Here is a 56,588-nt window from a genome sequence, read left to right on the forward strand (position 1 = left end):
CAAATCGGCAGCATGATTGCCTCGGCCGCTCCACTTAAAAATCTCAGAAAACTGTCCGAACGAGTGAGGCCACCTCTGACTCCCACGCGAAGTGGTACTGGATGCGATGCATTGTGGCGGCTCGCGGCCGTAATAGATGCAGCAAGTGGTAACGCGCGATTACCGGTATCGCGCACATCGAAATGCGCCGTCGCCGTGCTACGATTTTCGGCACACAGGAGACGCCGTCATGCAGCCCGAAACCGCCCGCCGTTTCGATACGGAATTCGCCCCGCGCATCGCGCAGGCAATCGCCGCCTTCTTCGCCGATCACGTGCTGACCGACGTCGTCCCGTACAGCGGCCACGGGCACCCCACACGTGTGCAGATCCGCAGCACGCCGCACGAGCATGTCAGCGGCTTCGAGCATCCGCTGAACCTCGAGCTGACCTGGGACACCGACGAAATCGAGCGGCTGATGGAGCCAGACGGCCCGCAACGCTTCGAGCACTACCTGGCCGCGCTGCCGAAAAAGCTGGGCGCGTGGGAGGGTGCGCGCGACATCGATCTCCTGTCGCGCACGCAGGCCGACCCGCTCGTGCGGCTCGGCGGCCTCGACTTCGAAGGCTGAGTGCCGGCGTCGCGCAATGCGGCCCGGTGATACACTCGACCGGCCCCGCTCCGGTGCAGTCGCGCCGGCCGGGCCGCTCATCGCCGCCTCCACCCTTCCGCATGGTTGCGCACGCAACCGGCAACCGGGCGCGCGGACAACCACGCATCTGCTCCCGCCATGAACGCCGATACCGGCCTGCCGCTTCCCCAACGCTACTGGGCGATCGTCTGCGTCGCACTGGGCATCACGCTCGCCGTGCTCGACGGCGCCATCGCGAACGTCGCGCTGCCGACGATCGCGCGCGACCTGCACGCATCCGACGCCGCGTCGATCTGGATCGTCAACGCGTACCAGCTCGCGGTCACGATCACGCTGCTGCCGCTCGCGTCGCTCGGCGAGCGCATCGGCTATCGCCGCGTCTACATCGCGGGGCTCGCGCTGTTCACGGCGGCGTCGCTCGGCTGCGCGCTCGCCGGCTCGCTGCCGATGCTGGCCGTGATGCGCGTGATCCAGGGCTTCGGCGCGGCCGGCATCATGAGCGTCAACGCGGCGCTGGTGCGGATGATCTACCCGTCGTCGCTGCTCGGGCGCGGGCTGTCGATCAACGCGATGGTGGTGGCGCTGTCGTCGGCGATCGGGCCGACGGTCGCGTCCGCGATCCTGTCGTTCGCATCGTGGCCGTGGCTGTTCGCGGTCAACGTGCCGATCGGCATCGCCGCGGTATTCGGCAGCCTGCGCGCGCTGCCGGCCAACCCGCTGCACGACGCGCCGTACGATTTCGCGAGCGCGCTGATGAACGCGTGCGTGTTCGGGCTGCTGATCACGGCCGTGGACGGGCTCGGCCACGGCGAACGCCATGCGTATGTCGCGGCCGAGCTGGCCGTCGCGTTCGTCGTCGGCTACTTCTTCGTGAAACGCCAGCTGTCGCAGCCGGCGCCGCTGCTGCCGGTCGACCTGATGCGCATCCCGATGTTCGCGCTGTCGGTCTATACGTCGACGGCGTCGTTCACGTCGCAGATGCTCGCGTTCGTCGCGCTGCCGTTCTGGCTGCAGAATTCGCTCGGCTTCTCGCAGGTCGAGACGGGCCTGTACATGACACCGTGGCCGCTCGTGATCGTGTTCGCCGCGCCGCTCGCGGGCGTGCTGTCGGATCGCTATTCGGCCGGCATCCTCGGCGGGATCGGGCTCGCGCTGTTCGCGGCCGGGCTGCTGTCGCTCGCGACGATCGGCGCGCACCCGGGCACCGTCGACATCGTGTGGCGGATGGCGCTGTGCGGCGCGGGCTTCGGGTTGTTCCAGTCGCCGAACAACCGCGCGATGCTGTCGTCGGCGCCGCGCGAACGCAGCGGCGGCGCGGGCGGCATGCTGAGCACCGCGCGGCTGACCGGTCAGACGCTTGGCGCCGCGCTCGTTGCATTGATTTTCGGGCTCGCGCCCGATCGCGGGCCGACGATTGCGCTCTATGTCGCCGCGGCATTCGCGGCGGTGGCCGCGGTCGTCAGCATGCTGCGCATCGCGTCGCCGCGGCCGGACGCGGCGACCTGACACCGCCGCGCGCCGCATACGTGGCAGAGCATCATGCCGCGTCGAGCGCGTCCATCACGAAGCGCACGCGCGCCTTCACACTCTCGCGCGGCAGTTCGATCAGCCGATAGCCATATGACGTGTAGCACTCGACCATCGCGTCGTAGGTGCGCACGGCTTCCGCGAAATCCTGCCGGCGCTCGGTGTCCTGCGCATAGATATCCGGCCACGGCGGCGCGATGAACACGCGCCGGTGATAGCGGAAACGGCGGGCCGCGGCTTCCGCATGCGCGGGTACCGCCAGCCCTGTCAGTTGCAGATAGCCAACCACGTCCGGCACGCCGCGATCGAAGAACACGGGCCCGCGCACGTGGCGCGCCAGATCGTACGAGCGCATCTCCCAGCTCAGCATCAGCTCGGCGAACGCGGCCGGGTCGCGCCAAGGCAACGCCTGACCGTCGATCGCCATCTGGTCGCGGATCACGCCGCGCCCGGCTTCCCGCGAGCGCGAGAAACCGGCGCGCTCGAGCGCGTCAAGCAACGTGCTCTTGCCCGAACCCGGGCCACCGGTCACGACGAAGAAGCGGCCGGTGGCGTCGTCGATCGCGTCGCCCTCGGCGCCTCCCTCCTGCCCGAACTCACGCATGCGCAACCCGCCGGCCCGCGCGCCGCGTGACCGACGCGGCGGCCGCGACACTGCGCAAGTCGGCGACGAACGTATCGCGCCAGACCGACAGGTCGTTCACGCGCAGCCGCGCGAGGTTTTCCTCGTGGCGCGCCTGCCGCTCCGCGAGCGGCATCGACAGCGCGCGCTCGAGCGCTTCGGCCATCTGCGATAGGTCGTACGGATTGACGAGGAGCGCGCCGGTCAGCTCGGCTGCCGCACCGGCGAACTCCGATAGCACGAGCACGCCCGGATCGGCCGGATCCTGCGACGCGACGTACTCCTTCGCGACGAGATTCATCCCGTCGCGCAACGGCGTCACGTAGCCGACCTGCGACATCCGGAAGAACGCCATCAGCAGGTTGCGCTCGTACTTGCGGTTCAGGTACTGGATCGGCGTCCAGTCGAGCTGCGAGAAGCGGCCGTTGATGCGGCCCGCCTCGCCTTCGAGCGTCTCTCGAATGTCCTGATAAGTCTTTACGTCGGAACGTGTCGGTGGCGCGATCTGCAGCAGCGACACGCGCCCCTGCCAGCCCGGCGCGTTCGCGAGCATCCGCTCGAACGACTGGAAGCGCTCGACGAGCCCCTTCGAGTAATCGAGGCGGTCGACGCTCATCACCAGCTTGCGGCCGTCGAGCGCCTCGCGCAGCATCTTCACCGGCTTGCGCGTGCCGTACTGGACGGCCGCCTGCGCGATCGCGTCGGGATGCACGCCGATCGGATAGGCGGCCACCTTCACGACGCGGCCATGCGCATGCAGCATCCCGTCGTCGCTCGCCGCGCCGATCCCGCGCCGCTCGATGTAGTCGGTAAACGCCTGCTTGTCGGCCTCGGTCTGGAAGCCCGCGACGTCGTACGCGCACATGAACTTCACGAGCTCCTCGTGCGGCGGCACGAGACGCAGCATGTCGGGCGACGGAAACGGAATGTGCAGGAAGAAGCCGATCGGATTCTTCACGCCGAGCTCGCGCAGGTAATGCGCGAACGGCAACAGGTGATAGTCGTGCACCCAGATCAGGTCGTCGGGGCGCAGCAAGGCGGCGAGCTGCTTCGCGAGCATCGCGTTCACGCGCAGATAGCCCGCGTACTCCTGGCGGTCGAAGCGCGCGAGATCGCCGCGGTAATGGAACACCGGCCACAGCGTCGCGTTCGAGAAGCCGCGGTAGTACTGGTCGTAGTCGCGCCGGGTCAGCCCGACCGTCGCATAGGTGACGTTGCCGTCCCGCTGGATCGCGGGCTCGGTGTCGGGTGCGCCGACGATCTCGCCGTTCCAGCCGAACCAGACGCCGCCCGTTTCCTTCAGCGCGTCCATCACGCCGACCGCCAGGCCACCCGCGCTCGGGCGCGTGTCCTCGCCGGCGGCGACACGGTTCGATACCACGATCAATCTGCTCATGCGGCTTCCCCTCCTCGATTCGATTGGCTGGCGCGCGGTGCGCGCCAAGGCGGACACGGCTGCCCGACGACGGCCGTGCGGCGCTTCAGACGTGAGCAATGCAGGTGTGAAAGGCAGCGGCGGAATGCGGCGGCAATGGCATCAGGCGTCCTGCTCCTGGCCGAGATCCCGCTGATAGTCGAGCCCTTCCGGGCGGGCGCCGCCCTGGTTGTGATCGCCGTCCGACGGCGTCTCGCCGGGCGTGCCGGCAGGCGGCACCGATGGCGCGTCGGTCTGCGGACGCAGGCGGTCCGTCCCGGCTTCGGACGGCCGGGGCGAAAACCGCTTCGAACGGCGCATGGCTGGGTGTCTCATGTGCGGCGCGGCTCGAGGCCGTCGTAGAAACATTCCATAACTGAAGAGTCTAGGTCGCTTCCTTGCACGCCAGAGTAACAATTACCTTCAATTTGTAACGTTTCGACCCCGCTCTATTCATCTATCCGACAATAGCGCCGCGCGCACGCGCGGCCTGCCGTACGGCGATTTGTCAAAGCTTTGCATTTTTCCTATGACAATTGCGAAACAATGACGCGGCATGAGGGCGCGCATGCGTTGCCGCTCACCCAGACAGGACTTGCACTCAGGGATGAACATTCGTATCGAATCGCCGCGCCGGGCCATGCCGGCGCGCGTCGTGCTGGCCGCGATCGCCACGGCCGCACTGATGTCCGGCTGCAACTCGCTGTACAGCGAGGGCGCGACAGCCGGCGCCGGTATCGCGGGCGCCGCGATCGCCTCTAAGGTCACCAACAACGCCGCCGTCGCGACGGGCATCGGCCTCGGCGCCGTCGCCGGCGCGCGTGCGGGCGTCCAGTACACGCAGCGCGTCGCACACCGTTACACACAGGAACAGATCGCGAAGGCCGCCGGTCCGCTCGACGTGGGCGGCGTCGCGCCGTGGTCGACGCACCACTCGTTCCCGATCGAGGACGACGAGCAGGGCCGCGTGACGGTCAGCCGGATGATCAGCGTCGGTCCGCTCGACTGCAAGGAAATCGTGTTCGCGGTCGACACGCCGGCGAAGGCCGACAAGGCCGCGCAATCGGCGTTCTACGTCGCCACGATCTGCCGCGACGGCCCCGCGTGGAAATGGGCGTCGGCCGAACCGGCGACCGAACGCTGGGGCGCGCTGCAATGAGCGTCGCGCTTCGTATCGCGGCCATCGGCGCGCTGTGCGCGGCGGCGGCCACGCTGTCGGGCTGCGGGTCGGTCGGCGCGGCGAGCGGCGCACTCGCCGGCGCGGCAACGGGCCTCGTCACCGCGAACCCGGCGGTCGGCGTCGGTGTCGGGATTGCGGTGCAGGCCGCGACCGACGAAGCCGTCAACCGCACGATGAAGCAGCTCCATCAGAACCAGCAGGACGCAATCGCGAAGACGGCAGGCAGCCTCGCCGTCGGCGAAGTGAAGCCGTGGAAGGTGAAGAACACGCTGCCGCTCGAAAACGGCGAAGGCGAAGTGCGCGTCACGCGTGCGTATTCGTCAGCGCTCGCGATGTGCAAGGAATTCGCGTTCTCGGTGAAGGACGGCGACAAGGCCGACTGGTATTTCGCGAATGCGTGCCAGCAAGGCACGCGCTGGAAGTGGGCGTCGGCGGAACCGGCGGTCGATCGGTGGGGGAATCTGCAGTAGCGATGCGATACGCCGCGCATCAAGCGCGGTGCCCTTGCCGTTCTGCTCAGCCGTAGCCGGCAGTCATGACTTGGACGCGCTCAGCTGCGTCACGCTGCCCTTGATCCGCGCGGAAGACGCATCCATCGTCCGGGTTGCAGGCCAGGCACTGCTCGGCTGTCAGCCAATCGAGTCACCCGCCGAGAATACGACTTGCCAATCCGGGCACGTCGATCATCGGCACGTGCGTCAGCCGGGCAATCAGATTGATGCGCCTGTCCGTTGATTGAACGCAGCCCGCATGACATCCGGGCCGAGCATTTCCATTCGACTCAGCTCGGCGAGGACCGCCGCAAGTATGCCGTCGACCTCGGGATCCACCGCTCTCATCTGCTTCAGCAATGCAGGCCGGAAAGCTTCGTCTTCACTGATTCCCGATTCGCCCGTCTGGCGCCGCGCGCGATACAGCACGCCAACCCAATAGCGAGTGCGCTCGATTGCGCTCCATCCCGCATAGGTGTTCGGGAACCTCGCTTTTTCGATCGCTTGCCGAACGATTGTCTCGGGTTCCGCCAGAAACCGCATGAAGAACATCTGCTCTCCAACTGCAAGCTTCGACGCCGTCACCGGATCGAATGCGGTATAGGTTTCATAGCGAACGTCGGTAGCGGCCTCGAGTCGATTGCCGACTTGCACCCGGATGCCATCCCGCAGAACTATCCGCCGCTCCAGCGGAAATCGTGCTTCGCGCTCGTTGCGTGACAGCAGACGCCCCAATTGCGGCGAAAACTCGACTTCATGTTGACGACCGATTTGCGCGTCGACGTGCCAAACGATGATCGTTTGGGACTCGGCATTCTCGAGCGCCTTCAGAAAAATTGCCTCGGGAATCAACGCCGTCAACGATGAAGGCAGCGCGGAGTACGACAACTTGTCACGCTTCAACATCACGACGGCCCCCAAGCAATTTGCCCGGATAGTTCCGGGCCGGATACCGCAAACTTCGCACCCGGCGGCAGCGGTTACGCACGCGCGCGAAGCTGCGCCACCCTTTCCTTGATCTTCGCGGACAACGCATCATCCGGGCTGTAGGTCAGGCAGCGCTCCAGATCGGCAATCGCAGCCTTGATATCGCCCAGCGTCTCGTAAGCGCGGGCGCGGTTGAAATAGACGAAAGGCTGATCGGGATTGAGCTTCAGCGCCTTGTCGAAATAATCCAGCGACTTCTGGTAGCCGCCGCCTTCGAGGAAAATCGTCGCGAGCGTGCAATACGCCGACGCGTCCGTGTACCCCAGCTCGATGGCCCGATTCAGATCGTTCAACGCAAGATCCGTCTTCTTGATCATCGCGAAGGTCGTGCCGCGGTCGGCATACGTCGCCGCGTCTTCCGGCGCGATTTTCAGGATGTCGCCGTACAGCCCGAGCGCGTCCTCGATGCGCCCCTGCGACACGAAACCGCGCGCCCGCATGCGAATCGGTGAAAAATCGGGATTCTTGTCGGTCATTCCATTCAGCTCCAAAAACTTCGTTTTTCCAATATTCGCTTCATCGTCCGGAAGCCGCTTCGGCTCAGCGAACCGATTTCTCGATGAGCCCTTTCAGGTAGCTCTCAAGCACACTGAACCGGACAATCGACGCGTTGCGCCTGGTTGGATGCGGACCCGCCGCAGCTTTCACGGCTTCCGGCAGATCATCCCTCAACCACAACTCGGGAATCTGCAACCGCGCGTACGATTCACCGTCAATCTCCTCCAGGACCATGTGGCCGCGCCATGGATATTCGTTGAATACACCGGACACCTGATGTACGAAGAGTAGCGCCCGCTCCCCGATCTGGAGCGGTACGTTCCCCCACGTTGCAGGTCCGCTGTAAAACTCGAACTCCGTGCCGAGACGATCCGGCGTGATGCCCTTTCCGCAAGAATAGATCTGCTCGATTTTTGCGCGAAAAACGTGCGGACTCGGCGAATCGATGACGGACACGATCACCAGGTCGTGCATTCCGACCGCGACGGAATAGAGGTTCTCTGACGCATTCATAAGATTTAATTTCCCGGCATCCAGGGCGTGCCCACTTTCTCGAGCTCCGGCATGTAGTTCTGCAATTTCCCTGTCCCTTCGGGAATGGGAATACCGAGGCGACCTGGAAACGTTGCACAGTTATAGTTGTTTTCGGGCCATTCGCCAGACTTCGGTGGCCATTGATACCGAATGTCATCCATGGGCCCACGCGCGACCAGTTCCTCATGCGCCGCCAGTATCGATTCGTACTGCTCTTGCGTGACCGGAATCTTTTGCTCGTACACCGTCTGTAGCGCACCCCCACCACCACGGGCAGCCATCGGATTTTTCGCGATCGCGATGAATGCGTCTTGATCTGCGGTAATCATCCCGGGATAGCTGCCCGATCCCTTCAGGTTGGTAAACACTTCCGCCGCACTCGCGTCGCCCGTTGCAGGGCCAAAGCCCCAAATCGTCTTGCCTCCGTCCAACGAATACCCGACGTGGCCAGTGTACTGATACGGATGCATACCGCCTTCGACGTCGGACGCCCGCCCGCCGCCGCGAACCCCGAACAGCGAAATCGTCGGCTGCTCCGTCGCGCCTGCGGCACCTTCGACAGCCTCCAGCGCCGACAGCTCGCCAGCCACCGAGCCCGCCCCTCTCGCCCCACTGACGAGTCCGGCCCCCTTCCCTGCGCCAAACCCGCCCAGCAAGCTTCCTCCAAGCATCGACCACTTCTGCCCGTCGGAACCTTCGCCGAAGATCTTTCCGCCCAGCCACCCGCCGACTTCGCCGCCGAGAAAACCGCCGGCCGCGCCGAGAAACGCCAGCGCCGGCCCGGCAAGGACGGCCGCGGCGGCAATGCCCACCGCCGCCATCGTCCAGTTCACCCACGCCGGAATCTCGGGATTGAACTCCCCGACCGCCGGGCCGCCGATGAACACGTTCGGCGATCCGTCGTTGATCAACGCGCCGCACATCATCCGGTCTTCCTTGCGGCTCGCCGGCTGGCTGTTGATGAAGACCGTCGACGAACCCTGCGCGACCACCTGCGGCGGACCCGCGTGGTCGCTGCACAGGCCCAGGCTCAGGATGGCCCGCATCGCCGCGCGGCTGTTGATGAAGACATTGGGCGAGCCCTTTATCAGGCTTCCCGTGACATGTCGCGGCGCCCACGACATCGTACCCAGCACTTCGCCAAGACCGCCGCCCGCGGCTGCACCCGCGGCGACTGCCGCGACCACCGTCAACGCAGCACCGCCCGTTGCGACCACCGCCACCGCGCCGATCACCGCACCCGCGATCAGCCCGGCGATCATCCATCCCTTGGACGCCGTATGCGCAATCGGATCGCCCAATCGCGCAGCAGCAAGCAATGTATCCACGTGCGCTCCCCGTTAACCCGCGTTCGCAACCGCGGTCAGATAGGCACGCACGGCCTCGATGCTCTGCATGCCGGTCATGCCCTTCACCACCGCCACGCCGCCGAGCCGGTCGCCTAGCGACGCGTGCTCGCGTGCATCCGTCGTCCAGAGCGCGAACTGACGGCCATCCAGTGCTCTCCACGCCTGCTGTCCAGCCGGAGCAGGCTGCAACGCGAGCGGCTCACCGGTCGAGCCGAAGAATGCGGTGTCGTCGAACATTTCCGTGACGTCGTGCCGGAACAGCTCGGCCATGCCGGTGAGTGCGTACAACGTCGCGCTCGGCTCATGCAGCACGAAGACGATGCCCGCCTCGTCCTGGCCGAGCGCGGTCGGCACGAACGCCGCACGGTCGGGCCGGGCCAACACGACACTCGCGAGCAAGCTCTTGTACTCCTTGCTCTTGTCCTCCGTGAACGACTTCGGACAGGTGCCGATGAAACTGATCGCCACGCGCTCGCGCCCGGCCTTCGGCGACATCACCACCGTCTGGCGCTGATGCAGCGGCGTGCCTTCCGACACCCACTGATAATCGACTTCGCGTGCGGTTTCGCCGTCGATTTCCCGGTTTTCCAGATGCTTCAATTCGAAACGCGGAAGCGACTTGCGCATCTCCGATATGAGCCGCGTCACGAACGTATCGACCGTGTCGTCCGGCTCCATCGGCGCACGCGAAACCACGAACGTGAATCCGCTGCTCCCTGCTTCATCGACCGTGAACAGGTGAATCGTCTTGTCTTTGAAGTGCGCCGGCAACTGAATGACGGCGTCGTTCATCTGATATTCGGACATGCTCTTCTCGGTTCGGCCTGCCCGTCGGGGCAGGCGCCGGATTGAAACTGTTCGCCGGCTGCACAGGCGCAGCCGGCGCATCCGTCATGCGGCTTGCGTTACTGCACGCCCGCCGTGACCAGACGCTTGTGAATGGCTTCGATGCGACTCAGCTGCGGCGAGCCTTTCGGCGTCTGCTGCAGTTCGTCGCCGAGGACTTTCGAATAGGCGAGGCCGTTGTCGTTCTTCACCGACGGATCGGCACCATGCTCGAGCAGGTAATCGACAACGTCCCACTGCCGCAGGCGCGTCGCTTCGTAGAGCGCGGTTTCCTTCATCGAGTCCCGCAGATTGACGTTGGCCTTGTGTTCGACCAGCACGCGCATTTGCGGCAACAGCGTGTCCTTGCAGCTTGCGAACAGCAGCGGCGTATCGCCGTCGTACCTGAGATCCGGGCTCATGCCGCCGGCCAGCAATGCTTTCAGCAGGTTGGGCGTGTCTGCCCGCGCAGCCAGATATGCCACGTTCGCGCCGTTCTCGCCGAACGGCTGTTCGGGCTTCGCGCCGTCCCGCACCAGTTCGCTGACGATCTGGAAGTGCACGTTCGTGGCGTCCGTCTTCACCGGAATCGCCTCCTGCACCGCGAACGACAACAGGGTGGCCTTCTTGTTGCCCGGTGCAGCCAGATCGGTATGCGTCGCAAGCGATTTGACCTGCTCGAGATTTCCGTCGCGAATGGCACGCGCCAGCTCGAGTTGCGATCCAGAGAAAAAGTCTTCGGGCGGGTAACGCTTGAAGTCTGCCATTTTTGTTTCCTGTGCATGAGTCGGCCACCAGAACGGCGACGACAAACCGATTACCGCGACAACCGCGCCCGCGGCGATGACCTTGCTGTATTTCATCAATGTCCCTGAAGTTGGCTCAGCAACGACGCCTGCTGATCGGCAGCGGTCGTTTCCAGTCCGCTCGTCACCTGCCCCATCATGTGGCGCTGAACGGTCGTCAAGCTGGTGCCCGGAATGGTGATCTGCTCACCGACGGCCTTGGGCATCAATTGCGACGTCACGTCGCTGATCGGGCCCAGCCTGCCTTCCTGCACCCCGGTCAGGATGTCGCCATCGACGCGGTAGTTCGTGATGGCCGACGCCCGAGGTGCTGCGCCGTACATCGGCAGCGTTTCGGAATTGAGGCCGGCCGCGTTGAACGTCGTCGCGCCCGCGCCGCTGGCCTGGGACGCCGCCGAAGCCAGCCCGCCGCCGAGCGAATGACCGGTGAGATCGAGGCCGCCTGCATTGCCGGAACCGTAGATCTTCTTGCCGATGGTCACCGCGCGATCGTAGTACGGGGAGTTGTCGCCCAATCCCTGATTGAGGTTGTTCGACCAGTCTTCCTTGACCGTGGGCTGCGTGCCCTTGAAGGCCAGGGTAGGCTTCATGCTGTCGCCGAACACCGCGGGATCGGGCACGTACGCCTGCGCACCGAAGTTGCTGCCGGGAATCTGCAAGTCCTGCAGCCTCAGGCCGAACTTCTTGAGCGCTTCCGGATCGTTCGACACGTTCTTCCATCCCGGCGGCGCCGTCCCCGGCGCATACACGGCCCCCGCGAGTTTGGCCAGTTGCTGCGCCTTGACCGTCGCCTGAAGCTTGCGTGCCGCTGCCTGCACCTTGGGGTCGGCCGATGCGAGACCCGCCGCGATGATCGCCTGCTGATTGGCCCATTCGATCGCCATCGCCTGCTCGGGCGTCACGAACAGCCCCTGGTTCAGATGGATCACCGGGCCATCGAGAAAGATGCCGCTCTGATTGATCAGGATGCTCGATGCGCCATGGGACAGCTTGATGCTGTCCGGCTTCAGCGTGACGATGCTCGCGCCCACGCGATGCTCGATCTCGTCGGTCGCCTGGTAGCTCTGCTTGCCCGGCCCCGCATCGCCGGCCAGCGCCTGCACGCCGACGCTGTTGGCCGTGGTGAAGCGCGCTTTCGCGATCTTTTCCGACAGGTTGCCTTCCGCGACGTGCTTGCTCTCGTCGCCTTTCAGCACCGACACGCTCCGGGCACCGGATTCGACCGTGTGCGATTCGCTGTCCTTGACGATCGTTTTCATGTCCTTCTGCGCATGCAGAAAGACTTCCTGGGCACCGTTCACGTCCGAGAACCGCAGTTCGTTGAAGCCGTCGCCCTTGTGCGTCTGGCTGCGCATCCCCATCGTCTGGCCGCCGCTTCCGTGATACGGGTTGCCCGAATCGCCGTTGAACACGCGCCCGACGACGATGGGGTTGTCCGGATCGCCCTGATTGAACGAGACGAGCACCTCCTGGCCGATCCGCGGAATCGCCGACCCGCCCCAGCCCTTGCCTGCCCACGGTTGCGACACGCGCACCCACATCGAGTCCGAACCGTCGAGCTTGCCGCGCCGGTCCCACATGAAATGCAGTTTGACCCGGCTGCCGTCGGTATGAATTTCCTCGCCCTTCGGCCCGACCACGATCGCGGACTGCGTGCCCTGCATGTGCGGCTTGGGCGTACGCCGCTCCGGCCTGAACGGGATATCGATCGGCAGGCACGTGAACGTGTTGTGATACGGCAGTTTCGACGTCTGCTGGGTATAGTCGTTCGCCACCTGGTGACGAACGCGAAGGATCACGAAGTCCTTGTTGTTATAGGTGGACGTGCCGTGATTGACCAGCGTGAATCGCCCGTTCGTCGTCATGCCGTGCGCATGGCCCGCGCCGTTGAAACGATGCGCGAGCGCTTCTTCCGCTTCCATCGCATAGCACGCGTAACGCTGTCCGTCGTCGCCGTGGTCATACAGCGAGTGGAACTGATAGCGCTCCGTCGTCTGGATGTTCGGGTGCTTCAGGTTGACGGTCGGCACCTCGACGTGCATCAGTTGCGATGACGGCTGGTTGTAGTTGAAATCCCGGTACGTGATCTTGCCGACCCGGAAACTGAACGCCTCGTCCCATCGATCGATGCCGTTCTGCTCGCTGGCGGCACTGTTGGCTTGGTACGGAATGGTCTTCAGGTTCGGAATCGGCTGGAACACCGCATTGGTGTCGCCGATCACGAGGACGTGCTTGTCCTGTTCGTAGCGGAGCGTCCAGATCAGCCCCTCCTGCTCCATCAGGCGCGAGCAGAAACCGTAGTACGACTCGTCGTACATGACGATGTATTCGAGCTTCGGACGCTCGCCCTGCACGGCGAACTCGAAATCCGCAAAGCCCATCTCGCGGAAGATGTCGGTCAGGATGTCCTGCGGCGTCTGATTCTGGAAGATCCGGCAATCGGTCGAGCGCGTCAGGAACCAGAACCACGGAACGACCGACATTTCGTAGCGGGTAACCGAACCCGAGTTTCCGACACGCCCGAACGACGCAACGTAACCGTCGAAATACCGCTTCGTCTCGATATCGGCCGACGACGTCACGACGCGCGTCAGGCTGAAATTGCGGCTCTGCGGCTCGAGCGTGATCTTGACCCGCTGCCCGACAATTTCCTGAGGCTCGATATTGTTGCGATGCGAAAGCAGATCGAGATGCGTTTCGGTGAGCTGATTGACGTGTTCGTCAATGACCGCCGCGCTGACCAGGAGCACGTCCGGACCGAGCGGTGTTTCGATCGTGATGAAGCGATTGTCCTGGGTCAGGCGCGGAACCGCGCCCGTCAAGCTGTTGATTGCCTCGGCAATCGACTCCGGTGCCTTGCCGATCAACGACAAGCCGGTTTGAGCCAGCTGAACCGCGCTCGCGGCTCCGCCCAGCAGCCCGGCGCCCGGCATGCCGGTCAGCGCCCCCAGTTGCCCCGCCATTCCGGCAAGCGAACCCAGGTTGCTCAAACCGCCGGCCAAGGCCGCGCCGCTCCCTCCCGTCCCATCGGGGTTTCCGTTTGCAGCGAAACTCATCATTAACCTCGTTTTTTTCGTCCGGCGGACCCGCCGCAACCTAGACGCTATCGCACCAACAAGGCGCTCTCAGCCACCTTGAAGGCGCCAAATATATCAAACCGCGGAGAATTTCATAACACTTATCAGCATTTAATATTCCGGAACGAAAACCGGCCCGATCGACCACTTAATCGAGCCCCAATACCCATTGCCTGCCGCCGAGCGCAATCGCGCACCAGCCGCGGCATCGCTCGCGATCAGGCGACGATGAACGACCGGAGTACGGCGTACAACGAACAAAGGGGTGCGGCGGGAATTCAGTGCGCGGCGGAGTGAATGGCGCAGCCGGAGGTGAGCAAAGCGTTGCGGTCGAGGATCGAACCGGGTGCGGCATCCTCGACGAACGCCATTCGCCGCGCCTCCGGCGGAGGCGCGACCCGACGCTCAGGTGGAGCATCGCCCGGCGCTCGTTGCGATCGCCGGGGGCTGGCCGTACGCCCTTTTGCGAGGCGCGGCCGAATCAAGGCGCGGCAGGCATCCGGGCCCTGTCGGCCGGATGCGCTGGAATCACCCCGACCGCGTCAGGACTCGACGTCCTCGAGACTGAAAATCTCGGTCTGGTCGTTGTACGAGAAGATCTCGCCGTAACGGCCCCAGTCGATCACCGCGTCGAGCGTCTCCTCGGCGGCACCGTCCGACAGGAAATCCTCCAGCTCCTGCTCGAAGCGCACGCGCGGCGCACGATGGCCGGGGCGCTCGTTCAGCACCTTCTTGATCCGCGCGGCGAGCGGCACATGCTTCAGCAGGTGATCCGCGAACATCAGCTTGCGCTCCTGCGTGCCGAATTCCGCGAACACGCGCCCCGGCGGCGTCAGGAACACGTCCCCTTCCCGCACATCCGCGAACCCGAGGTACTGCAGCACTTCGGCGATCGGGAACAGATCGTCGACCTCGAGGTGCAGCGTGCGCGCGATTTCCGGCATGTCCGCGCGGCCGTGGTACGGCGCCATCGCGAGCGTTTCGATCAGGCCGGCCATCAGGTTGGTCGACACCTGCGGCAGCCAGCTGCCGAGCTCGAGCCCCTTCTTCGTCGCCTCGCCGGTCTGGCGGGCCGTCATCTTCGCGTAGATGTCGTCGACGAGCTTGCGGAACGCCGGGTCGAGACGGTTGCGCGGATGCTTGAACGGCACCTTGATCTCGGCGATCACGCGGCCCGGGTTCGACGACAGCACGAGGATCCGGTCGCACATGAACACGGCTTCCTCGATGTTGTGCGTGACGATCAGCACCGACTTGATCGGCATCCGGCCCTGCGTCCACAGGTCGAGCAGGTCGGTACGCAGCGTCTCGGCCGTCAGCACGTCGAGCGCGGAGAACGGCTCGTCCATCAGCAGGATCGTCGGGTCGACGACGAGCGCGCGCGCAAAGCCCACGCGCTGGCGCATGCCGCCCGACAGCTCGCGCGGGTAGGCGTTCTCGAAGCCGTCGAGACCGATCAGGTCGATCGCGGCGAGCGCACGCTCGCGCCGCTCGCGCGCGCCGACGCCGAGCGCTTCGAGGCCGGCTTCCACGTTCTGCAGCACGGTGAGCCACGGGAACAGCGCGAAGGTCTGGAACACCATCGCGACACCTTCGGCCGGGCCGCGCAGCGGCTGGCCGAGGTAGGTCACTTCACCGCCGGTCGGCTCGATCAGCCCGGCGATGATGCGCAGCAGCGTCGACTTGCCGGAGCCGGAACGGCCGAGCAGGCCGACGATCTCGCCCTCGCGCAGCGACAGGTTCGCATCGTCGAGCACGAGCAGTTCGCCCTGCGTCTTGTTGAAGCCGCGACAGACGTGATCGACGCGCAGGATTTCCTCACCGAGGCGCGGAGGCTGGTTCGTCTGGACGGGGGCGTTTACAGCATTCGGATTTTGCATCGCGTTTCGCTCTCAATCAGTCTCAGTCGAGCCGCAGCTTCGCTTCGGCGAAGGCATACAGCGGACGCCACAGCAGGCGGTTGAACAGGGTGACGAACAGGGACATCACGGCGATGCCCAGGATGATCTTCGGAAAATCGCCGGCGGCGGTGGTCTGCGCGATATAGGCACCGAGGCCGTGCGCCTCGATCTTGGTATTGCCCCACTGGACGGCTTCCGACACGATGCTCGCGTTCCACGCGCCGCCCGACGCGGTGATCGCACCGGTCACGTAGTACGGGAAGATGCCGGGCAGGATCGCCTGCCGCCACCACTGCCAGCCCCGGATGCGAAAGTTCGTCGCCGCTTCGCGATAGTCGTTCGGGTAGGACGTTGCGCCGGCGATCACGTTGAACAGGATATACCACTGCGTACCGAGCACGATCAGCGGCGACAGCCAGATATCGGCGTTCAGGTGGAAGCGCGCGATCACGATCACGAACGCCGGGAACAGCAGGTTCGCCGGGAACGCGGCGAGGAACTGCGCGAGCGGCTGCAACTTCTCGGCCAGCTTCGGGCGCAGCCCGACCCACACGCCGATCGGCACCCAGATCACGGACGCGATCGCGATCAGCACGACCACCCGCAGCAGCGTGATGAGACCGAGCGCGACCACATGGCCGACCTCGGCCATCGTCACGCCGGTCGACACGAAACTGACGACGCGCCACACGATATAGGCCGTGCCGATCAGCACGAGCACCGCCCATGCGATGTCGACCGTGCGCGACGCCTTCTTCTCGACCTTCGGCAGCGTGAAGCGCATCGCGCCCGACAGCGGCAGGCGGAGCGGAATCCGCGCGGCCTTCGCGAAGAACCAGCCGGCCGGCACGAGCAGTTGATGGATCAGGCGCGTACGGCGCACGAGGTCGAGCAGCCACGACTCCGGCGCGTTGCCCGAGCTCGTGTTCTCCATCCGGAACTTGTCGGCCCACGCGACGAGCGGGCGAAACAGGAACTGATCGTACGCAAGGATCACGACCGTCATCGTGAGGATCACCCAGCCGATCGCGCCGAGGCTCTTGTCCGAGATCGCCTGCGCGAGATACGCGCCGATGCCCGGCAGCGTGATGGTCTGGTTTCCGACCGTGATGGCCTCCGACGCGACGACAAAGAACCAGCCGCCCGACATCGACATCATCATGTTCCAGATCAGGCCCGGCATCGAGAACGGCACCTCGAGCTTCCAGAAGCGCTGCCAGGACGTCAGGTGGAAGCTCCGCGAGACTTCGTCGAGATCCCGCGGCACCGTGCGCAGCGACTGATAGAAGCTGAACGTCATGTTCCACGCCTGGCTCGTGAAGATCGCGAAGATCGCCGCGAGCTCCGCGCCGAGCACGCGGCTCGGGAACAGCGCGAGGAAGAACGTGACGGTGAACGAGATGAAGCCGAGCACCGGCACCGACTGCAGGATGTCGAGGATCGGGATCAGGACCATGCCCGCGCGACGGCTCTTGGCCGCAAGCGTGCCGTAGACGAGCGTGAACACGAGCGACGCGACCATCGCGGCGAGCATCCGCAGCGTGGTGCGCAACGCGTATTCGGGCAGGTTCGACGGATCGAGCGAGATCTTCTGCGTCTGCAGGGTACCGATCGGCGCCATCGTTTCGTGGAAACCGACGACTGCCATCGCGAGCAGGCAGATGATCAGCGGAAACGCGATGAAGTCCCACCGGTTCGGCAGGACACGCCACGCGGACGCATTCGCGGTCCGGTTCGGATTGAAGAATCCGACGTCCATCAGGCGCCCTCCCCGGTAAGGCCGAACGAAGCCGGCAGTCGATGTTGATTCATGGCAAAGCGCACGGGTGCGGTAATTCGATTGATGACGATCGCGCGCGAGCGCGATGCGCCGTGCGTGCACGCGCTGCCGCGCCCCGGACGAGTCGGCCCGCGACGGCACGACACTACACCAACCTGTATTTCAGGTACAACCGTCCGGGAACGGCGCAGGCGGCGCACGGATCGTGCCTGGCGCGTGGACGGATGGCGGGTACGCGGGTCGAGCAGCCCGGCCGCAGTCTTTCGGCCGGCATGCAGGCCCGAATTATGCCGTGATCCGGCCCGGCCGGGAACCCGCCAGCCGCACGCCCGCGCAAACCATGTCGGGCGTCACCAGCCGGATACGACTAAGCGGGTATGATCAGGGCTGGCCCTCGGGGCCTGTTGCGGACGGTCCGATGGCAACGCTTGCGCGTGCCAGATGTCAACAGGCTACGGGGATAGATCGACGAGCGGGAGGAAAGGGAATGGCAGGAAACTTGGTGATCGTCTGCCGCGATCAGGATGCCGACGCGTTCTACGAACTGATGCAGGAATACGGGTCGTTCCAGACGCGGCTGTCGTCGACGGCGTGGTACCTGAACATGAACGTCGTGCCGGAATCGCTGCAGGAGGAAATCCTGGAGCGCCTCGGCCGGTATACGACCGTCTACATCTTCGAGGCCACCACCGTGACCTACAACACCATCGACAGTAACGCGGCCGAGACGCTCGGCACGCTGTTCGGCGAATGATGCCGCGCGGCGCCGGCCCGGCCGGGCTGGCGCCGCAGCCGCTCAAGCGGCCTGTGCGTGGGGTTCGTCCTTCGGCACGACCTCGAACGGGAACGTCATCGCGACGCGCAGGCCGCCTTCGGGGCGGTTGCCGATGTCGCACGCCCCGCCCAGCCTGAGCACGAGCCGTTCGACGATCGCGAGCCCGAGCCCGCTGTGGCCGTTGCCGCCGCGCGCGGGGTCGAGCCGCACGAATGGCCGCGTGGCCGCCGCGAGGTCGCGCGGCGCGATCCCGCCGCCGCTGTCGCTGACCGACAGCACGTAGCCGGCCGGCGTGCGCGCCGTCTCGACGAGCACGGGCGGCGCACCGTACGCATGCGCGTTGTCCAGCAGGTTCGACAGGATCCGGTCGAGCGTCGCCGTCGGCAGCCGGAAGCCCGGATCGGCGTCGAGCCGGGTCTGGACCGTCGGCGCGTTCGGCGCGACCGCGCGATAGCTGCGTGCGATCCGCTCGCACGCCTGATCGACCGGCACCGGCTCGCTGCGATCCGACCCGCCGTGGGCAAACACCAGGAATTGATCGACGATGTGCGACATCGAATCGACGTCGCGCACGACGCCGTCGCGCAACCGGGCGTCGTCCATCATTTCCGCCCGCAGCCGCATCCGCGCAAGCGGCGTGCGCAGGTCGTGCGCCACGCCCGCCAGCATCACCGCCCGGTCACTCTCGGCCTGCGACACCTGTTCCACCATCTGGTTGAAACCGTGCGTGAGCTGGCGCAGCTCGCGCGGGCCGCGTTCGCGCAGCGGCGGCACCGGCTGGCCGCGGCCGAAGCGCGCGACCGCGCGGGCCAGCGAACGCAGCGGCTGCTGCAGCTGCCAGGCCGCGAACAGCGCGGCGATCACGCCGGCCGAGAAGATCGTGCCGAGCCACAGCAGCATCCGGTCGAGCGAGCGCGGCGGCCGAAGCGGCTGCACCGGCACCACGATCCAGTTGCGGTCGCTCGGCTCCTTCACCCACAGCACCGGCGGATGGCCGGGGGCGCCGATCTCGACGCGCGTGCCGGGCGGCATCCGCTCGCTCACGTCGTCGCGGAACCGCTTGAGCGGCGCCGGAAGGTGCGACGGGTCGCCGTTCGGCACGTCGGCGCTGCCCGGCGTCACGAGCCGCACGCGCGACGGCAACGGCTGGTCGGGCGTGCGCTCGACGTGCTGGCGCACCGCGTCGACCAGGAACGCGGCCTCTTCGACCGCGTAGCGCGTCTGCATCTGGCTGCGCTCGAGCCGCATCGCGAAAAACCACGCGAAGTGCGACAGGAGCAGGACACCGATGACGAGCAGCGCCAGCCGCCCGAACAGTGAATCAATGGGTTTGCGCATGAGCCTCGCCGTCGGGCACGAACACGTAGCCGCGCCCGCGAACCGTCTGGATGAAGCGCGGCGTCGACGGATCCGTTTCGAGGATGCGGCGCAGGCGCCACACCTGGACGTCGATGCCGCGGTCGGTACCGTCGTACTCGGGCCCGTGCAGCAGCTCGAGCAGCCGCTCGCGCGTGAGCGTGCGCAGCGCATGGTTCACGAAGATCTTCAGCAGCGCGAATTCGCTGCTCGACAGCGTGGCCGGCTTGCCGTCGACCGACAGCGTGCGCGCCTGGAAGTCGAGCACGAAGCGGCCGAACGCGAACGGCTCGCGCTGTTCGGGTGCCGCCGCCGACGGCGTCGCGCGGCGCCGCCGCAGCACGGCCTGCACGCGCGCGAGCAGCTCGCGCGGGTTGAACGGCTTGCCGAGGTAGTCGTCCGCGCCGAGCTCGAGCCCGACGATACGGTCGACGTCGTCCGCACGCGCGGTCAGCATGATCACGGGGATGTCGTCGCCGGCCGCGCGCAACTGGCGCAGCGCGGTCAGGCCGTCGACGCCCGGCATCATCAGGTCCAGCACGATCAGGTCGGGCCGCTCGCGCTCGAGGCGCTTCTCGAGCGTCGCCGCGTCGTGCAGCACGGACACTTCCATCCCCTGGCGCACGAGGTAGTCGCGCAGCAGGTCTCGGAGTTCTTGGTCGTCGTCGACGATGAGGATCTGGGTAGTCATGGCTCGAAGTTTACCGCGCGAGGGCGGAGTCAAAGAACGAAACAAAGGGACGAAAGGGTTACTGCGGGTTACCGCGCAAGGGAACTGTAATGCGCGGTAACCCGGCCACCGCCCCACGTAACACCGGCAGCGGCCTGCATCGCTAACCTGCGTCTTACCGGATGCGGCACGCGACTTTCCCCGCACCGCATCGCCGGACCCTTTGGATACAAGGAGTTTCTGAAATGTATAAGAAGACTTCCCGCGTGGCCATCGCTGCCGCCACCGTGCTCGCTCTCGCATTCGGCACCGCGCATGCCCAATCGGCCGATGCGCCGCCGCCGGGCGGCCCCGGCGCCCACCAGATGCACGGCGGGCACGAAGGCGGCCCGTTCGGCGCGATCATGAAACTGCACGGCCAGCTGAAGCTCAACGCGTCGCAGGAACAGCAATGGCAGGCGGCCGTCAACACGATGAAGCAGAACCGTGACGCGATGCGCAAGAGCCACGAGCAGATGCGCGAGCAGTTCAAGGCGCAGCAGAACCAGCCGATCCTCGACCTGAGCGCGATGCACTCGGCACGCCAGCAGGCCGAATCGCAGAACGCGCAACTGCGCGAGCAGACGTCCGCCGCGTGGCTCACGTTCTACAACGGGCTGAACGACCAGCAGAAGACGATGGTCAGCACGGCGCTCAAGCAGCAGTTCGCGAAGATGGAACAGCGCCACGAGAAGATGAAGGAGCGCTGGGAGCAGCATCGCGCGGCCAAGGCCGCGTCGGCACCGGCGCAGTAAGCCGGCGGGCCGCTCCCCGGAGCGGCTTCGAAGGGGACGCGGGCACCGGCTCGCGTCCCCTTTTTGCGTTTCAGGCGACGTCGAACAGCAGCACCTCGGCCGCCCGGCCGCGCGCGAACGCCACCGCGTCCACGCCGCCGATCCGCGCGCCGTCGCCCGCGGCCAGCGCGCAGCCGTTCACCTCGACGTCGCCGCGCACCACGTGCACGTAGGCCCGGCGCCCGGCCGGCACGTCGAACGCCGCCGCCTCGTCGCCGTCGAGCAGCCCGGCGAAGATGCGTGCGTCCGCACCGATCTGTAGCGCACCGTCCCCTCCGTCCTGCGCCGCGACGAGCCGCAGCCGCCCGCGTTTCTCGTGGTCGGCAAAGCACGTCTGCACGTAGCCGGGCCGGCCGCCCGCCCCGGCCGGCGCGAGCCAGATCCGCAGCAGGCGCAACGGCTGGTCACACGACGCGTTGGTTTCACTCAGCATGACGCCGGTGCCGGCGCTCATCCGCTGCATGCCGCCGGCGCGTACGATCGCCCCGTTGCCGAGGCTGTCGCGGTGCGCGAGCGCGCCGTCGAGCACGTAGGTGACGATTTCCGCGTCGCGGTACGGCCGCATCCCGTAGCCGCGGGTCGGCGCGATGCATTCCTCGTTCAGTTCGCGCAACGCGCCGAACGCCGGCGGCCCGCTCCGGCCGGACACACCAGGAAAGCTGTGAAGGAATTCGTGCCAGCCATGGCTACGCTGGTCGCGATCGGCGGCGCGGCGGATCTGGAACATGGGACGGACACTCCGTGAGATGCGTTGTTCTGGTATGCCATCACTGTATGAGTGTGCCAATCGCGCCACAATCCGCCGCCTGCGCACTGCATCGTTGCACCCACGGATGCAATCGATGCAATGTCCATTGCAAATACGCCGATTGTCGCAACAGCCGGATCAATGCGTCGAAGAATCGATCGGTCGGCCCGGATTGCCGGTTTCCGGGTATCGCGTTCGGGTAAAATACCGCCCTTTTGGCGTTCGCCGTTCCGGTGGCCGCCATCGCCAGAGCGCCGATCGGCGAATTTTGGCCGTCTAGAATACGCCGCGGCGCCCGGCCCGACCGGCCGCGAGCGCCCCCGGAAAGTCAGCAACAGAAGGATGGAAATGAAGAAGGCCGCCCTGTGCGCCGCCCTCGCCCTCGTGGCGGGCAGCGCCTTCGCGAAGGAGTGGAAGACCGTGCGGATCGGCGTCGACGCCAGCTACCCGCCGTTCGAGTCGACCGCGCCGAGCGGCGAGATCGTCGGTTTCGACGTCGATCTCACCAAGGAAATCTGCAAGCGCATCAACGTGAAATGCGTGTGGGTGTCGCAGGATCTCGACGGGATCATCCCGGCGCTGAAGGCGAAGAAGTACGACGTCATCGTGTCGTCGCTGACCGTCACGGACAAGCGCCGCGAACAGATCGACTTCTCCGACAAGGTATACGACGCGCCGGCGCGGATGATCGCGAAGACCGGCTCGCCGCTGCTGCCTACCGTCGCGTCGCTGAAAGGCAAGCGCGTGGGCGTCGAGCAGGGCTCGACGCAGGAAACCTACGCGAAGGCGTACTGGGAGCCGCAGGGCGTGACGATCATTCCTTACCAGAACCAGGACCAGGTCTACGCCGATCTCGGCTCCGGCCGTCTCGACGCGACGCTGCAGGACGAGCTGCAGGCCGACTACGGTTTCCTGCGCACGCCGCGCGGCAAGGGCTTCGCGTTCGCCGGGCCGGAAGTGAAGGATCCGAAGACGATCGGCGACGGCACCGCGATCGGCCTGCGCAAGGAAGATACGGACCTGAAGCTCAAGATCAACCGGGCGCTTGCCGACATGCACAAGGACGGCACGTACGACCGGCTGTCGCACAAGTATTTCGCGTTCAGCGTCTATTCGGCGTCGGCCCGCTGAGCGACGCCAGGAAGAAGCAACGGATGCGGGGGCGGCCCCGTGTCCGGGCAGTACAGGCAGTCGACCACGCGCCGCCCGCTCCCTTGCCCGCCGCTCGCGCGACGGGCGGGCCCGGCACCGATGCCGGGGCGGACGGTCATGATACGTACGGGGCGTTCCGCGCAGCTTGGCGGGCGCGTCTTTCGCGGCGCACCGCGTGCGCCCTAAGGGACCACACCAGGGACCACATATGTTTCTACAAGGTTACGGCCCGCTGATCCTCGCTGGCACCTGGCAAACCGTCAAACTGGCGGTGCTTTCACTTGCGCTGTCGTTCCTGCTGGGCCTGCTCGGCGCGGGCGCGAAGCTGTCGCGCAACCGCTTCACGAACGGCGTCGGCACCGTCTACACGACGCTGATCCGCGGCGTGCCCGACCTCGTGCTGATGCTGCTGCTGTTCTACAGCCTGCAGATCTGGCTGAACATGGCGACCGACGCGCTCGGCTGGGACCAGATCGACATCGACCCGTTCCTCGCCGGCGTGCTCGTGCTCGGCTTCATCTACGGCGCGTACTTCACCGAGACGTTCCGCGGTGCGTTCCTGTCGGTGCCGCGTGGCCAGCTCGAGGCCGGCAGCGCGTACGGGATGACGAGCTGGCAGGTGTTCACGCGGATCATGTTCCCGCAGATGATGCGCTTTGCGCTGCCGGGGATCGGCAACAACTGGCAGGTGCTCGTGAAGTCGACTGCGCTCGTGTCGATCATCGGCCTCGCCGACGTCGTGAAGGCATCGCAAGACGCCGGCAAGGGCACGCTGCGGTTCTTCTTCTTCACGCTGATCGCGGGTGCCGTCTACCTCGCGATCACGACGATCTCGAACTTCGTGCTGATGTGGCTCGAAAAGCGCTACTCGACCGGCGTCCGCAAGGCTGACCTATGATCGATCTCATCCAAGAATACTGGCGCAACTACCTCTTCACCGACGGCTACCGCATCACCGGCGTCGCGATCACGCTGTGGCTGCTGGTCGTGTCGATCGGCCTCGGCTTCTGCCTGTCGATACCGCTCGCGGTTGCGCGCGTGTCGAAGAAGAAGTGGCTGTCGGGCGCCGTGTGGCTCTACACGTACGTGTTCCGCGGCACGCCGCTCTACGTGCAGTTGCTGCTCTGCTACACGGGCCTCTACAGCCTGCAGGCCGTGCGCGGCACGCCGATGCTCGACGCGTTCTTCCGCGACGGGATGCACTGCACGCTGCTCGCGTTCACGCTGAACACCTGCGCGTACACCACCGAGATCTTCGCGGGCGCGATCAAGGCCACGTCGTACGGCGAGATCGAAGCCGCGCGTGCGTACGGGATGTCGCCGTTCACGATGTACCGCCGCGTGATCCTGCCGTCGGCGCTGCGCCGCGCGCTGCCGCTGTACAGCAACGAAGTGATCCTGATGCTGCACGCGACCACCGTCGCCTTCACCGCGACCGTGCCGGACATCCTGAAGATCGCCCGCGACGTCAACTCGGCGACCTACATGTCGTTCCATGCGTTCGGCATCGCCGCCCTGCTCTATCTCGCGATCTCGTTCACGCTCGTGTGGCTGTTCCGCCAGGCCGAGCGCCGCTGGCTCGCGTATCTGCGCCCGCAAGGTAAGTAAGTTTTCGCAGGACTATTGATGAATTCCCAGACTCAGAAGCTTTTCGTCGACGATCTGCACAAGCGGTACGGCGACAACGAGGTGCTCAAGGGCGTGTCGCTGAAGGCGAACTCGGGCGACGTGATCAGCGTGATCGGCTCGTCCGGCTCCGGCAAGAGCACGATGCTCCGCTGCATCAACTTCCTCGAGCAGCCGAATGCGGGCCGCATCGTCGTCGACGGCGAGGAAGTGCGCACGACGCCCGACAAGACGGGCGCGCTGCGCGCGGCCGATACGAAGCAGCTGCAGCGCGTGCGCACCAAGCTGTCGATGGTGTTCCAGCACTTCAATCTCTGGTCGCACATGAACGTGATCGAGAACGTGATGGAAGCACCCGTGAACGTGCTCGGCATCCCGAAGAAGGAAGCCGAGGATCGCGCACGCGAGTATCTCGAGAAAGTCGGCCTCGCACCGCGCGTCGAGAAGCAATATCCGTCGCACCTGTCGGGCGGCCAGCAGCAGCGCGTGGCGATTGCGCGGGCGCTCGCGATGCATCCGGACGTGATGCTGTTCGACGAGCCGACGTCGGCGCTCGACCCGGAACTGGTGGGCGAAGTGCTGAAGGTGATGCAGAAGCTCGCCGAGGAAGGCCGCACGATGATCGTCGTCACGCACGAGATGGGCTTTGCGCGCAACGTGTCGAACCACGTGATGTTCCTGCACCAGGGTCGCGTCGAGGAAGAAGGCGTGCCGTCCGAGGTGTTCGCCAACCCGAAGAGCGAACGCCTGCGCGGGTTCCTGTCGGGCAGCCTCAAGTAACGCACGCCGCACGAGCGGGCGCCCGCGGTTCGCCGCGCGGCGCCCGTTTTGCGTTTACGCGGCGCTCACCGGCGCGCTGTCGGCGAACGCGCGCAGTTCGTCGCCCGCGAGCCGGTAACGCACCCATTCGCTCTGCGGCGCCGCGCCGACGCTTTCATAGAAGCGGATCGCCGGCTCGTTCCAGTCGAGCACGCTCCACTCGAAACGGCCGCAGCCCGACTCGACCGCGATCCGCGCGAGCGCCTTCAGCAGCCGCAGCCCGGCGCCCGCGCCGCGAAAACGCGGGGACACGTACAGATCCTCGAGATACAGCCCCTGCCGGGCGAGCCACGTCGAATACGAGAAGAAATACACGGCGAAGCCGGCCGGCTCGCCGTCGACCTCGCACATCAGCGCGCGAGCCGGCGATCCTTCACCGAACAGGCTGCGCTCGAGCGACGCGGGCGTCGCGACCACTTCGTGCTCCGCCTTCTCGTAGATGGCCAGCTCGGTAATGAAACGCAGGATCTGCGGCACGTCGGCGACGGTGGCGGAACGGATGTCGATTTGCACGGGTTGAGCCCTCCTCCGGCCCGGACTTGAAACGGAAAACAGTGCCGCGCAGCCGCGCTGGCACCAATCAGATCGTCATGCTACGTTCATGCAGCGCCTGCAGGAAGTGCAGTTTCTTCATCCGGACCTGAACATGATGCATCCCGATCTACGCCGTCTCGACCTGAACCTGCTGCTCGTGTTCGACGCGCTGTACCGCCACCGGTCCGTCGCCGCGGCCGCGCACGAACTCGCGTTGAGCCCGTCCGCGCTGAGCCACGCGCTGGCACGGCTGCGCGACGCGATCGGCGATGCGCTGTTCGTGCGCCTCGGCAACGAGATGCAGCCGACCGTGCGCGCCGACGACATCGCCACCTGGGCCGGCGACGCGCTCGATGCGATGTCGAAGGGGCTCGCCCGCGCGCGCCGCTTCGATCCCGCGCAAAGCGACCACACGTTCGTGTTCGCGGCGACCGACTACACGGCATTCGCCGTGCTGCCGGCGTTTCTCGCGCGCATCCAGCATGTCGCGCCGCGGTTGCGGATCCGCGTCGTGCATTCCGACCGGAAGATCTCCGTCGACGAACTCGCGGCCGGCCGCATCGATTTCGCGCTGGGCTATCACGAGGAGTCAGCCGCCGACGCGCCGGGCATCGAGGACTTCGACTGGTTCTCCGACGACTACGTCGTGATCGCGAGCGCAACGCATCCGGACATCCGCCGGCGGCTGACGCTCGACCAGTACCTGGCGGCACGTCACGTGGTCGTCACGCCGTGGAACGAGTCGCGCGGCGTCGTCGACCATGTGCTCGACCGGCTCGGCCTCGCGCGGCAGGTCGCCGTGCAGTTGCCGACCGTGCTGGCCGCACCGTTCGTGATCGCGGAATCCGCGCTGCTGATGACCGTGCCGAACCGCGCCGCGCAGGCGCTGCGGCACGCGGCGCCGATCCGCATCTTTCCGGCGCCGTTCGAGATCCCGCGCTACACCGTGAAGGTCTACTCGCACGCGAAGCATGCGCGCACCGATGCGCATCGCTGGATTCGCGCGCAGTTGCTTGACGCTAGACCGGAGCCCGCCTGACCGACGCGCGCCGGTACACCGCGTTGCGCGTTGCCGGGCAAGCGCTACAGGCTCCGGCCGGCGACGGCCGGTAGCCGCCCATTCATTACGAAATACTTACCAATCCATCGAATCCGGCGCTTACGCCCGCACCTCCACAACGTCAATAGTGGCAATCCTTGACCCCTGTTTTAGAAACTCGTGTCTCCCTTGCGGGACAAGGGTTTTCCGTTAATTGCAAACCCTTGGCGTACCTGTTGCGCACCGTGTTGCATGGCAATTTGGCGACAGGTGTTAGTCAAACAACGATTTCCATCGCCACAAAATTGTATTTTTGCTAAATTAGTAACCAAAGTAGCAAAACGAAGTTCGTGAAATGTAGTTTAGCTTCACGACACTACAAGGAGACCCGCAGGCCGATCCGGCTGCGCGGGACCGCTCAACGGTCTTTCCGTCCGCTTGCCCGCGTGCCGCGCTTACCGGCCCTGCACGAGGTCTCCCTGGTTATCCCGCTTTTGCCCGGCGCTCGTCGCTCCGGGCATCTCGTGCAGTTCTGGGTTGACTTTTTGACAGGGTATGGAGGAGACGATGAAGAAAGCTTTGGTCGCGGCCGCGCTGATGGCTGCTGGGGTGGTGACGGCGCACGCGCAGAGCAGCGTTACGCTGTATGGCCGCCTGGATGCCGGCCTCGAGTACATGAACGGCCTGCAAAACGGCCACCAAGTGCGCGCGGAAAGCGGCGACTGGGGCACGAGCCTGTGGGGCTTGAAGGGCAGCGAGGACATCGGTGGCGGCAACAAGATCCTGTTCCACCTCGAAGGCGCGTTCAACACGATGACGGGCGGCTTCAGCGGCTCGATCTGGGATCGTTTCGCAACCGTCGGTATCTCGAACGACCGCTACGGTACGCTGCTGTTGGGTCGTGAGCTCGCGATCGCCAACGGCGTGTGGGACTTCGACCCGTTCGGCCAGTCGGCCTGGTCGACGGCATCGCTGGTGCGCGGCCGCAACTGGAACAAGACCAGCAACAACGTGTCGTACCAGTCGCCGCAGTTCTACGGCCTCGACTTCTACGGCCAGTTCTCGTTCTCGAACTCGACCAGCTTCAACGGCAACACGACGGCCGGCCAACCGGGCCGTGCAGCCGGCGCGCAGGTCACCTATACGAATTCGCTGTTCCAGTTGCGCGGCATCTACGACGAAACGCGCGACAGCAACGGCCGCTTCTCGGACGTGTTCAACTACTCGCGTGAATACTTCGCGGGCGTGAACGTGTTCCTCGGCCAGTTCAAGGTGCAAGCGGCCTACCAGGCATCGCGCGCGGACGGCAGCGGCGGCCCGGCAGTGAACGCCGGCGTGACGGGCACCCAGCAGGTCTGGGGCGGCGTGACGTGGCAGGCAACGCCGGCAGCGGCGCTGATCGCGGCCGTGTATCACGTGAACGCGAACCATGGCGGCGGCAACGCGAACATCTACACGGTCGGCGGCTCGTACAACATCTCGAAGCGCACGCTGTTCGACCTGCAGGTCGCGACGGTGCGCAACAGCAAGAACGCCAACTTCGGCCTGAACGCGAACGGCGCCGGTACGGCCGTGTCGACGGGCAACCCGAATCCGGGCGGCAGCCAGACCGGCGTCTACGCCGGTATCCAGCACCTGTTCTGATCGGGCGCCGTCAAAGAACGATTCGGCAACACTTTCCACGCTGCTGCGAGAGGCGCGTATCGGTGCGGTACCCAACCGGGTATCGCACCGTTTTTTATTGGCGGGCCGTCTTCGCGGCCCATCAGCGAATGCGGGGCTCAGACCGCCGCTTCGTTCTCTTCGCCGGTGCGGATGCGGATCACGCGCTCGACGTCCGACACGAAGATCTTGCCGTCGCCGATCTTGCCGGTGCGCGCCGCGCCGATCACCGCATCGATCACCTGGTCGACCTGCGCTTCCGCGACGACCACCTCGATCTTCATCTTCGGCAGGAAGTCGACGACGTATTCCGCGCCGCGATACAGCTCGGTATGGCCCTTCTGGCGGCCAAAGCCCTTCACTTCCGTCACGGTCAGGCCCGTGAGACCCACTTCGGCGAGCGCTTCGCGGACTTCGTCCAGCTTGAACGGCTTGATGATGGCAGTGATGCGTTTCATGGTGGTTGTCCCCCAATGCTCGTTTGGATGAAAAATCGCGACCCCGATTGTAAGCCTGCGAGCCGCATGCGGCCCAGCACGGCTCAATCGAGACGTTCGGTAAACCGTGACGTGATCGGGTAGCGCCAGTCGCGCCCGAATGCGCGATGCGTGACGCGAATGCCGATCGGCGCCTGGCGGCGCTTGTATTCGTTGATCTTGATGAGCCGCGTCACGCGCTCGACGTCGGCCTGCGCATAACCGGCCGCGACGATCTCGGCGAGCGGCCGGTCCTCTTCCATGTACATCCGCATGATCGCATCGAGTACGTCGTACGGCGGCAGGCTGTCCTGGTCGGTCTGGTTCTCGCGCAGCTCGGCCGACGGTGCCCGCGTAAGGATCCGTTCGGGGATCACGTCGCGCAGCGCGTAGTCGGCCGTTTCGTTGCGATAGCGGCAGAGCCGGTACACGAGCGTCTTCGCAATGTCCTTGATCACCGCGAACCCGCCGGCCATGTCGCCGTACAGCGTGCAGTAGCCGACCGCCATTTCGCTCTTGTTGCCGGTCGTCAGCACGATCGAGCCGAATTTGTTCGACAGCGCCATCAGCAGCGTGCCGCGGATGCGCGCCTGGATGTTCTCCTCCGTCGCGTCTTCCGCGCGGCCCGCGAACTCGCCCGCGAGCGACGCGCGAAACGCATCGAACATCGGCGCGATCGCGATCTCGTCGTAGCGCACGCCGACGCGCCGCGCCATCTCCGCCGCGTCGGTGGTCGAGATGCCGGCCGTGAAGCGCGACGGCATCATCACCGCGCGTACCCGCTCGGGCCCGAGCGCATCGCATGCGACGGCCAGCACCAGCGCGGAATCGACACCGCCCGACAGCCCGATCAGCGCCCCCGGAAAACCGTTCTTGCCGATGTAGTCGCGCACCCCCGTCACGAGCGCACGGTACACCTGCGCGTCCGTCGACAGCTCGGGCGCGATCGCACCCGGCAGCGGCCGCGCACCGTCGAATTCGACGATCGCGTGCCCTTCGTCGAACTGCGGCATCTTCGCGACGAGCGCGCCCTGCGCGTCGAGCACGAACGAACCGCCGTCGAACACGAGTTCGTCCTGGCCGCCGACGAGGTTCACGTACACCATCGGCAGCCCGGTTTCGCGAATCCGCGCGCGCAGGATGTCGAAGCGCACCGCTTCCTTGTTCATGTGGTACGGCGAGCCGTTCGGGATCAGCAGCACCTGCGCGCCGGCCGCCTTCGCGATCTGCGCGGCCGATGCATGCCAAGCGTCCTCGCAGATGATCACGCCGTATTTCACGCCGTTCAGCTCGAACACGAGCGGCTCGGCGTCGGTCGCGAAATAGCGCTTCTCGTCGAACACTTCCGCGTTCGGCAGATCCTGCTTGCGGTAGGTGCCGACGATCTCGCCGCCGACGATCAGCGACACCGCGTTGTAGGTATCGGTGGGCGGCACGCCGCGCTCGATCGGACGGTTTGCATTACCATCGACGGCTGGCGCGTGCGCGCCTTCGCCCGCGCCCCGCAGCGGATGGCCGACCAGCACCGCGAGCCCGTCGAACGCCTTCAACGCGCCGGCGAGCGCGTCGAGCGCGGCCGCGGCCGCCGCATAGAACGCGGGCCGCAGCAGCAGGTCTTCCGGCGGATAGCCGGACAGCGCGAGTTCAGGCGCGACCATCAGCTGCGCACCATCGTTGTGCGCGGCACGTGCGGCCGCGACGATCCGCGCGACGTTGCCGGCGAAGTCGCCGACGGTGACGTTGATCTGGGCGAGAGCGAGTCGGGTCATCATGGCGGGATCGGCGCAGCCCGGCGGCGCGCCCTGAACGGCTGACGAAATCGTCCCGGTGCGGGCCGCGCAGGCCCTCGCATCCGGCGACACAGAACAGTACGGATTCACGCTTGAAACACGAACGCATCGATTATCGCACGGGCATCCTGTCGTCCCCCTCGGAGGTACCGGCCGACGAATGGAACGCGCTGCTCGCCCGCGACGCGCAGCCGACGCCCTTCCTGCGCCACGAATTCCTCGACGCGCTGCACGTCGCGCGCTGCGCGGTCGACGATACCGGCTGGTCGCCGCACTTCGTCACGCTGACCGACCCGCGCACCGGCCGCCTCGCGGCCGCCGCGCCCGTCTACGCGAAGCAGCATTCGTACGGCGAATACGTGTTCGACTGGGCGTGGGCCGACGCGTACCAGCGCAACGACCTGCCCTACTACCCGAAGCTGCTGTGCGCGGTGCCGTTCACGCCCGTGCAGGGCACGCGCCTGCTCGCGGCCGACGACGATGCGCGCCGCCGGCTCGCGGCCACGCTGCTCGCGTTCGCCGAGCAGAGCGACGTGTCGTCGCTGCACGTGCTGTTCCCGACCGGCGACGAAGCGGCGCTCCTCGAATCGATGGGGATGATGCTGCGCGAAGGCGTGCAGTTCCACTGGCTCAACGACGGCTACCGCCACTTCGACGATTTCCTCGGCACGCTCGAGCAGAAGAAGCGCAAGAACATCCGCGCGGAGCGGCGCAAGGTGCACGACGCGGGCGTGACGTTCCGGCGGCTCACCGGCGACCAGATCACCGACGCCGACTGGCGCTTCTTCTCGCGCTGCTACCGGCAGACCTATCGCGAACACTATTCGAGCCCGTACCTGAACCTCGACTTCTTCCGCACGATCGGCGCGACGATGCCCGAGAACCTGCTGCTCGTGATCGCCGAAGCCGACGGCCAGCCGATCGCGAGTGCGCTCGCCGTCTACCGGCGCGGCGAACACGGCGGCGGCACGCTGTACGGCCGCTACTGGGGCGCGGTCGAGCACGTGCCCTGCCTGCATTTCGAAACGGCCTACTACCAGTTGCTCGAATTCTGCATCGAGGCCGGGCTCGACACGTTCGAAGGCGGCGCGCAGGGCGAACACAAGCTCGCGCGCGGCTTCCTGCCGACCGTCACGCACTCCGCCCACTGGCTCGCGCACCCGGCGTTCTCGGACGCGGTCGCGCGCTTTCTCGAACGCGAGACCGAGCATATCCACTCGTATGTCGACGAACTGCGCGAACACGATCCGTTCCGGCGCGGCACCGAGTAACTTCATCAAGCGCACCGACATGCGGCGAAGCCACGACCGGCTTCGCCGCATGCCACACGGCGTAGCTTCGGCTCAGTGCGCAGCGAGCATCACCGTCGTCGACAGCGCCTGCGGATCGCGCGACGAAGCAGCCGCCGACAGCCCGTAGCTGCTCGCGGCGATCCGCCACGCATGCGCGTTCGCATCCCAGGTCGCGAAGCGCTGCGCCGGCACCGCGACGCTGACGGTGCGCACGTCGCCCGGCTGCAGCGCGACCTTGGCCCAGCCGACGAGGCGCTTCGGCGGCTCACCGAGCGACGCGGGCAGTACCGTCATCGCGTACGCGGACACAATCGTCGAACACCGGAACAGCGAAGTTTTCATTGATCCTCCTGAATCGATCTGTTGTACTTGTCGCCACACTCCAGCGTCCCAGTTAAAAAAAATCGACCGGTCACCATGCTTGACCGGCAGGAGCAGCACTTGACCTCTCGCAGCGGGGGCAATCCCGAAGGTCATGGAGAGAGACATGGAGTTACGACAGAAATCGGTATCCATCCGGGTCTACCGACAGGCGCTCGACGACATGCGCCGCAACGGCTTCGACGTCGCGCCGCTGTATGCGACGCTCGGCATCGGCGCGGCCGATCTTGCCGACGACGCGCGGCGCATCCCCGGCGACCGGCATGTCGCCGCAATGAGGCTGATGAGCGGATGGCCGTTGTCCTGGCACCGGCCGCCGCCGCAGGTCGTGCCGTGGCTCGCGCCGTTCCCGGAGCTCGCGGGCATCATCTGCAACGCCGCGACGCTGCGCGACGCGCTGCACGGCTACCTGCGCTACCGCGAACTGATCGGCAACGTCGACTGGGTATTCGCGCACGAAACCGGCGGCGCGATCGCGCTCGAGTACGTGAACGAGGGCGAAGGCCGCCCTGCCAGCAGCGCGTTCGCGAATTTCGCGATCCTCGCCGCGCTCGCGCGCCTGTACGATCCGCACGTGCAGGTCGACGAAGCCTCGTTCGCGGGCCGCGCGTTCGCGCCGACGGCCGCGCTGCGCGACCTCCTCGGCGCGGCGGTGTCGTTCGATGCCGCGCACAACCGCGTCGTGCTGCGCTCCGCGCGCTTCGACGCGCCGTTCGAGCGCTACAACGCGCCGCTCGCGGACATCCAGCGTCATGCGGCCGACGCCGCGCGCGAGCGCGTGCGCGCACGCTCGACGTTCGGCTCGTCGGTCGAGCAATGCGTGCGCGACTGGCTGCGCAACGCCGACGACGCCGACGTGCCGTCCGACACGCTGATGGAGCACGTCTGCACACGCTTCGCGATGTCGCGCTGGACGCTGCGCCGGCGGCTGCATCGCGAAGCGGTCGGGTTTCACGCGCTCGTCGCGCAGGCACGGCTCGGTGAAGCGCGCGACCTGCTGCTGAACACGCAACTGCCGATCGGCGAGATCGGCGTGCGGGTCGGCTTCCGTTCGACGAGCGCGTTCACGCGCTTCTTCACGCGCGAGCTCGGCGCGGCACCGAGCCGCTTCCGCGACGGGCACGGCGATCGGTGGCGTTGACGGGCGCTTTTTCTGAGACACTGGCGGCTTCGCATCCCGCCGCCCTGCCATGTCCTGGTTTCTGTATCTGATCGAATGCGCCGACGACAGCGTCTACACGGGCATCACGACCGACGTTGCCGCACGCTTCGACGAGCACGCATCCGGCAAGGGCGCGCGCTACACGCGCTCGCGCAAGCCGCGTGCGGTGCTCGCGTCGTTTCCGCTGCCCGACCGGTCGAGCGCATCGCGCGCCGAATACTGGGTGAAGCGGCTCACGGCGGTGCAGAAGCGGGAACTGGCGGCCGGGTTGCGGACGCTGGAGTCGGTACTGCCGGCCGTGGTGGCCGTCAATACGAGTGACGACGCAGCCGGGTCGAAGGCCGGTGCGCGCGGGCGGAAGAAGGCGAAAACGGAGAACGTCGATAGCGTGGCGAAGACGGTTGAGGCGGCTAAGAGCACGAAGAAGGCCGGGAAAGCCGAGAAGGTCGACAAGCCTGCAAAAGCCGCCAAGCCTCCCAAGGCGACCAAAGCCGCACCGGTCGCGAAGCGCACGAAGCCCGACAGCAATGCAGTCGCAAGAAAGACTTCATCGCGTGACACACCGGTAAAAAAGGGCAAGCCGGCCGCGCCCTCTTCGTCGAAAAGAAAGGCGCCGGCAGGCAGCAGCAAACCCGTCACGAACGGACGCGAAGATACCGCTCCCGCGCCGGCCCGCCGCCGCCCGTCCGCTACCAAAACCGCCGAAGCCACCTTGGCCGCCGTTGCACCCGATGCCACTCGCCGCGCGAAGCGCACGAAGGACGCGCCGCCTGCCACCACAGCGCCTGCGTCCGCGCCCGCCTCCGCACGCAAACAACCGCCACGCACAAAACAAAACCGCGCGGCCTCCTGAGGAGACACGCGCGGTTTGCGTTTCGCACGAACCGGCCGTCGGCCGGTACGCTGCTTACTTCTTGTAGTTCGCTGCGCCGTCGGTGATTTCCTTGTGCGCGGCCTCGATGCCCGCCCAGCCTTCGACCTTCACCCACTTGCCCTTCTCGAGCGCCTTGTATTGCTCGAAGAAGTGCTTGATCTGATCCTTCAGGTACTCAGGCACGTCGTCGATCGACTTCAGGTTTGCCGTCATCGGGCAGACCTTGTCGTGCGGCACCGCGACCAGCTTCGCGTCGACGCCCGACTCGTCGGTCATCTGCAGCATGCCGAGCACGCGCGAACGCACGATCGAGCCTGCCAGCAGCGGGAACGGCGTGATCACCAGCACGTCGACCGGATCGCCGTCGCCCGACAGCGTCTGCGGGATGTAGCCGTAGTTCACCGGATAGCGCATGCCCGTGCCGATGAAGCGGTCGACGACGAGAAGGCCCAGTTCCTTGTCCGCCTCGTACTTCACCGGATCGCTTTGCGCGGGAATCTCGATGATCACGTTGAAATCTTGCGGCAGGTCCTTGCCGGCCGGAACATGATTGAAGCTCATGAGCACTCTCTGTAGGTCGATGGGAATTCGGGACAGGGCGCCGCGGCCGATGCACCGCCGCAGGCGTCCCCGAAGGGAATGCGCCATTATAGCCAATCGACCGGTGGCGTCCGGATGACGATCGGCGCGATAATCGTTCCGGATGCCCGGCCGTCGTACCACCGGCCGCGTTACATGGAATCGGGTGGGCGCTGAAGCGCTGATTCGGGTCGACCGCGAAGCATGGGACCCGAGTAACCGCTAAAGCGCCAACTCGGGTCGACAGGAGCTGGCATGGAAGAGGCGAAGCACTTCATCGCGGGCGAATGGACGTTGCCCGCGCAACTGGAAACCATCGCAGTCATCGATCCATCCGACGGCCAGCCGTTCGCGTCGATCGCCCGCGGCACCGCGCCCGACATCGAGCGTGCGGTCGCCGCAGCCCGCGACGCATTCGCGGGCCCGTGGGGCGCCGCCAGCGCCGCCGAGCGCGGCCGGGTGCTGATGCGGCTGTCAGCGCGTGTCGCCACGTCGATCGACGAACTCGCCGCGATCGAGGCGCGCGATACCGGCAAGCCGCTGAAGCAGGCACGCGCCGACGCAGCCGCGCTCGCGCGCTACTTCGAGTTCTACGCAGGCGCCGCCGACAAGCTGCACGGCGAAACCCTCCCCTATCAAGCAGGCTACACGGTGCTGACGGTGCGCGAGCCGCACGGCGTCACGGGCCACATCGTGCCGTGGAACTACCCGATGCAGATCTTCGGGCGCAGCGTCGGCGCCGCGCTCGCGGCCGGCAACGCATGCGTCGTCAAGCCGGCCGAGGATGCGTGCCTGTCGTTGCTGCGCGTCGCCGAGCTGGCCGCCGAGGCCGGGTTGCCGGCCGGCACGCTCAACATCGTCACCGGCTACGGCCATGAAGCCGGTGCCGCGCTCGCACGCCATCCCGGCATCGACCACATCTCGTTCACGGGTTCGCCGGCCACCGGCAAGCTGGTCACGCAGATGGCGGCCGAGAATCACGTGCCCGTCACGCTCGAACTCGGCGGCAAGTCGCCGCAGATCGTGTTCGCCGACGCCGATCTCGAAGCGGCGCTGCCCGTGCTCGTGGCGGCGATCGTGCAGAACGGCGGGCAGACCTGCTCGGCCGGCAGCCGCGTGCTGATCGAGCGCGCGGTGTACGAGCCGCTCGTCGAGCGTCTCTCCACCGCATTCAACGGGCTGCGCGTCGGCCCGAGCCGCGCCGACCTCGATTGCGGCCCGCTGATCAATGCGAAGCAGCAGCAGCGCGTGTGGGATTTCCTGTCCGACGCGCAGCACGACGGCATTCCGATGGCCGCGCACGGGCAGGTCGTCGCCGACGCGCCCGAAAGCGGCTTCTACCAGGCGCCCGCGCTGTTGCGCGACGTGCCGCCGTCGCACCGGCTCGCACAGGAGGAAGTGTTCGGCCCCGTGCTCGCCGCGATGCGTTTCGTCGACGAAGACGAAGCCGTCGCGCTGGCGAACGGCACGCCGTACGGCCTCGTCGCGGGCATCTGGACGCGCGACGGCGCACGCCAGATGCGTCTTGCACGGCGCCTGCGGGCGGGCCAGGTGTTCATCAACAACTATGGCGCGGGCGGCGGCGTCGAGCTGCCGTTCGGCGGCGTCGGCCACTCGGGGCACGGCCGCGAGAAAGGCTTCGAGGCACTGTACGGCTTCACCGCGCTGAAGACGATCGCGATCCGGCACGGCTGAACTCGCGGCATGCAGCACGCTGCCGGCAGCGCCCGGCAGCGTGTCGAAACACGACGGCACTCATATCCAGCACAGGAGACACACCATGCGGTTGAGCGGCAAGACGGCAATCGTCACGGGCGGCGGCTCGGGGTTCGGCGAAGGCATCGCGAAGACATATGCGCGCGAAGGCGCGAACGTCGTCGTCAACGACCTGAACGGCACGGCAGCCGAGCGCGTCGCGAGCGAGATCGCGCTCGCGGGCGGCAAGGCCATCGCGGTGGCCGGCGACGTGTCGAAGCAGCACGACTGGCACGCGCTGCTGCAGGCCACACTCGACGATTTCCACGCGGTGCAGATCGTCGTGAACAATGCGGGCACCACGCACCGCAACAAGCCGGTGCTCGACGTGACGGAAGCCGAATTCGACCGCGTGTACGCGGTCAACATGAAGAGCCTGTACTGGTGCGTGCAGACCTTCGTGCCGTACTTCCGCGAACAGGGCGGAGGCGTGTTCGTGAACGTCGCGTCGACGGCCGGCGTGCGGCCGCGGCCGGGCCTCGTCTGGTACAACAGCACGAAGGGCGCGATGATCACCGCGAGCAAGTCGCTCGCGGCCGAGCTTGGCGCCGACCGCATCCGCGTGAACTGCATCAACCCCGTGCTCGGCGAGACTGCACTGATGACGGAATTCATGGGCTGCGAGGATACCCCCGAGAACCGTAGCCGGTTCCTCGCGACGATCCCGCTCGGCCGCTTCTCGACGCCGCAGGACATCGCGAACGCGGCGCTTTACCTCGCCTCCGACGAGGCCGAGTTCATCACGGGCGTCTGCCTCGAAGTCGACGGCGGGCGCTGCATCTAGCCGCGCCGTGCTGTTCGCGCGCCGCGCCGGGTTTCACCGGCCGGCATGACATCCACGCATTGCTTCGCACGAAACCGGATCAGGTACCGCAGGCCTGCTCCGGCCAACTATAAGGACAGGAGACAACATGGCAACATCGACGCAGTCGCTGCCGGGCTCGTCCGGCGCATTCGAGGAAGCAACCTACCGCAAGGTGTCGTGGCGACTCGTACCACTTCTGCTGCTGTGCTACGTGGTCGCGTATCTCGACCGCGTGAACGTCGGGTTCGCGAAGCTGCAGATGGCGAGCGACCTGAACCTCAGCGACACCGTCTACGGGCTCGGCGCCGGGATCTTCTTCTTCGGCTATTTCCTGTTCGAAGTGCCGAGCAACATCATCCTGCACAAGGTCGGCGCGCGCGTGTGGATCGCACGCATCATGGCGACGTGGGGCGTGATCTCGATCCTGACGATGTTCGTCACGACGCCCACGATGTTCTACGTGATGCGCTTCCTGCTCGGCGTCGCCGAGGCCGGCTTCTTCCCCGGCGTGATCCTCTACCTCACCTACTGGTATCCCGCGCACCGGCGCGGCCGGATGACGACGTTCTTCATGACGGCCGTCGCGCTGTCCGGCGTGATCGGCGGGCCGCTCTCGGGCTTCATCCTCAAGGCGTTCGACGGTATCAGCGGGTGGCACGGCTGGCAATGGCTGTTCCTGCTCGAAGGTATCCCGTCGGTGCTGGTCGGCGTGGTCGTGTTCCTCAAGCTCGACGAACGGATCGCGAAGGCGAACTGGCTGACCGACGAAGAAAAGGCGCTGCTCACGCGCAACGTCGAAGCGGAGGAAGCGACCAAGGAAGACCTGCCGCTCGGCGCCGTGATGTCGAGCCCGCGCGTGTGGCTGATGGCGCTGATCTACTTCTCGTTCGTGATGGGGCTCTACGGCGTCGGTTTCTGGCTGCCGACGATCATCAAGGCCACCGGCGTGACCGACACGTTCATGATCGGCCTGCTGTCGGCGATTCCGTATGCGGCGGCGGTGGTCGCGATGATCCTGATCGCACGCAGCGCGGACCGGCACCGCGAACGCCGCTGGCACGTCGCGATTCCGGCTGCGATCGGCGCGCTCGGGCTCGTGCTGTCGGTGATCTGGGCGCACCAGACCGCGCTCGCGATGCTCGGCCTCACGCTCGCGACGATCGGCATCCTGACGACGCTGCCGCTGTTCTGGAGCCTGCCGACCGCGTTCCTCGGCGGCACGGCGGCCGCGGCCGGCATCGCGATGATCAACTCGATCGGCAACCTCGCCGGATTCCTGAGCCCGTACATGATGGGCTGGCTCAAGCAGGCAACGGGCGCCAACGATTCGGGCATGTACATGCTCGCCGGATTCCTGGTGCTCGGCGGGTTGCTGGCGCTGTCGGTGCCGAAGCGGCTGGTCGACAAATGACGCAGGGCGCACAGGCGCCCGCCGGTTGATGACCCGTACCTGAAACGCCCCGCTGGCCGGAACCGCTCCGGTCGGCGGGGCGTTTCTGCTTCCACGCACGCCGCCTGGATGATGCAGGTTCGGTAGCACGCCAACGCTGGCGCACCGCACCGCACCGCACCGCACCGCACCGCACCGCACCGCACCGCACCGCACCGCACCGCACCGCACCGCACCGCACCCAAAATTTTACCTATTGATCCCCTTGTCATGGAACAATAAGGATCATTTTGAGCATCACTGGCCGATCATGTTCCATACCGTCGAAGAATCCGCCACACGTCTGCGCCTCCACCCGAAAACCGTCCTGCGCTTCATCCGCGAGGGCAAGCTGCCCGCAACGCGGGTCGGCCGGGCATACCGCATCCTCGACACCGACCTCGCCGCGTTCGCGCAAACGAAGCCGGCCGCGCTCGTGCCGCGTGCGGTGCGCGTCACCAGCATCGTCGACATTCCGGACGCGTCGCAGTCGCTGCACCAGTACCTGTCGCGGTCGCTGCATGCGATGGCGTCCGGCCGCACGTCGTATGTCGACCCGGTGCGAATCGACGTCACGTTCGATCCGGCCGCGAGCCTGGTCAAGATCATCGTCGCCGCGACGCCGGCCGACACGGCCACGCTGATGTCGTCGCTCGAGGCGCTGCTGCAGCAAAGCGGGACATGAGCGCGATCTTCAGGTCGCCCCGCCACGCGCGCGCGATTCGCGCGGCTTACGAGGCTGCGCTGTCGCACTGGCCGGCCGGACATCGGCGCATCACGGTACAGACGCGCCATGGTGCAACGCACGTGATCGCCTGCGGCCCCGAACATGCGCCGCCGGTCGTGCTGATCCACGGCGCGCAGACGACGGCGGCAAGCTGGCAGCACGTCGCGGCCGAATGGTCGGCGCACTTGCGGCTCTACGCAATCGACGTGATCGGCGAAGCGGGACCCAGCGCCCCGTCGCGACCACCGCTCGCGAGCGACGCATACACGCAGTGGCTCGACGACGTGCTCGACGGCCTGGGCGTGTCGTGCGCCGCGTTCGTCGGCATCTCGCTGGGTGCGCGAACCGCGCTCGATTTCGCGTTGCACCGGCCGGCGCGCGTCGCGCGGCTTGCGCTGCTCTGTCCGTCCGGCATCGGCAGGCAGAAGCCGTTTCTGTGGTGGGCGTTGCCGCTGCTGCTGCTCGGCGATGTCGGGCGCGCGTGCGTGCGACGGCGCGTGCTCGGACGCTTTCCGCCCGCATCGACGCCGGCCGAGCGCGACACATTCACGCTCATGCGCGCCGTGGATCGCGGCTTCCGGCCGCGCCTCGAAACGATCCCTGTGTTCGACGACGGCGCGCTGCGCACGCTGTCCACGCCCACGCTGGCGATCGTCGGCGGTCGCGACGTCATGCTCGATTCGCGCGATACGTGCGATCGCCTGACGCGTCTCGTGCCGCACGCGCAGGTCCGGTTTCTTCCGGATCAATACCACTTCATCCGCGGGCAGCGCGACACCGTGCTCGCGTTTCTCATGTCGAGGGAGCCAACCCGCATGCACCACCGAATCGTCCAGGCAGCCGCTCACCGTGTGCTGGTCCGCGATCCTGCCGCCGGCCTGGTACAACGCGAAAGCGATGCGCTCGACCTCGTCGCGCTCGCGCACGAGCATGAAGCCGACTGGATCGCGGTCCCCGCCGACGCGCTGCACGACGATTTCTACCGGCTCGACAGTGGCCTCGCAGGCGCGGTGCTGCAGAAACTCGTCAACTATGGGGTCCGACTCGGCGTGGTCGGTGATATCGACCGCTGGCTCGCGCGCAGCGAAGCGCTTCGCGCGCTCGTTCGCGAGTCCAATCGCGGCACATCGGTGTGGTTCGTCGCGAACGAGGACGACCTGCTGCGCAAGCTCGGCGCATGACGTATCGTCCACGCCCACCCTGGACGAAAAAAAGCCCCGAAGGCCTTCCGGCATTCGGGGCTTTTTTGCGCGGGTTGCGCGAGCCGCCTGCAGCAGGCAGCCACGCCGCCCGCCTCAGACCACAGTGATCGCGAGCGCGCTTTCGCGGTAATGCTTCGCAGCCTTGTCGGTTTCGCCGAGATGCTCGAACAGGCGCGCGAGCGCGCGATGCGCCCGCACCTTCAGCGCCTCGTTGTCGGCGAGTTTCAGTGCCGATTCGAGGAACGACTGTGCCTTGCCCCACAGTTGCTGCTGCTGGCACAGGCGGCCGAGCGCGAACAGCAGGTCGGCATCCTCCGGGTGATCCTTCTTCCACCCTTCCGCCTTCTGGATCAGCGGCAGCGCATCGGCGCCGGCCGTGTCCGGATAACGGCGCAGCAGGCGGGCATCCCAGTTGTGCGCGAGCGCGTCCTCGACGATGCGGCGCGCTTCGTTGCGACGTTCGAGCGGCACGAGCAGATCGGCCGCGAGATCGGCAAGACGCGGCGACTGGCGCTCGACCGGCGACAGCGACTGCCACACTTCGAGCAGCGCGTCCGGGTCGTGCCGGCGTTCGCGCAGCAGGTTTTCCGCAGCCTGCTGGCGCAGCCGCACGGCCGCGGCCGGATGCAGCGCCTCGCGCTTCTCGAGCGCCTTCGCGAGCTTCAGCACCTCGGCCCAGTTCTTCAGCTGCTGCTGCGCGCGCAGCGCGACCTGCTGCGCATGGATTCGCTTGCCGCCCGCCTGCAGGTCGGCCAGCGCGGCCAGTGCGCCGTCGGCATCGCGCGCATCGGCGCGCATGTCGGCAGCGGCGAGCAGCCGTGCGTCCTGCCATTCGGGCGCGTCGACCTTCGACAGCCAGTCGTCGCGACGCGTGTACTCGTGCATCCGGTGCGCGGCGGTCGCCGCGACGAGACTCGCCGCGCCCTGGTTCGCATCGACCGACAGCGCTTCACGCGCCGCCTTCTCCGCACGCGAGAAGCGACCCGCGTACAGGTTCGCGATCGCGTCGCGCAGCGACGCCTGCGCCTTCTCGTTGCGCGAACGCGCCCGATACGCGGCGACCCGCTGCGGCATGCGCCAGATGTTGCGCACGATGCGCAGCAGCGCATACACGACGATGAACAGCACGACGATGGCGATCACGAACAGGTTCAGCGACACGTCGATCCGGTACGGCGGATAGACGAGCAGCACCTGCCCCGCGTCGAAACGGCCGACGGTGGCGAGCGCGGCGGCGATCGCGAACAGGACCGCGAGCCAGACGATTCCTCGAAGCGTCATCGTTACCCCCGGCTCTTGAACTGCTGAACGGCGTTCAGGCTGGTGTTCAGGTTCGGCACCGCGACCGTCAGCGATGCGGCGTCAACCTGCTTGAGCAGATCCTCGACGGTCTGCGTGTCCTTCGATGCCTGGTCGAAATACTTCCCGAGCGACGCCTGCGCGGCGTGCAGGTCGGCCTTCATCGCGCCGTCGTTGCGCGCGAGCAGCGACAGGCGCGCGGTCAGCAGGCGCAGCTTCACGTTCTCGCGTACGAAGTAACCCTGGTCGGGCGACGCGAGCATCGCGTCCGCGTTGTCGATGCGGCGCACCTGCACGAGCCCCTTCAACTGCTGGCCGAGACCGGCCGAGAAGTCGTGCCACCACACCTTCCAGCGCGGCTCGCCGGCCACGGCCGACGATGCGGTGTCGGCCGGCGCGGCCTTCGGCGCTTCGTGCGGGACGATCGCCTCGCCGGACAGCGGCAGCGCGTCGATCTTCGCGATCGCGTCGTCGAGCTTGATCGCCAGGCCCGTGAGGTCGGCCGCCGGTGCGGCCTTCAGCTTCTCGATGTCCAGCGCGAGCGCCTTGCGCACCGTGACGGCCTGCGCGCTCTGCGAGGTCGCGAGGCGCGCATCGGCGTTCTGCAGCGCGATCAGCGCGAGCTGCGTGTTGCCGGTCAGTTGAAGCTGCTGGCTCGCGCTCGACAGCATCTGGTCGACTTCCTCGAGCATCCACGCATCGCGGTTGCGCGACAAATCCTGGTATTGCTGCTGCAGCGCCTGCTGTGCACTCTGCGCGTCGGCGAGCTTGCCGTCGAGCTGCGCGAGCTGCGTGTCGACCTGGTGCGTGCTCGCGAGCGCCTGCTCGGTCTTCATGCGCGTTTCGGCCGTCTGCGCATCGAGCGCCTTCTGGCGCGCGACGAACGAGCCGTCGAGCCGGTCGATCTTGCGGTTCAGCGCGTAGCCGCCGACGCCCGCCGCGCAGCCGAGCACGACGACGACGAACCACAGCACCGCACTGCCGCCGCGGCGCGCGGGCGGTTCGGACGCCATATAGGCGGGACGGGACGGCGGTGCGGATGCAGCGGCCGGCTGGGAAGCGACGCTTTTGGAATCGTTGGTATCTGTCATGCGTTTAGTCACCGGTGCGGCTGTCGCCGGTTGGACGGCCTCGTCGGCCATCGTTCGAAACGCGCGGACGATGCGCTCATCGCCCGCGCCGGTCAGCGTAATCCTATCAAAACCCAATGAACGCGCGGTCTGCTCGATCCGCGGATGCGGCGTCACGAGCGGCGCGTGCTTCAGCGCGTCGATCTCGGCATCGTTCAGGTGCGCCCGCGCGAGCTCGTGCAGGTTGCGCACGCCTTCCGAGCTCGTGACAAGCCACGCATGCGGCTCGCCGTCGAGCAGCGCATGCACGCGCTCCCACGCGCCGACGCGCGGCTCGGGCACGACGCGCCGGTACGCGGCGACGAGCGTGACATCCGCGCCGGCCTCGCGCAATCGTTCGGCGAGCCATTCGCGCCCGCCGTCGCCGCGCACGATCAGCACACGCTTGGCCGCCAGCGCCTGCGCGCCGCCAAATGCGGCCTCGATGCACGCGAACAGGCTTTCCGAATCGTAATGGGGTACGCCACCGTCGGTCGGCGCCTGCGGCGCGATCACGCGATACGCGGGCGCCGCGATGCCGTGACGCTCGAGCGCCGCGACGCTGCCGGGCCCGACCACGCCGACCGGCAGCGCGTTCGGCCAGATCGCGCCGTACTGCGCGAGCGCGCGGTCGATCGCGTTCGGCGACACGAAAATCACCAGCGCGTAGTCGGCGAGCGCCGCGAACGCCGCGTCGAGCGGCGCCGGATCGTCGACCGGCGCGATGTCGATCAACGGGAATTCGAGCACGTCGCAGCCGGCCTCGGCCAGTTGCGACGCAAGCGCGCCGGACTGGCCGTCCGGGCGCGTCAGGACAGCGGTGAACGCGCGCGCGCCGCCCGCCATCAGGCGTCGCCCTTGCCGGCGGCCTGCGAGCCCGCGAGCAGTGCCTGGACGATGTCGAGCGCGCCCTGCGCCTCGAGCTCGTCGGACACGGCGCGGCCGAGCGCGAGCGCATCCGCGACGGTCACGACGGCCCCGCACTCCTCGGCCGTCAGCACGCGCTTGCCGTCGGTCGTCGACACGCGGCCCGTCAGGTACAGTTCGCCCGCGCGCCACACCGCGTGCGCGGCGAGCGGCACCTCGCAACTGCCGCCGAGCGCACGCGACACCATCCGCTCGGCCTCGACCGCGAGCGCGGTCTGCGAGTCGTGCAGCGGCGCGAGCCACGCGGCGACGTCGCTGCGGTGCGATGCGATCTCGATGCCGAGCGCGCCCTGGCCCGCGGCGGGCGGGCTCGCTTCGACGTCGAGCAGCGAACGGATCCGCGCTTCGAGGCCGAGGCGCTTCAGGCCGGCGGCCGCGAGAATGATCGCCGCGTAGTCGCCGCGATCGAGCTTCGACAGGCGCGTGTCGAGGTTGCCACGCAGCGGCAGCACTTCCAGGTGCGGGTAGCGCGAGCGCAGCATCGCCTCGCGGCGCAGGCTCGACGTGCCGACCACGGCGCCGGCCGGCAGCGCGTCGAGCGACGCGTAGTCGTTCGACACGAATGCATCGCGCGGATCTTCGCGCTCCATGATCGCGGCGAGCGAGAAGCCGTCGGGCAGCGCCATCGGCACGTCCTTCAGCGAATGCACGGCGAGATCGGCGCGGCCGTCGGCCAGCGCGGCCTCCAGTTCCTTCACGAACAGGCCCTTGCCGCCGACCTTCGACAGCGTGCGATCGAGAATCTGGTCGCCGCGCGTCGTCATCCCGAGGATTTTCACGTCACAAGCTGGATATAATTTGCGCAGCGCATCACGCACATGTTCGGCTTGCCACATCGCCAGGCGGCTCTCGCGCGAAGCAATCGTCAATGTCGCGGGCAGCTGTGCCTGTTGCGGCCCGGCCGCAGGAGTCTCGGAATTCATTGCTGGAACATCGAAGGACGGGATTGAAGATCGAACAATGGTAGCACGCACGCCCCTGCCCGCCCGGGCCCGGAGCCTGCGCCCGGCCTGCCGCCGAGCGGGTCGCGGCGCCGATGTGCGGATGTGCCGCACGTAGCTGGTTGCTTGACCGCAGTTTCGCAGTTTCCGCAGTTCCTTTTGACTCGAGCTTTCCCAAGGAAACCCATCGTGAAGTCTTCCGGATCGGCGCGTACGGCGCGCCGCAATGCTGCCCTGTCCTCCTCCGACGCCTCGACGGACACCGTCGCCACCGCCGCGAACGGCCGTGCGAAAACGGCAACGAAACCGAAAGACCCGATACGTCAGACAAAACGCGCGACGAAAGCCGCCGGCCCGGCTGCCCGCACCGCGGCCCGCACGGCCGGTGCGACGAAGTCCGGCACGCGCACGCGCGAGGACAAGGACGGCCCGCTGTTCGACGACATCCGCTTCCTCGGCCGCCTGCTCGGCGACGTCGTGCGCGAGCAGGAAGGCGACACCGTGTTCGACGTCGTCGAGACGATCCGCCAGACCGCGGTCAAGTTCCGCCGCGAGGACGACAGCGAAGCCGCGCAGACGCTCGAGAAGAAGCTGCGCAAGCTGACGCCGGAGCAGACGGTGAGCGTCGTGCGCGCGTTCAGCTATTTCTCGCATCTCGCGAACATCGCGGAAGACCGCCACCACAACCGCCGCCGCCGCATCCACGCGCTGGCCGGCTCCGCGTCGCAGCCCGGCACGGTCGCGTACGCGCTCGAGCAATTGAAAACGACCGGCAACGCGTCGAAGCGCTTGCTGCAGCGCTTCTTCGACGACGCGCTGATCGTGCCGGTGCTGACCGCGCACCCGACCGAAGTGCAGCGCAAGAGCATTCTCGACGCGCAGCACGACATCGCGCGCCTGCTCGCCGAGCGCGACCAGGAACTGACGAGCCGCGAGCGCCAGTACAACGAATCGATGCTGCGCGCGCGCGTGACCGCACTGTGGCAGACCCGCATGCTGCGCGACTCGCGCCTGACGGTCGGCGACGAGATCGAGAACGCGCTGTCGTACTACCGCGCGACGTTCCTGGACGAACTGCCCGCGCTGTACGGCGACATCGAGGCCGCGCTCGCCGAGCACGGCCTGTCCGCGCGCGTGCCGGCGTTCTTCCAGATGGGCAGCTGGATCGGCGGCGACCGCGACGGCAACCCGAACGTGACCGCGCCGACACTCGAGGAGGCGATCAACCGCCAGGCCGCGGTGATCCTCGAGCACTATCTGGAACAGGTGCACAAGCTCGGCGCCGAACTGTCGGTGTCGAACCTGCTCGTCGGCGCGAACGACGCCGTGAAGGCGCTCGCGGCAGCTTCCCCCGACCAGTCGCCGCACCGCGTCGACGAACCGTATCGCCGTGCGCTGATCGGTATCTATACGCGCCTCGCCGCGAGCGCGCGCGTGCGTCTCGGCGAAGGCACGGTGCCGGTACGCAGCGCGGGCCGCGGTGCGCCGCCCGTGCGCGCGATCCCGTATGCGGATTCCGAAGCGTTCGTCGCCGACCTGAAGGTGCTGACCGCATCGCTCGACGAACACCACGGCACGTCGCTCGCCGCGCCTCGCCTCGCACCGCTCGTGCGCGCGGCCGAAGTGTTCGGCTTCCATCTCGCGAGCATCGACCTGCGCCAGAGCTCCGACATCCACGAAGCCGTGGTCGCCGAGCTGTTCGCGCGCGCCGGCGTCGAGGCCGACTACGCGGCGCTCGCCGAGGAAGACAAGCTGCGCGTGCTGCTCACCGCCCTTGCCGATCCGCGTCCGCTGCGCTTGCCGTACTTCGAATATTCGGCGCTCGCGCAAAGCGAGCTCGGCGTGTTCGAGAAGGCACGCGAAGTCCGCGCGCAATTCGGCGCACGCGCAGTGCGCAACTACATCATTTCGCATACGGAAACCGTCAGCGACCTCGTCGAGGTGCTGCTGCTTCAGAAAGAGACGGGCCTGCTCGAAGGTGCGCTCGGCGTACCGGGCGGCGACGCGCGGAACAGCCTGATGGTGATCCCGCTGTTCGAGACGATTCCCGACCTGCGCGACGCCGCGCGCATCATGCGCGAATACTTCGCTCTGCCGGGCATCGACGCGCTGATCGCGCACCAGGGCGCCGAGCAGGAAGTGATGCTCGGCTATTCGGACAGCAACAAGGACGGCGGCTTCCTCACGTCGAACTGGGAGCTGTATCGCGCGGAACTCGCGCTCGTCGACCTGTTCCGCGACCGCAAGATCACGCTGCGGCTGTTCCACGGCCGCGGCGGCACGGTCGGCCGCGGCGGCGGCCCGACCTACCAGGCGATCCTGTCGCAGCCGCCGGGCACCGTGAACGGCCAGATCCGCCTGACCGAACAGGGCGAGGTGATCGCAAGCAAGTTCGCGAACCCGGAGATCGGACGCCGCAACCTCGAGACGGTCGTCGCCGCGACGCTCGAAGCAACGCTCCTGCCGCAGAACAACGCGCCCGCGCAGTTGCCGGCGTTCGAGGCCGCGATGCAGACGCTGTCGGATTCGGCGATGGCCGCGTACCGCGCGCTCGTCTATGAAACCCCGGGGTTCACCGATTACTTCTTCTCGTCGACGCCGATCACCGAGATCGCCGAGCTGAACATCGGCAGCCGCCCGGCTTCGCGCAAGCTGCAGGATCCGAAGCAGCGCAAGATCGAGGACCTGCGCGCGATTCCGTGGGGCTTCTCGTGGGGCCAGTGCCGGCTGTTGCTGACGGGCTGGTACGGCTTCGGCAGCGCGGTGAGCGCGTATCTCGACGGCGCGCAGGACGACGCCGAGCGCACGAAGCGCGTCGCGCTGCTGAAGAAGATGAACAAGACCTGGCCGTTCTTCTCGAACCTGCTGTCGAACATGGACATGGTGCTCGCGAAGACTGACCTCGCGGTCGCGTCGCGCTACGCGCAGCTCGTTTCCGACCGCAAGCTGCGCAAGCACGTGTTCGAACGGATCGTCGCGGAATGGGAGCGCACGTCACAGGCGCTGGCGGAAATCACCGGGCACGAAGGCCGCCTCGCAACTAACCCGCTGCTCGCGCGCTCGATCAAGAATCGCTTCCCGTATCTCGATCCGCTGAACCACCTGCAGGTCGAGCTGATCAAGCGCCACCGTGCGGGCGATACGAACGCGCGGCTGCGCCGCGGGATTCACCTGACGATCAACGGGATCGCGGCCGGCCTGCGCAACACCGGCTGATCCACCTGCGGCGCGGTGTGACTCCGCGCCGGCCGGCATCGCAGAAGCCGCGATACGCCACCGTGCCCACGGTGCGTATCGCGGCTTTTTTCATGCGCGGGCAAAACCGCAGCGGCACACCTCTCGCTCAGTTCGCGTCGATCAGCAACGCATCGTGTTCGAACGAACCGTCGGGCTGCACCGCGTAGTAGCCGCGCACCTCGTCCGGCGCATGCGCCCACAGCGCGCGAATGCCGGTGACACTGTCGGCCGGCGTGCGGATGCGCGCGACCCACGTATCGAAATCGATCGGCAGCCGCCAGCGGCTGTGCACATGCGCGTCGAAGCCGGCTTCGCGGAACATCGCGAGCCACTCGTCCGCCCGGTAGTCGCGCACGTGCGACGCGTCGCGCAGCACTTCCGCGGCCTGCAGGTACGTATCGAGAAGCGGATGGTCGTTGCCGGCGATGTCGATCATCAGCACGCGGCCACCCGGTTTCAGCACGCGGCGCACCTCGGCGAGCGCCGCGCGCATGTCGTGCCAGTGGTGCGCGCTCATCCGGCTCACGACCCAGTCGAACGTCGCCGTCTCGAACGGCAGTCGCTCGGCCGGCCCCTGCTGCGTACGGATGTTCGCGAGCCCGCGTTCGCTTGCGGCCGCGTCGACGGTCGCGAGCATCTGCGCGGCGAGATCGTAGGCGACCACGTCGCGCACGTGCGGCGCGACGGCGAAGCTCGCATGGCCGGCACCACAGCCGAGATCGAGCACCGCGGCCTCGGGCGTCGCGCGCACCGCGTCCGCGAGCGTCTGCAGATCGGCGCCCGTCGCGTGAACCGTGCTCGTCAGATAGGCGGCGGCCGTCGTGCCGAATGCGTCGGCGACCTGGTCGTGGTGTTTCATCGTTCGCTCCTTTGTACCGTTGCCGGTGCGACAAGCACCTCGGCGCCTGCTCCGGCCCCATGCAACGCGTTTTGTGGGACGCTCGCTGCCCTGTCAGCGCGCGAGCCGCTACAATAGGCCTGCGTTTGTACCAGTACAAGTTAAGCAGTTATTCTGGTATTCGATACACCTGTCTGATCGTTGCCGCATCCCCGCTTCCATTTCGCCGTTTCCGCATGAGCCACCCGTCCTCCGCCCCCGTTCCGCCGCTCGACGCCACGCCCGCCCACGCGCTCGGCGAATTCATCCGCGCCCACCGCGAGCGGCTGTCGCCGCAGGCCGTCGGCCTGCCGCCCGGCCCGCGCCGCCGCACGCCGGGGCTGCGGCGCGAGGAAGTCGCGCAGCTGTGCGGCGTCAGCCCGACCTGGTACACGTGGATCGAACAGGGGCGCCCCGTGTCCGCATCGGCCGACGCGCTCGCGCGGATCGCCGTCGCGCTGCAGTTGTCGAAGGCCGAGCGCGCGTACCTGTTCGAGCTGGCCGCGCAGCGCGACCCGGCCGAGCCCGACGTCGCGGGCGGCGACCTGCCGCCGACGCTCGCCGCGACCGTCGCGGCAATCGCGACGCCCGCGTACGTGCTCGACCGGCAATGGAACGCCCTCGCGTGGAACGCACCGGCCGCCGCACTCTTTTCCGGCTGGCTCGACGGCGAGCACGACCGCAACCTGCTGCGCTTCACGTTCATGTCGCCGGTCGCGCGCACGCTGATCGTCGACTGGGAAACCCGCGCGCGGCGGCTCGCGGCCGAATTCCGCGCCGATTCGATCCGTCACCTGACCGACGCCCCCACGCGGGCGCTGATCGACGCGCTGACCGCCGGCAGCGACGCCTTCGCGCAGTACTGGGCATCGCAGGACGTATTCGAACGCGAAGGCGGCCTGCGCGAATTCGACCATCCGGCCGACGGCCGCCTCGTGTACCAGCAGATCACGCTGAAGCCCGCGCACCGCGAGGACCTGAAGCTGGTCGTGCTCGTGCGCGACTGAACGGGCCGGCCACGGCCGGCGGGCCGCCGCGAACGGCCGCGCGCCGCGGCGGGCAGGCCCGCGAATGTTAGAATTGCGGGATTCCTCGGCGGCGCACGCCGCTCAATCTCCCTTCGAAGAATCGCCATGACGTCCCAACTGCACAAAAAGGGCGAGGCCTGGTCGGCCCGCTTCTCGGAACCGATGTCCGAGCTGGTCAAGCGCTACACGTCGTCGGTATTTTTCGACAAGCGCCTCGCGCTCGTCGACATCGCCGGCTCGCTCGCACACGCGAACATGCTCGCCGCGCAGAAGATCATCAGCGCCGACGACCTGGCCGCGATCGAACGCGGGATGGCGCAGATCAAGGGCGAAATCGAGCGCGGCGAATTCGAATGGCAGCTCGACCTGGAAGACGTCCACCTGAACATCGAGGCGCGCCTGACCGCGCTGATCGGCGATGCCGGCAAGCGCCTGCACACGGGCCGCTCGCGTAACGACCAGGTCGCGACCGACATCCGCCTGTGGCTGCGCGGCGAGATCGACCGCGTCGGCGGCCTGCTGAACGACCTGCGCGGCGCGCTGCTCGACCTCGCGGAACAAAACGCCGACACGATCATGCCGGGCTTCACGCACCTGCAGGTCGCGCAGCCCGTCACGTTCGGCCACCACCTGCTCGCGTACGTCGAGATGTTCTCGCGCGACGCCGAACGCATGCGCGACTGCCGCACCCGTGTGAACCGCCTGCCGCTCGGCGCGGCCGCGCTCGCCGGCACGAGCTACCCGATCGACCGTCATGCCGTGGCGAAGACCCTCGGCTTCGACGATATCTGCACGAACTCGCTCGACGCGGTGTCGGATCGCGACTTCGCGATCGAATTCACGGCCGCTTCCGCACTCGTGATGACGCACGTGTCGCGCTTCTCCGAAGAACTCGTGCTGTGGATGAGCCCGCGCGTCGGCTTCATCGACATCGCCGACCGCTTCTGCACCGGCAGCTCGATCATGCCGCAGAAGAAGAACCCGGACGTGCCCGAGCTCGCGCGCGGCAAGACGGGCCGCGTGAACGGCCACCTGATGGCACTGCTGACGCTGATGAAGGGCCAGCCGCTCGCGTACAACAAGGACAACCAGGAAGACAAGGAACCGCTGTTCGACACGGTCGACACCGTCGCCGACACGCTGCGGATCTTCGCCGAGATGGTTGCCGGCATCACCGTGAAGCCGGACGCGATGCGTGCGGCCGCGCTGCAGGGCTTCTCGACCGCCACCGACCTCGCCGACTACCTCGTGAAGCGCGGCCTGCCGTTCCGCGATGCGCACGAAGCCGTCGCGCACGCAGTGAAGATCTGCGACGACCGCGGCATCGACCTGGCCGACCTGACGCTCGACGAAATGAAGCAGGATCTGCCGAACGTCGCGCACCTGATCGGCGAAGACGTGTTCGGCTACCTGACGCTCGAGGGTTCGGTCGCCAGCCGCAACCACCCGGGCGGCACCGCGCCCGACCAGGTGCGTGCGGCGGTCAAGGCTGCGCGCGCCGCGCTCGGCCAGTAAGCCCGCTGTTCCGGACGGACGCCTTCGGCGTCCGTTTTTCATTCGGGCGGCCGTTGCGCCGCCCATCGCCTTCCCTGCTTCCCGAATGCCGCCGATGACCTTTTCCGCCGCGCTCTTCGACATGGACGGCCTGCTCGTCGATTCCGAGCGGACCATCATGAATACGTGGATCGACGTGTCGAATGCGCACGGCGTCACGCTGACCACCACCGACTACCTGCAGATCGTCGGCCGCTCGTTCGCCGAGGGCCAGGTCATCCTGGCGCGGCTGATCGGCAACCCCGACACGTTCGACGCGGTGCGTATTCGCGTGCGCGAGCAACTCGCGGCACCCGAACCGCATCCGAAGTTTCCGCTGAAACCCGGCGCGTTCGCACTGCTCGATGCGCTCGCGCAGGCCGGCATTCCGTGCGCGGTCGCGTCGTCGTCCGCGTGCGACGTGATCCGCGCGCGGCTCGACGCGGTCGGCGTGCTGCCGTTCTTCCGCGCGATCGCAGGCGGCGACGAAGTCGCGCGCGGCAAGCCCGACCCGGCCGTCTACCGGCTCGCGGCCGAACGCCTCGGCGTGCCGGCACACGCATGCGTCGCGTTCGAGGACAGCGACTTCGGCGCGCAGTCGGCCGCCGGCGCGGGTGCATCGGTCGTCACCGTGCCCGACCTGAAGGCGCCGACGCCCGAAATCGTCGCGCTGAGCCTGCACGTGCTCTCGTCGCTCGACGATGCGGTCGCGCTCGTGCCGTCGTGGTTCGGCGGGCACGGCACGCAGCGGCCCGCATAAATCACCTGCCGCCAAATGCAAAACGGGCACCCTTGGGTGCCCGTTTTGCCGTATCGCCGAACAACCGGCATCGCGATTGCGCTTACTTGTTGCCGGCCGTCTCCGACAGCCGCTTCATCGTCGCGATGCGCGCGCCAATCAGGTCGACGCGGCCATCTTCACCCACGAGCGGTGCCGTCGCATCGCGGAACCCGACCCACGCGCGCTGTGCGCGTACGAGCGTCGCGGCCGAATGCGCGGGCATCTTGCGGCGCAGCTTCTGGTAATAGCGGTTCAGGTCGAACAGCGCGTGCTCGCACGCGGCGTCCTGTTCGCACGGCCGCACGCGGCGCACGGCCGGATCGCGCGGCGTGTTCGCCGGCTTGCCGTTCGGTTTGGCCGCGCTCGGCGCATCACTCGCGCTGCCCTGCGCGCCGCTCGTGGCCGCGACCGGCACGGCGGCGGGCGGCGGCGCATAGCGATCGGCCGCGCCGCGCAGCGCCAGCGCGCGATCGCGCACGGGCTGCAGCTGCAGGTCGGCACTCGACATCGCGTACGACGTGCCGCGCGTCGTGTCATATACGGCCTTCAGCAGATGCACTTCGTCCTTGCGCCACGTGAGCCAATGGCGCTGGCTGTCCTGCCAGCCGCGCTTCGCATCGGCCGGTGCATCCTTCAACAGGCGCTGGTACGCGCCGTCCATCACGGCCTGCCACTGCTGCTGCGCTTCGCCCATGCACTGGATCTGGCCGGCCGGCGAGGACCGGTCGCGCCGCGCGAGGCATTGCCGCATCGCGACGTCGATCGGGTCGGCCGCCGCGACTTCCGCATGTGCGACGCCCACGCCCGCCAGCCCGGCCGACCCTGCCGCCCAGACGACGAGCGCGGCCAGCGCCGCACGCATCGCCTGGATTCGTCCGTGCGTCGCCATCAGTCGCGCACGCAGTCGACGAAGTACTCGACGCGGCCGTTCACCTCTTCCGCGACGAGGCCGTGGATGTCGGTGTGGAAGCCCGGGAAGCGCTCGTTGAAGTCGCGCGCGAACCGCAGGTAGTTCATGATCGTCTTGTTGAAGCGCTCGCCCGGGATCAGCAGCGGAATGCCCGGCGGGTACGGCGTGAGCAGGATGCTCGTCACGCGGCCTTCGAGCTCGTCGAGCGGCACGCGGTCGATCTTGCGGTGCGCGAGCTTCGCGAACGCGTCCGACGGCTTCATCGCCGGTTCCATGTCCGACAGGTACATCTCCGTCGTCAGGCGGGCAATGTCGTTCGCGCGGTACACGTCGTGGATCTGCGTGCACAGGTCGCGCAGGCCGACGCGCTCGTAGCGCGGATGCTGCGCGACGAATTCCGGCAGCACGCGCCACAGCGGCTGGTTGTTGTCGTAGTCGTCCTTGAACTGCTGCAGCTCGGTCACCATCGAGTTCCAGCGGCCCTTCGTGATGCCGATCGTGAACATGATGAAGAACGAGTACAGGCCGGTCTTCTCGACGATGATCCCGTGCTCGGCCAGGTACTTCGTGACGATCGCGGCCGGAATGCCGGTTTCGCCGAACTCGCCGTCGACGTCGAGCCCCGGCGTGATGATCGTCGCCTTGATCGGGTCGAGCATGTTGAAGCCTTCCGCCAGCGGGCCGAAGCCGTGCCAGTGGTCGTTCGGCTTCAGTATCCAGTCCTCGCGCGAACCGATGCCTTCTTCGGACAGGTTGTCCGGGCCCCATACGCTGAAGAACCAGTCGTCGCCGTATTCGGCGTCGACCTTGCGCATCGCGCGGCGGAAATCGATCGCCTCGGCGATCGATTCCTCGACGAGCGCGGTGCCGCCCGGCGGCTCCATCATCGCGGCCGCGACGTCGCACGACGCGATGATCGCGTACTGCGGGCTCGTCGACGTGTGCATCAGGTACGCCTCGTTGAAGCGGTGCTTGTCGAACGTGCGGTTCTCCGAATCCTGCACGACGATCTGCGATGCCTGCGAGATGCCCGCGAGCAGCTTGTGCGTCGAGTGCGTCGCGAACACGAGCGCGCCGGTGCGCGGACGGCCGTCGCCAATCGCGTGCATGTCGCGGTAGAAGTCGTGGAACGTCGCGTGCGGCAGCCACGCTTCGTCGAAGTGCAGCGTGTCGAGCAGGTCGCCGAGCAGGTCCTTGATCATCTCGACGTTGTAGACGACGCCGTCGTACGTGCTCTGCGTGATCGTCAGGATCCGCGGCTTCATGTCCGGGTTCTCGCGCATCGCTTCGCGCGCGAACGGGTTCGCCTCGATCTTCTTGCGGATGTTCTCCGGCTTGAATTCGTCGCGCGAGATCGGCCCGATGATGCCGAAGTGGTTACGCGTCGGCGTGAGGAACACGGGGATCGCGCCCGTCATCGTGATCGCGTGCAGGATCGACTTGTGGCAGTTGCGGTCGACCAGCACGATGTCGCCCGGTGCAACCGTCGCGTGCCAGACGATCTTGTTCGACGTCGACGTGCCGTTGGTCACGAAGAACAGGTGGTCCGCGCTGAAAATGCGCGCCGCGTTGCGCTCGGACGCCGCGACCGGGCCCGTGTGGTCGAGCAGCTGGCCGAGTTCGTCCACCGCGTTGCAGACGTCCGCGCGCAGCATGTTCTCGCCGAAGAACTGGTGGAACATCTGGCCGAGCGGGTTCTTCAGGAACGCGACGCCGCCCGAGTGGCCCGGGCAGTGCCACGAATACGAGCCTTCGTCCGCGTACTTCACCAGTTCCTTGAAGAACGGCGGCGCGAGCGAGTCGAGATAGACCTTCGCCTCGCGGATGATGTGGCGCGCGACGAACTCCGGCGTGTCCTCGAACATGTGGATGAAGCCGTGCAGCTCGCGCAGGATGTCGTTCGGCAGGTGCCGCGACGTACGCGTCTCGCCGTACAGGAAGATCGGGATGTCCGCGTTGCGGCGGCGCACTTCGGTGACGAACGCGCGCAGCTCGATGATCGCGGTCGCGAGCTCGGGCAGCTCGCCGTCCGAGCCGGTTTCGCCGAGCATGAGTTCGTCGTCGTCGATCGACAGGATGAAGCACGACGCGCGGCTCGACTGCTGCGCGAACGACGTCAGATCACCGTAGCTCGTGAGGCCGAGGACTTCGACGCCCTCCTTCTCGATCGCTTCGGCCAACGCCCGGATGCCGGAGCCCGAGATGTTCTCGGAGCGGAAATCTTCGTCGATGATGACGACGGGGAAACGAAACTTCATGGGCGATTCTCCAAAAAGAACGACCGCGGCGCGTCACGCGCAGCGGTCACCCGGAAACTGGTGAGACGTTATGCAACCAGATCAGGTTTTCGGCAGCGTGACACCACGCTGCCCCTGATATTTGCCGCCGCGATCCGCGTACGACACGTCGCACACTTCGTCGCTCTCGAAGAAGAGCACCTGCGCGACGCCTTCGTTCGCGTAGATCTTCGCGGGCAGCGGCGTGGTGTTCGAGAATTCCAGCGTGACGTAGCCTTCCCACTCGGGTTCGAACGGCGTCACGTTGACGATGATCCCGCAGCGCGCATAGGTCGACTTGCCGAGGCAGACGGTAAGCACGGTGCGCGGGATGCGGAAATATTCGACGGTGCGGGCCAGCG

50 protein-coding genes and 1 pseudogene (1 of these 51 running past the window's edge) are annotated in these 56,588 nt (G+C 66.9%); 24 read left to right on the top strand and 27 right to left on the bottom strand.

From position 1 onward, the window contains the following. Positions 1 to 229: 229 nt before the first annotated feature. Entirely contained in the window at positions 230 to 610 is a 381-nt protein-coding gene (locus BCO18175_RS29880; protein WP_174986259.1) for a DUF5594 family protein, read from the top strand. Positions 611 to 769: 159 nt separating this feature from the next. After that, the gene (locus BCO18175_RS29885) at positions 770 to 2,137 is read left to right on the top strand and encodes an MFS transporter (protein ID WP_174916455.1); all 1,368 of its coding nucleotides are present in this window, start codon (positions 770 to 772) and stop codon (positions 2,135 to 2,137) included. 31 nt (positions 2,138 to 2,168) lie between these two features. Here BCO18175_RS29885 and BCO18175_RS29890 read toward each other — a convergent pair whose 3' ends face one another. From BCO18175_RS29890 to BCO18175_RS29900, 3 genes are all read right to left on the bottom strand, one after another. Further along, a complete protein-coding gene (locus BCO18175_RS29890) occupies positions 2,169 to 2,762 on the bottom strand; it encodes an AAA family ATPase (protein WP_174986261.1) in 594 nt (197 codons plus the stop codon). Next, positions 2,755 to 4,176, bottom strand: coding sequence for an alpha,alpha-trehalose-phosphate synthase (UDP-forming) (gene otsA / locus BCO18175_RS29895; protein ID WP_174986263.1), 1,422 nt, complete (start codon positions 4,174 to 4,176; stop codon positions 2,755 to 2,757). The genes BCO18175_RS29890 and otsA overlap by 8 nt, the downstream gene beginning before the upstream one ends. 141 nt (positions 4,177 to 4,317) lie before the next feature. Further along, positions 4,318 to 4,515, bottom strand: a complete 198-nt coding sequence (locus BCO18175_RS29900; protein ID WP_174986266.1) for a hypothetical protein — start codon at positions 4,513 to 4,515, stop codon at positions 4,318 to 4,320. A 286-nt stretch (positions 4,516 to 4,801) separates the two neighbouring features. Between BCO18175_RS29900 and BCO18175_RS29905 the strand changes: the two genes are divergently transcribed. Together BCO18175_RS29905 and BCO18175_RS29910 are read left to right on the top strand one after the other, a co-directional pair. Continuing rightward, positions 4,802 to 5,353, top strand: coding sequence for a hypothetical protein (locus BCO18175_RS29905; protein ID WP_174986268.1), 552 nt, complete (start codon positions 4,802 to 4,804; stop codon positions 5,351 to 5,353). Next, positions 5,350 to 5,844, top strand: a complete 495-nt coding sequence (locus BCO18175_RS29910; RefSeq protein WP_174986269.1) for a hypothetical protein — start codon at positions 5,350 to 5,352, stop codon at positions 5,842 to 5,844. The genes BCO18175_RS29905 and BCO18175_RS29910 overlap by 4 nt, the downstream gene beginning before the upstream one ends. 240 nt (positions 5,845 to 6,084) lie before the next feature. Here BCO18175_RS29910 and BCO18175_RS29915 read toward each other — a convergent pair whose 3' ends face one another. The 9 genes from BCO18175_RS29915 to BCO18175_RS29955 all read right to left on the bottom strand — a co-directional run bounded on the left by BCO18175_RS29915 (position 6,085) and on the right by BCO18175_RS29955 (position 17,601). Then, a complete protein-coding gene (locus BCO18175_RS29915) occupies positions 6,085 to 6,771 on the bottom strand; it encodes a hypothetical protein (protein ID WP_174986271.1) in 687 nt (228 codons plus the stop codon). A 74-nt stretch (positions 6,772 to 6,845) separates the two neighbouring features. Continuing rightward, a complete protein-coding gene (locus tag BCO18175_RS29920; RefSeq protein ID WP_174967743.1) occupies positions 6,846 to 7,328 on the bottom strand; it encodes a tetratricopeptide repeat protein in 483 nt (160 codons plus the stop codon). Positions 7,329 to 7,392: 64 nt separating this feature from the next. After that, a complete protein-coding gene (locus BCO18175_RS29925; protein WP_174916448.1) occupies positions 7,393 to 7,863 on the bottom strand; it encodes a hypothetical protein in 471 nt (156 codons plus the stop codon). Between the two features lie 5 nt (positions 7,864 to 7,868). Further along, positions 7,869 to 9,212, bottom strand: a complete 1,344-nt coding sequence (locus BCO18175_RS29930; protein ID WP_217483936.1) for a PAAR domain-containing protein — start codon at positions 9,210 to 9,212, stop codon at positions 7,869 to 7,871. Positions 9,213 to 9,224: 12 nt separating this feature from the next. Further along, positions 9,225 to 10,040, bottom strand: a complete 816-nt coding sequence (locus BCO18175_RS29935; protein WP_174986273.1) for a DcrB-related protein — start codon at positions 10,038 to 10,040, stop codon at positions 9,225 to 9,227. A 98-nt stretch (positions 10,041 to 10,138) separates the two neighbouring features. Beyond that, positions 10,139 to 10,825 carry an ankyrin repeat domain-containing protein gene (locus BCO18175_RS29940; protein ID WP_254608188.1) on the bottom strand — a complete coding sequence of 229 codons (687 nt, stop codon included), beginning with the start codon at positions 10,823 to 10,825 and terminating at the stop codon, positions 10,139 to 10,141. 95 nt (positions 10,826 to 10,920) lie between these two features. Then, positions 10,921 to 13,920, bottom strand: a complete 3,000-nt coding sequence (gene tssI / locus BCO18175_RS29945; protein ID WP_174986277.1) for a type VI secretion system Vgr family protein — start codon at positions 13,918 to 13,920, stop codon at positions 10,921 to 10,923. A 563-nt stretch (positions 13,921 to 14,483) separates the two neighbouring features. Continuing rightward, a complete protein-coding gene (locus BCO18175_RS29950; protein ID WP_174986279.1) occupies positions 14,484 to 15,821 on the bottom strand; it encodes an ABC transporter ATP-binding protein in 1,338 nt (445 codons plus the stop codon). 22 nt (positions 15,822 to 15,843) lie between these two features. Continuing rightward, positions 15,844 to 17,601 carry an ABC transporter permease gene (locus BCO18175_RS29955; RefSeq protein WP_174986281.1) on the bottom strand — a complete coding sequence of 586 codons (1,758 nt, stop codon included), beginning with the start codon at positions 17,599 to 17,601 and terminating at the stop codon, positions 15,844 to 15,846. A gap of 508 nt (positions 17,602 to 18,109) precedes the next feature. Between BCO18175_RS29955 and BCO18175_RS29960 the strand changes: the two genes are divergently transcribed. Continuing rightward, positions 18,110 to 18,376, top strand: a complete 267-nt coding sequence (locus tag BCO18175_RS29960; protein ID WP_011545926.1) for a double-stranded DNA-specific endonuclease — start codon at positions 18,110 to 18,112, stop codon at positions 18,374 to 18,376. 42 nt (positions 18,377 to 18,418) lie between these two features. Here the strand turns inward: BCO18175_RS29960 and BCO18175_RS29965 are convergent, their stop codons facing one another. Both BCO18175_RS29965 and BCO18175_RS29970 read right to left on the bottom strand, forming a co-directional pair. After that, positions 18,419 to 19,735: an ATP-binding protein gene (locus BCO18175_RS29965; protein ID WP_174986283.1), complete on the bottom strand. Its 1,317-nt coding sequence runs from the start codon at positions 19,733 to 19,735 to the stop codon at positions 18,419 to 18,421. Further along, entirely contained in the window at positions 19,719 to 20,444 is a 726-nt protein-coding gene (locus tag BCO18175_RS29970; RefSeq protein WP_009693256.1) for a response regulator, read from the bottom strand. The genes BCO18175_RS29965 and BCO18175_RS29970 overlap by 17 nt, the downstream gene beginning before the upstream one ends. 224 nt (positions 20,445 to 20,668) lie before the next feature. Here BCO18175_RS29970 and BCO18175_RS29975 point away from each other — a divergent pair, with 224 nt between their 5' ends. Continuing rightward, positions 20,669 to 21,217, top strand: a complete 549-nt coding sequence (locus BCO18175_RS29975) for a periplasmic heavy metal sensor (RefSeq protein ID WP_174986285.1) — start codon at positions 20,669 to 20,671, stop codon at positions 21,215 to 21,217. Between the two features lie 70 nt (positions 21,218 to 21,287). Here BCO18175_RS29975 and BCO18175_RS29980 read toward each other — a convergent pair whose 3' ends face one another. Then, complete coding sequence (locus BCO18175_RS29980; protein ID WP_174986287.1) at positions 21,288 to 21,983, bottom strand: pirin family protein; 696 nt, start codon at positions 21,981 to 21,983, stop codon at positions 21,288 to 21,290. Positions 21,984 to 22,352: 369 nt separating this feature from the next. Between BCO18175_RS29980 and BCO18175_RS29985 the strand changes: the two genes are divergently transcribed. The 4 genes from BCO18175_RS29985 (at position 22,353) to BCO18175_RS30000 (ending at position 25,562) form a co-directional block, all read left to right on the top strand. Next, positions 22,353 to 23,135 (top strand): ABC transporter substrate-binding protein, encoded by a 783-nt coding sequence (locus BCO18175_RS29985; RefSeq protein WP_174986289.1) that lies wholly within the window; start codon positions 22,353 to 22,355, stop codon positions 23,133 to 23,135. Between the two features lie 229 nt (positions 23,136 to 23,364). Next, positions 23,365 to 24,054, top strand: a complete 690-nt coding sequence (locus BCO18175_RS29990; RefSeq protein WP_027786761.1) for an ABC transporter permease — start codon at positions 23,365 to 23,367, stop codon at positions 24,052 to 24,054. Further along, positions 24,051 to 24,764, top strand: a complete 714-nt coding sequence (locus BCO18175_RS29995; RefSeq protein ID WP_174986291.1) for an ABC transporter permease — start codon at positions 24,051 to 24,053, stop codon at positions 24,762 to 24,764. Before BCO18175_RS29990 ends, BCO18175_RS29995 begins: the two co-directional genes overlap by 4 nt. 18 nt (positions 24,765 to 24,782) lie before the next feature. After that, on the top strand, positions 24,783 to 25,562 hold the full coding sequence (locus BCO18175_RS30000) for an ABC transporter ATP-binding protein (RefSeq protein ID WP_174916438.1): 780 nt from the start codon (positions 24,783 to 24,785) through the stop codon (positions 25,560 to 25,562). A gap of 54 nt (positions 25,563 to 25,616) precedes the next feature. Here BCO18175_RS30000 and BCO18175_RS30005 read toward each other — a convergent pair whose 3' ends face one another. Beyond that, positions 25,617 to 26,114 carry a GNAT family N-acetyltransferase gene (locus tag BCO18175_RS30005; protein ID WP_174967735.1) on the bottom strand — a complete coding sequence of 166 codons (498 nt, stop codon included), beginning with the start codon at positions 26,112 to 26,114 and terminating at the stop codon, positions 25,617 to 25,619. An 88-nt stretch (positions 26,115 to 26,202) separates the two neighbouring features. On the opposite strand from BCO18175_RS30005, the gene BCO18175_RS30010 reads away from it, so the two are divergent. After that, on the top strand, positions 26,203 to 27,174 hold the full coding sequence (locus BCO18175_RS30010; protein WP_438820517.1) for a LysR family transcriptional regulator: 972 nt from the start codon (positions 26,203 to 26,205) through the stop codon (positions 27,172 to 27,174). 567 nt (positions 27,175 to 27,741) lie between these two features. After that, a complete protein-coding gene (locus BCO18175_RS30015; protein WP_085041216.1) occupies positions 27,742 to 28,818 on the top strand; it encodes a porin in 1,077 nt (358 codons plus the stop codon). 137 nt (positions 28,819 to 28,955) lie between these two features. On the opposite strand, the gene BCO18175_RS30020 is transcribed toward BCO18175_RS30015, so the two are convergent. Both BCO18175_RS30020 and BCO18175_RS30025 read right to left on the bottom strand, forming a co-directional pair. After that, the gene (locus tag BCO18175_RS30020) at positions 28,956 to 29,294 is read right to left on the bottom strand and encodes a P-II family nitrogen regulator (RefSeq protein WP_006398637.1); all 339 of its coding nucleotides are present in this window, start codon (positions 29,292 to 29,294) and stop codon (positions 28,956 to 28,958) included. Positions 29,295 to 29,377: 83 nt separating this feature from the next. Then, positions 29,378 to 31,084: an NAD+ synthase gene (locus BCO18175_RS30025; protein WP_174986293.1), complete on the bottom strand. Its 1,707-nt coding sequence runs from the start codon at positions 31,082 to 31,084 to the stop codon at positions 29,378 to 29,380. A gap of 110 nt (positions 31,085 to 31,194) precedes the next feature. On the opposite strand from BCO18175_RS30025, the gene BCO18175_RS30030 reads away from it, so the two are divergent. Continuing rightward, complete coding sequence (locus tag BCO18175_RS30030) at positions 31,195 to 32,373, top strand: GNAT family N-acetyltransferase (protein WP_174986295.1); 1,179 nt, start codon at positions 31,195 to 31,197, stop codon at positions 32,371 to 32,373. A 72-nt stretch (positions 32,374 to 32,445) separates the two neighbouring features. Here BCO18175_RS30030 and BCO18175_RS30035 read toward each other — a convergent pair. Continuing rightward, positions 32,446 to 32,679 (bottom strand): annotated as a pseudogene (locus BCO18175_RS30035) (fibronectin type III-like domain-contianing protein); the annotation flags it as partial. 202 nt (positions 32,680 to 32,881) lie between these two features. Between BCO18175_RS30035 and BCO18175_RS30040 the strand changes: the two are divergent. Both BCO18175_RS30040 and BCO18175_RS30045 read left to right on the top strand, forming a co-directional pair. Further along, positions 32,882 to 33,916 (top strand): helix-turn-helix transcriptional regulator, encoded by a 1,035-nt coding sequence (locus BCO18175_RS30040; RefSeq protein WP_174986296.1) that lies wholly within the window; start codon positions 32,882 to 32,884, stop codon positions 33,914 to 33,916. 49 nt (positions 33,917 to 33,965) lie between these two features. Further along, entirely contained in the window at positions 33,966 to 34,790 is an 825-nt protein-coding gene (locus tag BCO18175_RS30045) for a GIY-YIG nuclease family protein (RefSeq protein ID WP_174986298.1), read from the top strand. Positions 34,791 to 34,844: 54 nt separating this feature from the next. Here the strand turns inward: BCO18175_RS30045 and ppa are convergent, their stop codons facing one another. Beyond that, a complete protein-coding gene (ppa, locus tag BCO18175_RS30050; RefSeq protein ID WP_011352863.1) occupies positions 34,845 to 35,372 on the bottom strand; it encodes an inorganic diphosphatase in 528 nt (175 codons plus the stop codon). A gap of 273 nt (positions 35,373 to 35,645) precedes the next feature. Here ppa and BCO18175_RS30055 point away from each other — a divergent pair, with 273 nt between their 5' ends. The 5 genes from BCO18175_RS30055 (at position 35,646) to BCO18175_RS30075 (ending at position 41,287) form a co-directional block, all read left to right on the top strand. Continuing rightward, entirely contained in the window at positions 35,646 to 37,085 is a 1,440-nt protein-coding gene (locus tag BCO18175_RS30055; RefSeq protein ID WP_174986301.1) for an aldehyde dehydrogenase family protein, read from the top strand. An 85-nt stretch (positions 37,086 to 37,170) separates the two neighbouring features. Beyond that, the gene (locus BCO18175_RS30060) at positions 37,171 to 37,929 is read left to right on the top strand and encodes an SDR family oxidoreductase (protein WP_174986304.1); all 759 of its coding nucleotides are present in this window, start codon (positions 37,171 to 37,173) and stop codon (positions 37,927 to 37,929) included. 127 nt (positions 37,930 to 38,056) lie between these two features. Continuing rightward, the gene (locus BCO18175_RS30065; protein WP_174967729.1) at positions 38,057 to 39,361 is read left to right on the top strand and encodes an MFS transporter; all 1,305 of its coding nucleotides are present in this window, start codon (positions 38,057 to 38,059) and stop codon (positions 39,359 to 39,361) included. 289 nt (positions 39,362 to 39,650) lie between these two features. Beyond that, positions 39,651 to 40,064 carry a helix-turn-helix domain-containing protein gene (locus BCO18175_RS30070; RefSeq protein WP_174986306.1) on the top strand — a complete coding sequence of 138 codons (414 nt, stop codon included), beginning with the start codon at positions 39,651 to 39,653 and terminating at the stop codon, positions 40,062 to 40,064. Then, positions 40,061 to 41,287 (top strand): alpha/beta fold hydrolase, encoded by a 1,227-nt coding sequence (locus BCO18175_RS30075; protein WP_174986308.1) that lies wholly within the window; start codon positions 40,061 to 40,063, stop codon positions 41,285 to 41,287. The genes BCO18175_RS30070 and BCO18175_RS30075 overlap by 4 nt, the downstream gene beginning before the upstream one ends. Before the next feature lie 114 nt (positions 41,288 to 41,401). On the opposite strand, the gene BCO18175_RS30080 is transcribed toward BCO18175_RS30075, so the two are convergent. The 3 genes from BCO18175_RS30080 to hemC are packed head-to-tail and all read right to left on the bottom strand — an operon-like array spanning position 41,402 to position 45,566. Beyond that, complete coding sequence (locus tag BCO18175_RS30080; protein ID WP_011352869.1) at positions 41,402 to 42,589, bottom strand: heme biosynthesis protein HemY; 1,188 nt, start codon at positions 42,587 to 42,589, stop codon at positions 41,402 to 41,404. Between the two features lie 2 nt (positions 42,590 to 42,591). Further along, complete coding sequence (gene hemDX / locus BCO18175_RS30085) at positions 42,592 to 44,562, bottom strand: fused uroporphyrinogen-III synthase HemD/membrane protein HemX (RefSeq protein ID WP_174986310.1); 1,971 nt, start codon at positions 44,560 to 44,562, stop codon at positions 42,592 to 42,594. Continuing rightward, the gene (gene hemC / locus BCO18175_RS30090; RefSeq protein WP_174986312.1) at positions 44,562 to 45,566 is read right to left on the bottom strand and encodes a hydroxymethylbilane synthase; all 1,005 of its coding nucleotides are present in this window, start codon (positions 45,564 to 45,566) and stop codon (positions 44,562 to 44,564) included. The genes hemDX and hemC overlap by 1 nt, the downstream gene beginning before the upstream one ends. Positions 45,567 to 45,773: 207 nt before the next feature. On the opposite strand from hemC, the gene ppc reads away from it, so the two are divergent. After that, positions 45,774 to 48,800, top strand: a complete 3,027-nt coding sequence (ppc, locus tag BCO18175_RS30095; RefSeq protein ID WP_174986314.1) for a phosphoenolpyruvate carboxylase — start codon at positions 45,774 to 45,776, stop codon at positions 48,798 to 48,800. 127 nt (positions 48,801 to 48,927) lie between these two features. Here ppc and BCO18175_RS30100 read toward each other — a convergent pair whose 3' ends face one another. Beyond that, on the bottom strand, positions 48,928 to 49,680 hold the full coding sequence (locus tag BCO18175_RS30100) for a class I SAM-dependent methyltransferase (RefSeq protein ID WP_174986316.1): 753 nt from the start codon (positions 49,678 to 49,680) through the stop codon (positions 48,928 to 48,930). A 215-nt stretch (positions 49,681 to 49,895) separates the two neighbouring features. Here BCO18175_RS30100 and BCO18175_RS30105 point away from each other — a divergent pair, with 215 nt between their 5' ends. The 3 genes from BCO18175_RS30105 (at position 49,896) to BCO18175_RS30115 (ending at position 53,019) form a co-directional block, all read left to right on the top strand. Then, entirely contained in the window at positions 49,896 to 50,705 is an 810-nt protein-coding gene (locus BCO18175_RS30105) for a helix-turn-helix transcriptional regulator (RefSeq protein ID WP_174986318.1), read from the top strand. Positions 50,706 to 50,831: 126 nt separating this feature from the next. Further along, on the top strand, positions 50,832 to 52,241 hold the full coding sequence (argH, locus tag BCO18175_RS30110) for an argininosuccinate lyase (protein ID WP_174986320.1): 1,410 nt from the start codon (positions 50,832 to 50,834) through the stop codon (positions 52,239 to 52,241). A gap of 94 nt (positions 52,242 to 52,335) precedes the next feature. Beyond that, a complete protein-coding gene (locus tag BCO18175_RS30115) occupies positions 52,336 to 53,019 on the top strand; it encodes an HAD family hydrolase (RefSeq protein ID WP_174986321.1) in 684 nt (227 codons plus the stop codon). A gap of 82 nt (positions 53,020 to 53,101) precedes the next feature. Here the strand turns inward: BCO18175_RS30115 and BCO18175_RS30120 are convergent, their stop codons facing one another. The 3 genes from BCO18175_RS30120 to dcd form a co-directional block, all read right to left on the bottom strand. Beyond that, entirely contained in the window at positions 53,102 to 53,902 is an 801-nt protein-coding gene (locus BCO18175_RS30120; RefSeq protein ID WP_438820518.1) for a lysozyme inhibitor LprI family protein, read from the bottom strand. 26 nt (positions 53,903 to 53,928) lie between these two features. Further along, on the bottom strand, positions 53,929 to 56,208 hold the full coding sequence (locus BCO18175_RS30125; protein ID WP_174986325.1) for an arginine/lysine/ornithine decarboxylase: 2,280 nt from the start codon (positions 56,206 to 56,208) through the stop codon (positions 53,929 to 53,931). A gap of 81 nt (positions 56,209 to 56,289) precedes the next feature. Beyond that, a protein-coding gene (dcd, locus tag BCO18175_RS30130) for a dCTP deaminase (RefSeq protein ID WP_006398615.1) crosses the window boundary here: on the bottom strand, positions 56,290 to 56,588 show its 3' portion. It continues 271 nt past the right edge of the window; 299 of the gene's 570 nt are visible here — the last part of the coding sequence; its start codon lies off the right edge, out of view; it ends in the stop codon at positions 56,290 to 56,292.

The organism is Burkholderia lata (assembly GCF_902499335.1).
GTDB lineage: Bacteria > Pseudomonadota > Gammaproteobacteria > Burkholderiales > Burkholderiaceae > Burkholderia > Burkholderia lata_B.

Excerpts from the sequence above, each read along its gene's own strand:
- argH (WP_174986320.1), top strand. The coding sequence starts at position 50,832 with ATGACGTCCCAACTGCACAAAAAGGGCGAGGCCTGGTCGGCCCGCTTC.
- BCO18175_RS30020 (WP_006398637.1), bottom strand. The coding sequence starts at position 29,294 with ATGAAACGCATCACTGCCATCATCAAGCCGTTCAAGCTGGACGAAGTC.
- BCO18175_RS30010 (WP_438820517.1), top strand. The coding sequence starts at position 26,203 with ATGCAGCGCCTGCAGGAAGTGCAGTTTCTTCATCCGGACCTGAACATG.
- BCO18175_RS29920 (WP_174967743.1), bottom strand. The coding sequence starts at position 7,328 with ATGACCGACAAGAATCCCGATTTTTCACCGATTCGCATGCGGGCGCGC.
- BCO18175_RS29985 (WP_174986289.1), top strand. The coding sequence starts at position 22,353 with ATGAAGAAGGCCGCCCTGTGCGCCGCCCTCGCCCTCGTGGCGGGCAGC.
- BCO18175_RS30045 (WP_174986298.1), top strand. The coding sequence starts at position 33,966 with ATGTCCTGGTTTCTGTATCTGATCGAATGCGCCGACGACAGCGTCTAC.
- BCO18175_RS29940 (WP_254608188.1), bottom strand. The coding sequence starts at position 10,825 with ATGGCAGACTTCAAGCGTTACCCGCCCGAAGACTTTTTCTCTGGATCG.
- BCO18175_RS29925 (WP_174916448.1), bottom strand. The coding sequence starts at position 7,863 with ATGAATGCGTCAGAGAACCTCTATTCCGTCGCGGTCGGAATGCACGAC.
- BCO18175_RS30115 (WP_174986321.1), top strand. The coding sequence starts at position 52,336 with ATGACCTTTTCCGCCGCGCTCTTCGACATGGACGGCCTGCTCGTCGAT.
- BCO18175_RS30100 (WP_174986316.1), bottom strand. The coding sequence starts at position 49,680 with ATGAAACACCACGACCAGGTCGCCGACGCATTCGGCACGACGGCCGCC.
- BCO18175_RS29995 (WP_174986291.1), top strand. The coding sequence starts at position 24,051 with ATGATCGATCTCATCCAAGAATACTGGCGCAACTACCTCTTCACCGAC.
- otsA (WP_174986263.1), bottom strand. The coding sequence starts at position 4,176 with ATGAGCAGATTGATCGTGGTATCGAACCGTGTCGCCGCCGGCGAGGAC.
- BCO18175_RS30000 (WP_174916438.1), top strand. The coding sequence starts at position 24,783 with ATGAATTCCCAGACTCAGAAGCTTTTCGTCGACGATCTGCACAAGCGG.
- BCO18175_RS29935 (WP_174986273.1), bottom strand. The coding sequence starts at position 10,040 with ATGTCCGAATATCAGATGAACGACGCCGTCATTCAGTTGCCGGCGCAC.
- BCO18175_RS29960 (WP_011545926.1), top strand. The coding sequence starts at position 18,110 with ATGGCAGGAAACTTGGTGATCGTCTGCCGCGATCAGGATGCCGACGCG.
- BCO18175_RS29890 (WP_174986261.1), bottom strand. The coding sequence starts at position 2,762 with ATGCGTGAGTTCGGGCAGGAGGGAGGCGCCGAGGGCGACGCGATCGAC.
- BCO18175_RS30120 (WP_438820518.1), bottom strand. The coding sequence starts at position 53,902 with ATGCGTGCGGCGCTGGCCGCGCTCGTCGTCTGGGCGGCAGGGTCGGCC.
- BCO18175_RS30025 (WP_174986293.1), bottom strand. The coding sequence starts at position 31,084 with ATGATGACCCGACTCGCTCTCGCCCAGATCAACGTCACCGTCGGCGAC.
- BCO18175_RS29950 (WP_174986279.1), bottom strand. The coding sequence starts at position 15,821 with ATGCAAAATCCGAATGCTGTAAACGCCCCCGTCCAGACGAACCAGCCT.
- BCO18175_RS29955 (WP_174986281.1), bottom strand. The coding sequence starts at position 17,601 with ATGGACGTCGGATTCTTCAATCCGAACCGGACCGCGAATGCGTCCGCG.
- BCO18175_RS30080 (WP_011352869.1), bottom strand. The coding sequence starts at position 42,589 with ATGACGCTTCGAGGAATCGTCTGGCTCGCGGTCCTGTTCGCGATCGCC.
- BCO18175_RS30125 (WP_174986325.1), bottom strand. The coding sequence starts at position 56,208 with ATGAAGTTTCGTTTCCCCGTCGTCATCATCGACGAAGATTTCCGCTCC.
- hemC (WP_174986312.1), bottom strand. The coding sequence starts at position 45,566 with ATGAATTCCGAGACTCCTGCGGCCGGGCCGCAACAGGCACAGCTGCCC.
- BCO18175_RS30065 (WP_174967729.1), top strand. The coding sequence starts at position 38,057 with ATGGCAACATCGACGCAGTCGCTGCCGGGCTCGTCCGGCGCATTCGAG.
- BCO18175_RS29980 (WP_174986287.1), bottom strand. The coding sequence starts at position 21,983 with ATGTTCCAGATCCGCCGCGCCGCCGATCGCGACCAGCGTAGCCATGGC.
- BCO18175_RS30070 (WP_174986306.1), top strand. The coding sequence starts at position 39,651 with ATGTTCCATACCGTCGAAGAATCCGCCACACGTCTGCGCCTCCACCCG.
- hemDX (WP_174986310.1), bottom strand. The coding sequence starts at position 44,562 with ATGGCGGGCGGCGCGCGCGCGTTCACCGCTGTCCTGACGCGCCCGGAC.
- BCO18175_RS29990 (WP_027786761.1), top strand. The coding sequence starts at position 23,365 with ATGTTTCTACAAGGTTACGGCCCGCTGATCCTCGCTGGCACCTGGCAA.
- BCO18175_RS30075 (WP_174986308.1), top strand. The coding sequence starts at position 40,061 with ATGAGCGCGATCTTCAGGTCGCCCCGCCACGCGCGCGCGATTCGCGCG.
- BCO18175_RS29915 (WP_174986271.1), bottom strand. The coding sequence starts at position 6,771 with ATGTTGAAGCGTGACAAGTTGTCGTACTCCGCGCTGCCTTCATCGTTG.
- BCO18175_RS29970 (WP_009693256.1), bottom strand. The coding sequence starts at position 20,444 with ATGACTACCCAGATCCTCATCGTCGACGACGACCAAGAACTCCGAGAC.
- ppa (WP_011352863.1), bottom strand. The coding sequence starts at position 35,372 with ATGAGCTTCAATCATGTTCCGGCCGGCAAGGACCTGCCGCAAGATTTC.
- BCO18175_RS30040 (WP_174986296.1), top strand. The coding sequence starts at position 32,882 with ATGGAGTTACGACAGAAATCGGTATCCATCCGGGTCTACCGACAGGCG.
- BCO18175_RS29880 (WP_174986259.1), top strand. The coding sequence starts at position 230 with ATGCAGCCCGAAACCGCCCGCCGTTTCGATACGGAATTCGCCCCGCGC.
- BCO18175_RS30105 (WP_174986318.1), top strand. The coding sequence starts at position 49,896 with ATGAGCCACCCGTCCTCCGCCCCCGTTCCGCCGCTCGACGCCACGCCC.
- BCO18175_RS30055 (WP_174986301.1), top strand. The coding sequence starts at position 35,646 with ATGGAAGAGGCGAAGCACTTCATCGCGGGCGAATGGACGTTGCCCGCG.
- BCO18175_RS29900 (WP_174986266.1), bottom strand. The coding sequence starts at position 4,515 with ATGCGCCGTTCGAAGCGGTTTTCGCCCCGGCCGTCCGAAGCCGGGACG.
- BCO18175_RS30015 (WP_085041216.1), top strand. The coding sequence starts at position 27,742 with ATGAAGAAAGCTTTGGTCGCGGCCGCGCTGATGGCTGCTGGGGTGGTG.
- BCO18175_RS29965 (WP_174986283.1), bottom strand. The coding sequence starts at position 19,735 with ATGCGCAAACCCATTGATTCACTGTTCGGGCGGCTGGCGCTGCTCGTC.
- BCO18175_RS29885 (WP_174916455.1), top strand. The coding sequence starts at position 770 with ATGAACGCCGATACCGGCCTGCCGCTTCCCCAACGCTACTGGGCGATC.
- BCO18175_RS29975 (WP_174986285.1), top strand. The coding sequence starts at position 20,669 with ATGTATAAGAAGACTTCCCGCGTGGCCATCGCTGCCGCCACCGTGCTC.
- BCO18175_RS29905 (WP_174986268.1), top strand. The coding sequence starts at position 4,802 with ATGAACATTCGTATCGAATCGCCGCGCCGGGCCATGCCGGCGCGCGTC.
- tssI (WP_174986277.1), bottom strand. The coding sequence starts at position 13,920 with ATGAGTTTCGCTGCAAACGGAAACCCCGATGGGACGGGAGGGAGCGGC.
- BCO18175_RS29910 (WP_174986269.1), top strand. The coding sequence starts at position 5,350 with ATGAGCGTCGCGCTTCGTATCGCGGCCATCGGCGCGCTGTGCGCGGCG.
- BCO18175_RS30060 (WP_174986304.1), top strand. The coding sequence starts at position 37,171 with ATGCGGTTGAGCGGCAAGACGGCAATCGTCACGGGCGGCGGCTCGGGG.